The organism is Hungatella sp. SL.1.14, from assembly GCF_024460495.1.
In the GTDB taxonomy this organism is placed as follows: domain Bacteria; phylum Bacillota; class Clostridia; order Lachnospirales; family Lachnospiraceae; genus Hungatella; species Hungatella hathewayi.
Genome location: NZ_JANFYJ010000023.1, coordinates 57,672 through 115,342, shown reverse-complemented (window position 1 = coordinate 115,342; position 57,671 = coordinate 57,672). Strand labels below are relative to the sequence as shown.

General features: G+C 48.4%; 52 protein-coding genes and 1 other annotated feature (2 of these 53 cut by a window edge). Of the genes, 11 read left to right on the top strand and 41 right to left on the bottom strand.

Annotated features, from left to right (window positions below; translation table 11 throughout):
- The 11 genes from NE473_RS22485 to NE473_RS22435 form a co-directional block, all read right to left on the bottom strand.
- On the bottom strand, positions 1 to 597 hold the start of the coding sequence (locus NE473_RS22485; protein WP_256265389.1) for a BglG family transcription antiterminator. The gene continues 1,398 nt to the left of window position 1, outside the view; the window shows 597 of its 1,995 coding nt (coding positions 1-597); its start codon is at positions 595 to 597; the stop codon falls past the left edge of the window.
- Positions 598 to 604: 7 nt separating this feature from the next.
- Positions 605 to 1,882, bottom strand: a complete 1,278-nt coding sequence (locus NE473_RS22480) for a PTS sugar transporter subunit IIC (RefSeq protein ID WP_055650907.1) — start codon at positions 1,880 to 1,882, stop codon at positions 605 to 607.
- 255 nt (positions 1,883 to 2,137) lie between these two features.
- Entirely contained in the window at positions 2,138 to 3,106 is a 969-nt protein-coding gene (locus NE473_RS22475) for a D-2-hydroxyacid dehydrogenase (protein WP_055650908.1), read from the bottom strand.
- Between the two features lie 27 nt (positions 3,107 to 3,133).
- Positions 3,134 to 4,591 (bottom strand): coproporphyrinogen dehydrogenase HemZ, encoded by a 1,458-nt coding sequence (gene hemZ, locus NE473_RS22470; protein ID WP_055650909.1) that lies wholly within the window; start codon positions 4,589 to 4,591, stop codon positions 3,134 to 3,136.
- A 13-nt stretch (positions 4,592 to 4,604) separates the two neighbouring features.
- Positions 4,605 to 5,249, bottom strand: a complete 645-nt coding sequence (locus NE473_RS22465) for an MBL fold metallo-hydrolase (RefSeq protein ID WP_039892326.1) — start codon at positions 5,247 to 5,249, stop codon at positions 4,605 to 4,607.
- A gap of 46 nt (positions 5,250 to 5,295) precedes the next feature.
- Complete coding sequence (locus NE473_RS22460) at positions 5,296 to 7,635, bottom strand: RelA/SpoT family protein (protein WP_081034936.1); 2,340 nt, start codon at positions 7,633 to 7,635, stop codon at positions 5,296 to 5,298.
- Between the two features lie 189 nt (positions 7,636 to 7,824).
- Positions 7,825 to 8,889, bottom strand: a complete 1,065-nt coding sequence (locus NE473_RS22455) for a lactonase family protein (RefSeq protein ID WP_070102811.1) — start codon at positions 8,887 to 8,889, stop codon at positions 7,825 to 7,827.
- Between the two features lie 15 nt (positions 8,890 to 8,904).
- On the bottom strand, positions 8,905 to 9,807 hold the full coding sequence (locus NE473_RS22450; protein ID WP_055650911.1) for an RraA family protein: 903 nt from the start codon (positions 9,805 to 9,807) through the stop codon (positions 8,905 to 8,907).
- Positions 9,804 to 10,532: an SDR family NAD(P)-dependent oxidoreductase gene (locus NE473_RS22445; protein WP_207643652.1), complete on the bottom strand. Its 729-nt coding sequence runs from the start codon at positions 10,530 to 10,532 to the stop codon at positions 9,804 to 9,806. The genes NE473_RS22450 and NE473_RS22445 overlap by 4 nt, the downstream gene beginning before the upstream one ends.
- A gap of 4 nt (positions 10,533 to 10,536) precedes the next feature.
- Positions 10,537 to 11,910 carry a mandelate racemase/muconate lactonizing enzyme family protein gene (locus tag NE473_RS22440; RefSeq protein WP_055650913.1) on the bottom strand — a complete coding sequence of 458 codons (1,374 nt, stop codon included), beginning with the start codon at positions 11,908 to 11,910 and terminating at the stop codon, positions 10,537 to 10,539.
- A 19-nt stretch (positions 11,911 to 11,929) separates the two neighbouring features.
- A complete protein-coding gene (locus tag NE473_RS22435; protein ID WP_055650914.1) occupies positions 11,930 to 13,255 on the bottom strand; it encodes an endo-1,4-beta-xylanase in 1,326 nt (441 codons plus the stop codon).
- 101 nt (positions 13,256 to 13,356) lie between these two features.
- Here NE473_RS22435 and NE473_RS22430 point away from each other — a divergent pair, with 101 nt between their 5' ends.
- Both NE473_RS22430 and NE473_RS33205 read left to right on the top strand, forming a co-directional pair.
- Complete coding sequence (locus tag NE473_RS22430) at positions 13,357 to 13,977, top strand: cupin domain-containing protein (protein WP_256265388.1); 621 nt, start codon at positions 13,357 to 13,359, stop codon at positions 13,975 to 13,977.
- The gene (locus NE473_RS33205) at positions 13,901 to 14,224 is read left to right on the top strand and encodes a helix-turn-helix domain-containing protein (RefSeq protein ID WP_502802839.1); all 324 of its coding nucleotides are present in this window, start codon (positions 13,901 to 13,903) and stop codon (positions 14,222 to 14,224) included. The genes NE473_RS22430 and NE473_RS33205 overlap by 77 nt, the downstream gene beginning before the upstream one ends.
- Here the strand turns inward: NE473_RS33205 and NE473_RS22425 are convergent.
- From NE473_RS22425 to add, 5 genes are all read right to left on the bottom strand, one after another.
- A complete protein-coding gene (locus tag NE473_RS22425) occupies positions 14,221 to 15,432 on the bottom strand; it encodes an FAD-dependent oxidoreductase (RefSeq protein ID WP_081034937.1) in 1,212 nt (403 codons plus the stop codon). The genes NE473_RS33205 and NE473_RS22425 overlap by 4 nt on opposite strands.
- 9 nt (positions 15,433 to 15,441) lie before the next feature.
- Entirely contained in the window at positions 15,442 to 16,269 is an 828-nt protein-coding gene (locus NE473_RS22420) for a carbohydrate ABC transporter permease (RefSeq protein ID WP_055650917.1), read from the bottom strand.
- A 2-nt stretch (positions 16,270 to 16,271) separates the two neighbouring features.
- The gene (locus tag NE473_RS22415; RefSeq protein WP_055650918.1) at positions 16,272 to 17,189 is read right to left on the bottom strand and encodes a carbohydrate ABC transporter permease; all 918 of its coding nucleotides are present in this window, start codon (positions 17,187 to 17,189) and stop codon (positions 16,272 to 16,274) included.
- 66 nt (positions 17,190 to 17,255) lie between these two features.
- On the bottom strand, positions 17,256 to 18,716 hold the full coding sequence (locus NE473_RS22410) for an ABC transporter substrate-binding protein (protein ID WP_055650919.1): 1,461 nt from the start codon (positions 18,714 to 18,716) through the stop codon (positions 17,256 to 17,258).
- Positions 18,717 to 18,965: 249 nt separating this feature from the next.
- Positions 18,966 to 19,970, bottom strand: a complete 1,005-nt coding sequence (gene add, locus NE473_RS22405; protein WP_055650970.1) for an adenosine deaminase — start codon at positions 19,968 to 19,970, stop codon at positions 18,966 to 18,968.
- 243 nt (positions 19,971 to 20,213) lie between these two features.
- On the opposite strand from add, the gene NE473_RS22400 reads away from it, so the two are divergent.
- The 3 genes from NE473_RS22400 to NE473_RS22390 are packed head-to-tail and all read left to right on the top strand — an operon-like array spanning position 20,214 to position 22,449.
- On the top strand, positions 20,214 to 20,720 hold the full coding sequence (locus NE473_RS22400) for a cupin domain-containing protein (protein WP_039891525.1): 507 nt from the start codon (positions 20,214 to 20,216) through the stop codon (positions 20,718 to 20,720).
- 5 nt (positions 20,721 to 20,725) lie between these two features.
- Entirely contained in the window at positions 20,726 to 21,274 is a 549-nt protein-coding gene (locus NE473_RS22395) for a nitroreductase family protein (RefSeq protein ID WP_055650920.1), read from the top strand.
- Complete coding sequence (locus NE473_RS22390) at positions 21,253 to 22,449, top strand: PT domain-containing protein (protein WP_055650921.1); 1,197 nt, start codon at positions 21,253 to 21,255, stop codon at positions 22,447 to 22,449. The genes NE473_RS22395 and NE473_RS22390 overlap by 22 nt, the downstream gene beginning before the upstream one ends.
- A 135-nt stretch (positions 22,450 to 22,584) precedes the next feature.
- Here the strand turns inward: NE473_RS22390 and NE473_RS22385 are convergent, their stop codons facing one another.
- The 16 genes from NE473_RS22385 to proC all read right to left on the bottom strand — a co-directional run bounded on the left by NE473_RS22385 (position 22,585) and on the right by proC (position 40,024).
- Entirely contained in the window at positions 22,585 to 23,832 is a 1,248-nt protein-coding gene (locus NE473_RS22385) for an NAD(P)-dependent oxidoreductase (protein WP_006773356.1), read from the bottom strand.
- A 129-nt stretch (positions 23,833 to 23,961) separates the two neighbouring features.
- On the bottom strand, positions 23,962 to 24,837 hold the full coding sequence (locus NE473_RS22380; protein ID WP_055650922.1) for a helix-turn-helix transcriptional regulator: 876 nt from the start codon (positions 24,835 to 24,837) through the stop codon (positions 23,962 to 23,964).
- A 270-nt stretch (positions 24,838 to 25,107) separates the two neighbouring features.
- Positions 25,108 to 26,721, bottom strand: a complete 1,614-nt coding sequence (locus tag NE473_RS22375) for an amidohydrolase (protein WP_055650923.1) — start codon at positions 26,719 to 26,721, stop codon at positions 25,108 to 25,110.
- An 18-nt stretch (positions 26,722 to 26,739) separates the two neighbouring features.
- Positions 26,740 to 27,264, bottom strand: coding sequence for an adenine phosphoribosyltransferase (locus tag NE473_RS22370; RefSeq protein ID WP_055650924.1), 525 nt, complete (start codon positions 27,262 to 27,264; stop codon positions 26,740 to 26,742).
- Positions 27,265 to 27,479: 215 nt separating this feature from the next.
- Complete coding sequence (locus tag NE473_RS22365) at positions 27,480 to 27,854, bottom strand: TM2 domain-containing protein (RefSeq protein WP_242866183.1); 375 nt, start codon at positions 27,852 to 27,854, stop codon at positions 27,480 to 27,482.
- Positions 27,855 to 27,919: 65 nt separating this feature from the next.
- A complete protein-coding gene (locus NE473_RS22360; protein WP_022030070.1) occupies positions 27,920 to 28,786 on the bottom strand; it encodes a sugar phosphate isomerase/epimerase family protein in 867 nt (288 codons plus the stop codon).
- A 20-nt stretch (positions 28,787 to 28,806) separates the two neighbouring features.
- A complete protein-coding gene (locus NE473_RS22355; protein WP_022030071.1) occupies positions 28,807 to 29,811 on the bottom strand; it encodes a Gfo/Idh/MocA family protein in 1,005 nt (334 codons plus the stop codon).
- 55 nt (positions 29,812 to 29,866) lie between these two features.
- Entirely contained in the window at positions 29,867 to 31,063 is a 1,197-nt protein-coding gene (locus NE473_RS22350; protein ID WP_006773365.1) for a Gfo/Idh/MocA family protein, read from the bottom strand.
- A gap of 20 nt (positions 31,064 to 31,083) precedes the next feature.
- Positions 31,084 to 31,968: a sugar phosphate isomerase/epimerase family protein gene (locus NE473_RS22345; RefSeq protein WP_055650926.1), complete on the bottom strand. Its 885-nt coding sequence runs from the start codon at positions 31,966 to 31,968 to the stop codon at positions 31,084 to 31,086.
- 17 nt (positions 31,969 to 31,985) lie between these two features.
- A complete protein-coding gene (locus NE473_RS22340; RefSeq protein ID WP_055650927.1) occupies positions 31,986 to 33,458 on the bottom strand; it encodes an MFS transporter in 1,473 nt (490 codons plus the stop codon).
- A 54-nt stretch (positions 33,459 to 33,512) separates the two neighbouring features.
- A complete protein-coding gene (locus NE473_RS22335) occupies positions 33,513 to 35,237 on the bottom strand; it encodes a glycoside hydrolase family 3 protein (protein WP_070102812.1) in 1,725 nt (574 codons plus the stop codon).
- Between the two features lie 104 nt (positions 35,238 to 35,341).
- Positions 35,342 to 36,568, bottom strand: coding sequence for an AraC family transcriptional regulator (locus NE473_RS22330; protein ID WP_070102814.1), 1,227 nt, complete (start codon positions 36,566 to 36,568; stop codon positions 35,342 to 35,344).
- Positions 36,569 to 36,791: 223 nt separating this feature from the next.
- Positions 36,792 to 37,679, bottom strand: a complete 888-nt coding sequence (gene xerD, locus NE473_RS22325) for a site-specific tyrosine recombinase XerD (RefSeq protein WP_006773370.1) — start codon at positions 37,677 to 37,679, stop codon at positions 36,792 to 36,794.
- Between the two features lie 252 nt (positions 37,680 to 37,931).
- Complete coding sequence (locus NE473_RS22320) at positions 37,932 to 38,555, bottom strand: stage II sporulation protein M (protein ID WP_022030075.1); 624 nt, start codon at positions 38,553 to 38,555, stop codon at positions 37,932 to 37,934.
- A 64-nt stretch (positions 38,556 to 38,619) separates the two neighbouring features.
- Positions 38,620 to 39,168 (bottom strand): NUDIX hydrolase, encoded by a 549-nt coding sequence (locus tag NE473_RS22315; protein WP_006773372.1) that lies wholly within the window; start codon positions 39,166 to 39,168, stop codon positions 38,620 to 38,622.
- A 58-nt stretch (positions 39,169 to 39,226) separates the two neighbouring features.
- A complete protein-coding gene (gene proC / locus NE473_RS22310) occupies positions 39,227 to 40,024 on the bottom strand; it encodes a pyrroline-5-carboxylate reductase (RefSeq protein ID WP_055650930.1) in 798 nt (265 codons plus the stop codon).
- A 372-nt stretch (positions 40,025 to 40,396) separates the two neighbouring features.
- Here proC and NE473_RS22305 point away from each other — a divergent pair, with 372 nt between their 5' ends.
- From NE473_RS22305 to NE473_RS22295, 3 genes are read left to right on the top strand one after another with little or no spacing between them, the layout of a single operon-like run.
- Positions 40,397 to 41,104 (top strand): helix-turn-helix transcriptional regulator, encoded by a 708-nt coding sequence (locus tag NE473_RS22305; protein ID WP_055650931.1) that lies wholly within the window; start codon positions 40,397 to 40,399, stop codon positions 41,102 to 41,104.
- On the top strand, positions 41,101 to 42,258 hold the full coding sequence (locus tag NE473_RS22300; RefSeq protein ID WP_256265387.1) for an aminotransferase class V-fold PLP-dependent enzyme: 1,158 nt from the start codon (positions 41,101 to 41,103) through the stop codon (positions 42,256 to 42,258). The genes NE473_RS22305 and NE473_RS22300 overlap by 4 nt, the downstream gene beginning before the upstream one ends.
- The gene (locus tag NE473_RS22295; protein ID WP_055650933.1) at positions 42,248 to 43,342 is read left to right on the top strand and encodes an amidohydrolase family protein; all 1,095 of its coding nucleotides are present in this window, start codon (positions 42,248 to 42,250) and stop codon (positions 43,340 to 43,342) included. Before NE473_RS22300 ends, NE473_RS22295 begins: the two co-directional genes overlap by 11 nt.
- A 147-nt stretch (positions 43,343 to 43,489) precedes the next feature.
- Here NE473_RS22295 and NE473_RS22290 read toward each other — a convergent pair whose 3' ends face one another.
- The 5 genes from NE473_RS22290 to dgoD all read right to left on the bottom strand — a co-directional run bounded on the left by NE473_RS22290 (position 43,490) and on the right by dgoD (position 48,736).
- Complete coding sequence (locus tag NE473_RS22290; RefSeq protein ID WP_055650934.1) at positions 43,490 to 44,269, bottom strand: IclR family transcriptional regulator; 780 nt, start codon at positions 44,267 to 44,269, stop codon at positions 43,490 to 43,492.
- A gap of 137 nt (positions 44,270 to 44,406) precedes the next feature.
- On the bottom strand, positions 44,407 to 45,240 hold the full coding sequence (locus tag NE473_RS22285) for a carbohydrate ABC transporter permease (protein ID WP_055650935.1): 834 nt from the start codon (positions 45,238 to 45,240) through the stop codon (positions 44,407 to 44,409).
- Positions 45,233 to 46,123, bottom strand: a complete 891-nt coding sequence (locus tag NE473_RS22280) for a carbohydrate ABC transporter permease (protein WP_207636235.1) — start codon at positions 46,121 to 46,123, stop codon at positions 45,233 to 45,235. Before NE473_RS22280 ends, NE473_RS22285 begins: the two co-directional genes overlap by 8 nt.
- Positions 46,124 to 46,195: 72 nt before the next feature.
- Positions 46,196 to 47,557 (bottom strand): ABC transporter substrate-binding protein, encoded by a 1,362-nt coding sequence (locus NE473_RS22275; RefSeq protein ID WP_055650936.1) that lies wholly within the window; start codon positions 47,555 to 47,557, stop codon positions 46,196 to 46,198.
- Between the two features lie 27 nt (positions 47,558 to 47,584).
- Positions 47,585 to 48,736 carry a galactonate dehydratase gene (gene dgoD, locus NE473_RS22270; protein ID WP_055650937.1) on the bottom strand — a complete coding sequence of 384 codons (1,152 nt, stop codon included), beginning with the start codon at positions 48,734 to 48,736 and terminating at the stop codon, positions 47,585 to 47,587.
- Between the two features lie 354 nt (positions 48,737 to 49,090).
- Between dgoD and NE473_RS22265 the strand changes: the two genes are divergently transcribed.
- Positions 49,091 to 49,723, top strand: a complete 633-nt coding sequence (locus NE473_RS22265) for a bifunctional 4-hydroxy-2-oxoglutarate aldolase/2-dehydro-3-deoxy-phosphogluconate aldolase (RefSeq protein ID WP_055650938.1) — start codon at positions 49,091 to 49,093, stop codon at positions 49,721 to 49,723.
- Positions 49,608 to 50,723, top strand: a complete 1,116-nt coding sequence (locus tag NE473_RS22260; RefSeq protein ID WP_081034940.1) for a 2-dehydro-3-deoxygalactonokinase — start codon at positions 49,608 to 49,610, stop codon at positions 50,721 to 50,723. Before NE473_RS22265 ends, NE473_RS22260 begins: the two co-directional genes overlap by 116 nt.
- A gap of 121 nt (positions 50,724 to 50,844) precedes the next feature.
- Here NE473_RS22260 and NE473_RS22255 read toward each other — a convergent pair whose 3' ends face one another.
- From NE473_RS22255 to NE473_RS22240, 4 genes are all read right to left on the bottom strand, one after another.
- A complete protein-coding gene (locus NE473_RS22255; protein ID WP_006773388.1) occupies positions 50,845 to 51,594 on the bottom strand; it encodes a DeoR/GlpR family DNA-binding transcription regulator in 750 nt (249 codons plus the stop codon).
- Positions 51,595 to 51,712: 118 nt separating this feature from the next.
- The gene (locus NE473_RS22250; RefSeq protein ID WP_022030077.1) at positions 51,713 to 53,113 is read right to left on the bottom strand and encodes a GntP family permease; all 1,401 of its coding nucleotides are present in this window, start codon (positions 53,111 to 53,113) and stop codon (positions 51,713 to 51,715) included.
- Positions 53,114 to 53,207: 94 nt separating this feature from the next.
- Positions 53,208 to 54,209, bottom strand: a complete 1,002-nt coding sequence (gene pdxA / locus NE473_RS22245) for a 4-hydroxythreonine-4-phosphate dehydrogenase PdxA (RefSeq protein ID WP_022030078.1) — start codon at positions 54,207 to 54,209, stop codon at positions 53,208 to 53,210.
- Between the two features lie 27 nt (positions 54,210 to 54,236).
- Positions 54,237 to 55,544 (bottom strand): four-carbon acid sugar kinase family protein, encoded by a 1,308-nt coding sequence (locus NE473_RS22240; protein ID WP_022030079.1) that lies wholly within the window; start codon positions 55,542 to 55,544, stop codon positions 54,237 to 54,239.
- Positions 55,545 to 55,849: 305 nt separating this feature from the next.
- Positions 55,850 to 56,157 (top strand) — a binding site (T-box leader).
- A gap of 97 nt (positions 56,158 to 56,254) precedes the next feature.
- Between NE473_RS22240 and NE473_RS22235 the strand changes: the two genes are divergently transcribed.
- Positions 56,255 to 57,671, top strand: partial view of an anthranilate synthase component I family protein gene (locus tag NE473_RS22235; RefSeq protein ID WP_055650940.1) — the 5' portion only. It continues 65 nt past the right edge of the window; only the first 1,417 of its 1,482 coding nucleotides appear in the window; its start codon is at positions 56,255 to 56,257; its stop codon lies off the right edge, out of view.

Sequence of the window (57,671 nt, the reverse complement as noted above, 5' to 3'; positions counted from 1 at the left end):
TTCGCCGAGAAAGATCAGTCCCAGATAATCACTGTTAAAATCCGTATGAGTCTGGACTTCATATTTAATAATGTTAAAAATAGATAATCGTATCTTTTCTTCATTTTCCACGATCCGGACCTGGCTTCCTTCCAGAAACAGGACCGTCCAGTCCATCTTATCTTCCAGCATCTTCCGAAGCTTCTGCACTTCTTCCCGAAGCGCTGTCTGGGATAAGAACAGCTCCTCTTCCAGATCGTATAAATTGCAGCTTCCGTTCTCCAGGGCGTGGCCCAGAATCGCGTAGCCGCGGTTGTGGGGAGCGATGACCCAGGCTCTGTCATCGCCTCCCTCTAACACTGCCCGAAAGTCCTCCATATCCTCCTGTGTGATATAGTAACCGATTCGTTTCGAGGCTTTTATGGAGGGGTATGCCGTTCGCCCCTCCGTCTGGCAGAGAGACAGACTGCTGCTTAAGGCCGAGTTTATCTGAAGGATGTCATTCCTGATGGTTCGCGACGACACCCCAAAATACTTTGCCAGTTTATCACCCGTGATTCCTGACACATTATTCATGATATACTCTATAATCTCTGTCTGCCTTTTTGTAAATACCATGTTCTGTTTACTCCGCTTCGCTCTGAGCTTCTCTCTTCAGTTCGTCTTTTTCCATCATCTTAAAGAAAGGATAATAAATCAGTGCCATGATGATCAGTGATACAAATACGAGAACCACGCTTCTCCAGTCATACGTTGTAAGGAACGCACCAACGCCCGGAGGCAGGAATCCTGGAGGCGCTGCCACCGGATAGCCAACCAGCCCCACCTTCATGCTGAAGTATGTAAGCACGGTGATCAGCAGCGGCCCGAATACGAACGGAATGAACATATACGGGTTCAGCAGAATCGGGAGGCCGAAGATAACCGGCTCATTGATTCCGAAGATAGATGGAACGAGTGACGCCACACCGATGGATTTAAACGATTTCGCCTTTGACTTCATCATAAATAAGACAAGGCCCAATGTCAATCCGGAACCTGCTACCTGAAGGAAATTATAGTAGAGTCCATAGGTGAAGATGTGGGTAACCGGAGCACCCGATGCATAATTAGCCATATTTTCTGCCTGGTAAGCGATTGCAAATGCAGCCCACACCGCAGAGGTGATGGACGGTCCGTGAAGGCCGAAAAACCATAAAAACTGTGTCAGGAAGATAACGATCAGCAGTGCCGGAAGCGTATCCATGGTGTTGATAGCCGGAGCTAAGAGCTTCATAATAGCTGCCGGGAATGCAAGTCCGGTAACAGCAATCGAGATATTAGCGATGGCAACTGCCACAATAACATTGACTACCAGAGGAATCAGGGAGGCAAAGCTCTCTCCTACCATTGGCGGCACTGACGACGGCAGCTTGATAATTACATTATGCTTAATTAAAAACCGTGTAATCTCCACACTCATAATACCGGAAATAATACTGGTAAAGAGGCCCGAAGCACCTAAAAACTCAGTGCTGATTCCACCCTCGATGGAAACGGCGGAAAGGATCAGATGAACGATGATCGCCGTGATCCCGGTCTGTGTATTATGGACACCGTATCTCTTTGCCAAAGCCGTAGCAATGAAGAACGCCGCGAAGATTGACAGTAAATCGTTGGTAAAGCCGGCCGCATACGTCAGCACGCCCTTATGGGCGGAGATAAAATCATGGATCGGCCCGGAAGCGATTAAGTTGTTCAGCGCGATCGGCAGAAGAAAGATAGATCCGATGATGATGACCGGAATGTCCGCGATCATACCGTCTTTGATTGCCTGGAGCCAGTTGTTTTTCTCTACCCAGTTGGCAATGGGCATCATGTACTTCATAAGCTTGTCCTGAAAACCTGTGGTTTTCTCGTTCATAAAGAAATTTTCCCCTTTGTGGTTTGTTCTTAAGGCCTTAATATTGTAACTAGAGTGTACCTGATTTTGATTTTCAGTGCAAACAGGGTTTTTCCTAAGTGATAGGAAAAGAGACAGCCATAACCTTTCTCAGATTATGGCTGTCTCCTTCTGTCATATTTATCATAAAATTTACAATTCCGAATGAAACCGTACCATGTACGATCCTGTCCGCCAGCAGCTCGGACTCCGCTCCCGGATGACTCAAAATACTGCCTACAGATTCACCACATTCTGCAAAGTCCCATTTAAAAACGCTTTTACATTATCCACTGCAATGTCCATCAGCCGCTTTCTGCTCTCTTTAGGCGCCCAGGAAATATGAGGTGTAATGATGCAGTTAGGGGCATTCAGCAGCGGATTATCCCCTTTGATCGGCTCAGATGAGACTACATCCAATCCGGCCGCATAGACTTTTCCGCTGGCCAGTGCGTCTGCTAAGTCCTGTTCCACAATCAGAGGGCCTCTTGAATTATTCAGAATAATAACGCCGTCTTTCATCTTAGCGATGGTGTTCTTGTTGATTATCCCCTCCGTATCTGCAAACAGCGGACAATGAAGGGCGATAACGTCGGAACTGCCAAGGACTTCATCGAGATCCGCGTAACGGCATGTATCGCTTTCCAGTTCCGGATTTTGGAAGGTATCGTAAGCCAGTACCTTCATTCCCAGTGCCTGTGCGATTCTTCCCGTACTCTGTCCGATCCGCCCATAACCGATGATTCCCATGGTCTTGCCGCACAGCTCGATTAAGGGATAGTCCCAGAAACACCAGTCCGGATTATTCTCCCATCTCCCGTCATGGACCGCTTTATCGTGATGGCCGATATGATGGCAGATCTCCAGCAGAAGCGCGATTGCAAACTGGCCCACAGCTTCCGTTCCATAGGAGGGAATATTGCAGAGGGGGATCCCCTTTTCCTTTGCGGCTTCATAATCCACTACATTGTATCCGGTTGCCAGCATCCCTATGTACTTTATGTTTGGGCAGGCATCCATGGCCGCCCTGGAAACCGGCGTCTTGTTGGTGATTACGATCTCTGCATCACCGATTCGGCGTATAATTTCCATCTGGTCGGAGACAGGGGTTCTGTCATATACTGTCAATTCTCCCAGCTTCTCCATCTCTTCCCAGCTTAAATCGCCGGGGTTCTCCGTATAACCGTCTAAGATCACAATTTTCATATTGCTTCCTCATTTCACATGGTTCTCTTACTTCCCAAGCAGTTTCCCCTTCCTCTCCAGCATCTCGTCGATCCTGGAAATATACTGCTCCACATCCTTAACATTTTCCACCCGTTCCAGCCGGTTCTCCCGCGGGAATACCACCTTCGTCGTGGTTCCCGCTCCGCAGGCGGCAATCGTCTGCTTTTCTTCCATGATCAGAATGTTATAGATACACGCTTTTCCCGGTCTGGAGTACCCCACATTTTCAAAATTACCGGCCATGTTTTTCTGGCGGTATAAATAGTAGGGCTCCTGTCCCATCTCGCGGGCATAAGCGGCAGTCAAATCGATCATCTCCTGAGTGTTCGTGATCTTTAAGTCTCCGTATTTCTCCTTAAACATGTTAAGTCTGGCCGCGCGTTTGATGGCCAGAGAATGTACAGTGATACTGTCAGGATCAAGCGCTTTGATTTCCTCCATGGTCCGGCGGACGTCTTCCAAATCCTCCTCCGGGAGTCCGATAATCAGATCCATATTGATATTATCGAATCCCATTTCCCGGGCGAGACGGTATTTTTCTTTAACCAGATCCACCGTATGGCGGCGGCCGATTAAATCCAGAGTCTCCTGCTTCATAGTCTGGGGATTGATAGAGATACGGGTAACGCCGTAATCCAGAAGAACCTTTAATTTATCCTCTGTGATACTGTCCGGCCTGCCGGCCTCTACCGTAAATTCCTTCACTTCTGAAAAATCAAACGTGGCCTTTAGCTTCTCCATCACCCGCTCTAAGTGTTCCGCCGACAGCGATGTCGGAGTTCCGCCGCCGAAGTATACGGTATCAAGAGTTCGGCCCGCCATGGTTTCGGCCACATAATCCATTTCCTTAAACAGCGCCGCTAAATATTCGTCCATCCGCTTTTCCCAGCTTTTAATAGGGAATGAGGTAAAGGAACAGTAAAGGCACGTCGTGGGGCAGAACGGGATTCCGACATACAGGCTGTAGCCGTGTTCGTAATCAATTGCCGACAAAAGCTCCCGTTCCCGCTCAGCAATCTCGATACTCAAATCGATCTTGGCGTCGCTGGCTAAATACGTCTCTTTCATATAAGTACGGATCTCGTCCTCCTGTTTCCCTTCCAGAAGCTTTGTCATGGCTATCTTCGTCGGACGGATTCCAGTCAGTGTCCCCCATGGCAGTTCTTTCTTCGTCTTTTCCGAGAGCAGGCCGTAAAGCATGCGTTTAATCCGGTTTTTAGTCTCAAAACGATTGGAAAAATCCGCCTCCACGGATGCCTTGTTCTCCAGCATTTCACCATCTTCCCCATACTCTCTGACGGTCAGGGAATACCGGTTTCCTCCTGTTGTTCCATATACAGAGAAACGGGGCATCTCATCCCCGTCCCTTTCTTCATGAATATATGTCTCTCCCGGGTAAAAAGCCATGAGCAGTTCCCGGATATCCTGCTCGTACGCGTTGTCGTCTAATATAATTCCTATCATGGTATGTTCGTTCCTATCTATTGTAAAATGCGACCGGATTATGAGTTTTCTCATGTCCGATGGTAGTCGGCTCCCCGTGTCCCGGATAAACCATCGTGTCATCCGGAAGTACGAATAATCGTTCTTTGATCGAGCGTATGATATCAGCAGAGCTTCCCGTCGGGAAATCGGTCCGTCCCAGGGATTCTGCAAATAACGTATCACCGGATATCAGAACCTCCTCCTCTTTGATCCACAGGCAGACAGAGCCCTCCGTGTGGCCGGGAGTTTCTATGACCTGCCACTTGAAACCGGCAAGCTCCAGGATATCCCCATCCTTTACTAAATGGTCCGGGCTCAGTGTAACTCCGGTTCCATAGGAGGCGGTCAGGTTAAGCCGTGGATCGCCCAGAAGCTTCGCTTCCTTCTCAGCGGCGTAAACGGTTATCTCCTTAAATGCACGGCGGATCTCCTCCACCGCTAAAATATGATCAAAATGGCCGTGGGTCAGCACGACCGCCTCCGGAATAATCCCACACTCCCTGCACGTATTCAGGATATGGGCTCCGTTATCTCCCGGGTCCACGATTACCGCCCTTTTTAAATCTTCCCGGTAAACCAGGTAGCAGTTAGTCCCGACCATACCTACAGTACACGTTCTGATTCTGAAATTGCTCATACGTTTATCCTCTCTCCGCTGGTATTTAAGAAAAGAGAAAACTGCGTTATCCCGCAGTCCTCTCTATATCGATTACGCCTTCAATTTGTCTCAGTTTATCGGTCAGCCGGTTCAGTTCCTCCACGCCATGAATATCGAACGTCATGGTGATGGTCGCCTTTCCCTGCTTATTCGTTCTGGAATTCATGGAGGTGATATCGATCTGCCGCTCCGTGAAAACCTTGGATATATCCACAAACATGCCGATCCGGTTGTTTGCATAGATCTTGATCTCCGTCGAGTAGCGTTCCTTCGTATCGTCGCCCTCCGGTGTCTGCCATTCCGCGTCGATCAAACGGCTCCTTTCATCTTCCGGAAGATTGATGACGTTCACGCAGTCGGTTCTGTGGATGGAGATTCCACGGCCGCGTGTGACAAAGCCTACGATCTCGTCGCCCGGTACCGGACTGCAGCATTTGGAAAAACGGACCGCAAGATCATGGATTCCCTTGACTACAATGCCGCTCTTGCTGTGCTTGTTGACAGGCAGTTTATTACTCATGTCCTCGATATCATTTAAAATCGTGGTATCGGTGACCTCTTTCTTCATCTTTTTCGCCCGTTCATCCACCATCTTGTTGATGACCTGGCCTTCTTTCAGTCCGCCGTGGCCAATCGATGCCAGCACGGAATCCCAGTCGCGGAACGCATAGCGCTTCATGACCTTATCCTGATATTCAGGCTTATTAATGTCGGAATAGACGATTCCCTTGGCCTTGCAGTAGCGGTCCACCATCTCCTTGCCCCGGAGAATATTATCCTCCTTGAGCTCGGTCTTGAACCACTGGTTGATCTTATTCTTAGCCTGGGTGCTCTTTACAATATTCAGCCAGTCCCGGCTCGGCCCCTTACAGTTCTGGGAGGTAATGACCTCCACCTGGTCGCCGTTCTGAATGACATAATCAATGTTCACCAGCTTGCCGTTCACCCGCGCTCCAACCATCTTGTTTCCTACCGCGCTGTGGATGGAGTATGCAAAGTCAATGGGTGTGGAACCACTTGGAAGATTCTTGACATCGCCGGATGGAGTGAAGCAGTAAACACTGTCGGAAAACAGGTCCAAATCGCCCTTGACCATGTTTAAAAATTCCTTGTTGTCCGACATGTCTTTCTGCCATTCCAGAATCTGGCGCAGCCAGCTTAACTTCTCCTCTTCCTTGCCTGCAGCCACCTGGCCGCTTCCGCTCTCCTTGTACTTCCAGTGAGCAGCAATACCATATTCCGCAGTCCTGTGCATCTCATACGTACGGATCTGGATCTCAAACGGCTGTCCGTTGCTCCCGATCAGCGTCGTATGGAGCGACTGGTACATATTGGGCTTCGGCATGGCGATATAATCCTTGAATCGTCCCGGAATCGGCTTATACAGTTCATGGATGACGCCCAGCGCCGCATAACAATCCTTGACGCTATCCACAATAATCCTCACGGCAAACAGATCGTAAATCTGGTCGAGAGTCTTATTCTGGTTCACCATCTTTTTGTAGATGCTGAAGAAATGCTTCACTCTTCCATCTACCTTGGCTACAATGGAGGCCTCCTTTAAATGTTCCTGCACCTCATCCACGATGCTCTTTACAAATGACTCTCTGGCATCTTTCTTTAAGGAAATCTTCTCAGCCAGATCGTAATATACGTCCGGCTGCAAATATTTTAAGGACAAATCATCCAGTTCGATCTTGATTTTGGAAATACCAAGCCGGTGGGCAATGGGCGCGTAGATCTCCATCGTTTCACGGGCTTTTTCCTTTTGCTTCTCCGGCTTCATATACTGGAGCGTTCTCATGTTATGGAGACGGTCCGCCAGTTTAATGATGATGACACGGATATCCTTTGCCATGGCCAGGAACATCTTCCTCAGATTCTCGGCCTGCAGCTCCATCTTATCCATGGACCAGGACAACTGAGTCAGCTTTGTGACGCCGTCGACAAGAAGCGCCACCTCTTCCCCAAACTCTTTTCCCAGCTCTTCCAGGGTCATAACCGTGTCTTCCACCACATCATGAAGAATCCCTGCTGCGATCGTCTCCTTATCCATCTCTAAATCGGCCAGAATAATCGCAACACAAAGAGGGTGAATGATATACGGTTCACCCGACTTTCTCTTCTGCTCCTTATGAAAATTATCAGCGACATGATAGGCCTTTTCGATCATGCTGATATCATCGGAAGGATGGTATCTCCGGATACTGGCGATCAATTCCTGATACAGTACCTCGGGACTGGTAAAATCTGCCGGTGCCTCCAGTTCCTCATCATTAGGCGACTTGATCTCCATCGTACCGTCAACCCTTCCAACTCCCAATGGAGTCTTATTCAGTTTTTCCATGGTTGATTCATCTGCCATATACTGTCACCTTTTCGCAACTTATCGTTTCATTTAAACATAGTTAACATTTATTATAAAATTTTTTGACGAAAAATGCAAATAGTTTTTTATTGCTGCTTAAACAAGCGGTTCATTCTGCATACTCAACCGACAACTTTCCGGAAAAAACGTCAGCCACAAAACCGAGGCTGACGTTATGCGTTCCTGCTAATTTTCTTTATCCAACTGCGTATTTACAACACAGACCGGCATACTTATCCCTTTTATTTCCCGTAGATAACTGAATCTTCCGGTTTCACTGTCTCTTAAATAAACCGTAATATTGTCCGAATCACGATTAGCGCATAATAAATATCTGTCCCGAGAGGCAAGAATAAAATCTCTGGGATGCTTTCCTTTACAGGATATATTAAAAAGACGTTTTATCTGCCCTTCATCGGATATCCGGTATACTGCAATATCATCAGCCCCACGGTTAGAACTGTAGAGATATTTACCGTCCCCACTGATCCGTATGGCAGCGCCTATGGAATATCCCTCATACCGGCAAAGTGAATTTTCTTTACCAACAATCTTAAAGCCTGATTCTGTATTATAGTCCAGGATAAAAATCTCAGAAGAAAGTTCTGCCAGGACATAGGCAACACTGCCATTTGGATGAAAAACCATATGTCTCGGCCCTGATCCCTGTGGAAATGTGACGCCCAGTTCCTTTTTTTCTTCCAGTTTCATACAGGAATAGTTCACTTCATAGACAACCAGGCGGTCTATCCCCAGGTCACACACACATATCCTCTTCCCGTCCGGTGTAAACCATACAGAATGCGCATGAGCCTTCTCCTGTCTTACCGGATCACGTCCCTGTCCCGTATGAATCTTTTCATCCAGCAGTTCCCCGATCCCGCCGTCCTCTCTGAGTTCATACATTAAAATACTCGCATCCCGATAGCTCACGGCAAATAAAAGCTTTTCTTCCGGATCGAGCGCCGCGTGAACCAGCCCGGCCCCCGGCGCCAGTACCTTATTAATCAGTGTAAGCCCTTTGTCTGTACAGTGAAAGGCCGCAATCTCTCCACGAATCCCCGGCTGTGCCTCTGAAACAGCATACAATACTTTTTCATTTTGGGACAAAAGAAGATAAGTGGGTGATATCATCTCTGCTACAAGCTTTAGCGGCCCCTCCTGCGCATACCCCATGTCCACAATAATCTGATAAATTCCCCTGCTGCTCTGCTGTGTATATGTTCCAATAAATAATCTGTTTTTCATCATACACCACCTCTGATTCTATAAAGCAGTCTGAGTATCATTGGGATCTCCGTGACGTGCCAGATCGTATTCTTTAGACCAATCCAATTCTCTGTACTCTATTCCCTGAGGATCTTCTCTGATAAATGCAACAAGCTGATCCAGCATCTCCTCCGTCCAGGTATTCCGGTCTATCTGAGCCGTCGTAAAAATATTTTGTGTGATCATTTCAAAACCGAAGATATCCTTGATATGCGTCTTGGCCGCACCGTTAACCACCTCTTCCACCTCGTGGCTCGGAATAAAGAACACCCCGCTGTAATCAGCAAATACAATATCTCCCGGCAGACAGACCGCACTGCCAAACCGAATAACCGTATTAAAACCGGTCATAATAAAGTCTCTGATTGGCGTAGGATCAATCCCCCGGTAATAAGCCTGGAATCCCTCCACTTTTCTCATCTGTTCCAAATCCCGCACGCCGCCCCATATCACAGCTCCTCCGGTCTTTGTTTTCGTCTGGATTGCCGTGGCTAAATTACCTCCCACAAAGGTCCCTTTATAGATTTTATCATACATATCTGCAACCACAACATCGCCTTCAACCAGACTGTCGATCACCCACTGATTATAATTTCCCTTACGCCCTTCTTCCATTCCCGCTTGAAAGCACACCTGATGAAGGTCAGGTCTTGTCGGAACGAACGCTGCTGTGACTGCTCTGCCGATTAATTTTCTCTCATCATCATGCAGGCGCTTAAGTTTTCCCTCAAACTGATTGTCATATCCCTTTACAAAAAGAGGTTTCCAGATTTCTTCCAGCGTCATTCCCCGTAACGCCTCAAGATAATAATCAGGCACTTTCGGCCTTCCATCAGCAAAACGTTCCCCTTTCCATTCAGGAGTCAGAGCCAGTATCTCCTCACGTACATTATATCTCATAGATGCATACCTCCGTCAATTACCAGGTCCGTCCCTGTTATATAGCGCCCTTCCTCCGAACACAGAAGCAGTACGCCTCCACTGCAGTCCTCTGCCCGCCCCGCGTAACCACATGGAATTCCGTCCATTACTTTCTTTAAATACTCCGGATCAGACAGAACCGACTCATTTCTCGGCGTCGCAATAACTCCCGGAGAAATATTGTTGACAGTTACACCACGGGAGGCCATCTGTTTTGCAACATTTCTAACCAGATTATACTGCGCAGCCTTTGTCGCGGCATAAACTCCCATATCAGGATGTGGTTTATACTGCTGTACACTTCCTATCGCAACGATTCTTCCCCAGCCCTGTTTTGCCATGTGATCCCCATACAGCTGCATTAATTCCAGAGTACTCAGCAAGTTTACATGAACCTGTAAATTAAATTCCTCTGATGTAATCTGATTCCATGGCTTCCGAACCTGAACAGATGCATTCAAAACCAGAATATCGACATCGCCAGTTTTACGATATAAATTGCTGCAGCTTCCAGCCTCTGATAAATCCGCCGTAACCGGCCGTGAGCCCGGAATACCGGAAGCCGCCTTTTTGCATTTTTCCATACTTCTGGAACCATGTACAAATACCGCAGCGCCATGTGCTGCCAAACAGGAGGCAATGGCATATCCGATCCCCTGGGTGGAACCGGTAACCAATGCTGTTTTTCCAGTTAAATCAAACATATTATCAACTCCATTCCCGGTCATTGGCCCATTCATGATCCCATTGATCTGTAGATTCCCATTGTCCAGTGTATTTCCTGTGAAGATGCTCTGCAATCAATTCCTCGTTTAGCTCATCAATTCCAAGTCCTGGTTTGTCCGGAACTTCAATAAATCCATCCTGGAACAGCGGATTGGCAATTCCTTTTGCAAGATCGTTCCACCATGGTATATCTATGGAATGGAACTCTATCGCCATTACATTACGTACCGCAGCAGCACAGTGAACTGCCGCCATACAGCCAATCGGGCTTTCCGCCATATGGATTGCCATGGCAACTCCATATTTATCGCACATATCGCCCAGTTTTTTGGTCTCCATGGCTCCTCCAATCGTCAGGACATCCGGATGGACCAACGACACCCCTCCCGATGCCATCAAGGCTTCAAAATTTTCATGCAGATAAATATCCTCTCCTGTTGCAATTGGAATTGTAGTAGCATGTGAGATATTTACATAATGCTGCGTGTTTTGCCATGGTGCCACATCTTCCAGCCATGCAATGTTGTACTTCTCCAGGTGCCTCGCAACTTTTATGCAGTCCTGCCATGCAATATGTCCCAGGTGATCAATAGCCAGCGGAATTTCATATCCGATTACCTCCCGTACGTCGCGAACATAATTTTCCATGTAATCCAGTCCTTTTTCCGTTATTTGAATTCCAGTGGCATAGTGTGGTATTGTAAAAACACGGTAATTTTCTCCTCTCATAAGTTCATAATCGATAGAACCGCTCTGATGCATCATCGCTTTGGCAGAGTACTTTTTAATCTCATCCAGGAAACCTGCCGGTGCATTTAAACAGCCTTTCTCATCCAGAAGCATCTCGATTCCTAAATCCATTTTAAGAAATGTAAAGCCTGCTTCCATCCGTTTTTTAAGAGCTCTTCCCATGTCTGTTCCAGTGTGTTTCCCCTCCACATCTGTGTCACAATATACCCTCACTTTGTCCCGGTACTTCCCGCCCAGCAGCTGGTACAATGGCACTCCATACGCTTTACCTGCCAGATCCCATAACGCGATCTCAATTCCAGAGACGCCGCCTCCCTGCCTGGAATGACCGCCAAACTGTCTGATCCGGTTAAACAGTTTGTCAACATTACATGGATTTTCTCCTACCAGTCTGCTCTTCAGCATCAGAGCGTATGTATCGCTGGAGGCATCTCGCACCTCACCATAACCAATCAGCCCCTGGTTTGTATAAACCTTGATTAACGGACAGTGTTTCGGTGCACCATCTATATTGGCTACCCGGATATCTGTAATTTTCAATTCTGACGGACGGGAACACACATTGGTATTTTCTGCTACAATATCTGATATAAGCCTGTTTTCCATTCTGCTGTCTCCTTCCTTGTTAAAGAACGATCTCGAAACGATTGGAGGCATTTTTCGAGAAATTTATTTTCTTTTCCACTGTCTTTCCATTCATGTTAAAAGTAAGCCTGTACTGGCCATAAAATCCTTTAAACTGGGCTTTTCCACTCTTATCTGTGACGCAGTCTGTCTCCGTGTGCCATTCTTTTTGGAACAACTCCTTTATCACCTGATAGGCTGGTTTTTCCGACATATCAAAACGCAGAAGTCCTCCATGGTAATAATTTTCACCGGACGTCATATCTCCCTGCGGAGCAAAAGCCGCATATCCATCTACCAGATTCCAGTAAATGATCGCATCTACCGCCTCATGGCTAAACCATATAGAGTACAGTTGTTTTATAAGTTCGGCCTGAATTTCTTCATCTTCCTCCCCTCTCGAATATGCCGGAATCGTAATCTCCGTAATCTGGATAGGCCTGTTAAGCTTCGCATATTGATCCAAAACAGCAAACAGTTTTTTAGGATTTCCCATCTGTTCAATACATACTTCTTCTTTCTCTCTCGGATAGAACATATGATACTGCATGCCAACAGTATCAATTGGCGTATGGTTCAACAGCGCTCTCTCAATCTGCAGATAATATGCGGACCGGTTATATTTAAACTGTTCCCAGGCGGAACTGGAGGCTTCGTTTATGATCAGCTCATTATTCTTAAAATAGCGTTTAGCACGGTCAAAGCTCCATTCCACCACATCAGGCTCTTTAAAGAATTTTCGATCTTCATCAAGCTTTATTTCCATTGTTTCATTAATCACTTCCCAACCGTGAATTCTGCTGCCGTATCGGTCGGCCAGCTCATGAAAACGCTTGTCTAATAGCCGTTTTGTCTCATCAATATCATCCGGAACCCAGTCCGGTGACCATGGCATATAATTTAGACAATGGGCTTTCGGTGTAATCCCATTTTCCTCACAGTATTCCAGACACAAGTCCGGAGTCGGACGCCGGTATATCCTGGGACTGTCCTTCTCAAAACGCGGTTTTCCCTGCTCTGGTTCTAAATCTTTCCAGTAAAACGGCAGCGTGGCCAGATTAAACGCTTCCTTAAAACGCTTTTTATAGATATCGTTTTTCTCTTTTGTCTCCAACTCATCCAGCATAAATAAATTGGCACCATGTTTAAATTCATGTTTTTCCAGGACAGCACTCACATGAACATTTTCTATAGGATTCCCCTTTTGGTCTTTGATACTTAATTCAGCAAATCCCTTTCTGTTCTTCTCGATTCCAAGGGCTACGCGGTCCTTCGTATACTCCTTCTGCTCGTTAAAATACTTAAATACTGTCTCTTTTCTTCCCATTTTTACTTCCACCTTTTCCCTTTTTGCTATGATTGACTGCTTTCATAAAAACTCTTATAATGTGATTAGAACACTCTACTTTTCAACATCAGGAGGCCACTATGATTGCCAAAGAATATATGATTCCAGGGCCCGGCACGCTCACGTCCCAGCTTCGTATGACGGAGGTTCTTACCCTCCATAAAGACAAAGTACTTCTCTATGAACACCATCACACGGAAATTGAGATCGGACTCTATGATAGTTACGGTGAATACAGCATTGATGGTATCATCTACCACTTTCAACCTGGTGATATTTTTATTTTTCCAAGCAACACGGATCACCGCATTTTAAAACTGGAACGAAGTTCTGATTTGAAGGTTCTTAATATTTTTCTGGAACCGACACTCATCTGGTCCCCTGGCAACGGTATGTTTAATCCCAGGTATTTAAATGTATTTACACGGCCTGAATTCAATTATCATCTGCCCGTAGGAGATCCGTTTAATACTCAGCTCACAGCGCAGCTTTTAGACATTCGAAAAGAGTTTTGTGACCGTCTGCCGGAATATGAACCTATGGTAAAAGTTCACTTACTGGCTATTCTAATTGAGATCACCCGTCACTACACCCCTCAGGAACAGCTTGCCGCATCTCCTGCCAATGAAGAATCTGGTATGTTTGGAACATGCCATCCAGTATATCATGACCAATTTGACCTCCTCCCTGACTCTGAATGATATTGCCCGCCACGCCGGTTTAAGCAGAACGTATTTTTCTACGATATTTAAGAAAATGAACGGCATATCTGTATGGGATTTTATTACAATAAAACGTATTGATTTAGCCATCCATTATCTCACCCAGACCAGCAAGGACATTACAGAGATCGCAGGCTTATGCGGATTTAACAGTACTACAAATTTTAATTATGCCTTTAAAAAGATAACTTCGCTCTCACCAGGTGTTTACCGGAAAAGTATCTAATGATACAGCCCCGCTTCTTTGAAGTGAATCCGCTGTCCCTGCTTCTTAAGCATCTCCTGCAGAACCGCCGTATCCAACTGGGTAAAGTCGCAAGCTGCTGCCGCCGCAGTTCCTGCCGCTTCCCCGGTTACTGCGCATCCCGGAATTGCCCTGATTATATCCCACATTCCGTCGTCTGCTGATATACACCTTCCCGCGCCAACTAAATTTTTTATTTTATTGGAATACAGGCACCTAAACGGAATTTCATATACCATTCCACGTTTCCTCCAGTCTCCTACCATGCCAATGGAGTCATCAAACCGCTTATCGTTTTCGGCTTCTTTAAGCGTATACTCACCGCAGAGCCGTCTCGTCATACGGACCTGCGGAATGGTACTGATGGTGACCGGCTCGAACGAATCATCCTCCAGCCTCTCTTGCCTGATATCATCCAGAGTCGCCTTATGAGAGGCACAAAGCAGTTCACTGTTCTCCCTTCCATCCAGCCCCGTAAAACGGCGTTTCAGCAGTACCTCTCCCTGATCACGTTCCGTATCCGGCGGAGCATCGGCAAATCCCAGTATTTTTAGCTTTATACCATCTCTGCTGCTTTGATAATACCAGCCTGCCAGAGTGTTTTTATTCTTATAATTTTCTGTTTCCCCATGGGCCAGCCAGAAAAGGTCCGCATCTCCGGTTGCATCCACATAGGATTTTGCACAAACGGCGCTTCGACCGCTTTTATTTTCAATTACCAGTGCATGTACCAGTTCCTGTTCGGTCTTAACGCTGCAGATACGCGTATCGTAGAGAATTTCAACTCCATTTTTTATCAGAATTTCTTCCGCCAGAAGAGCCATACTCTGCGGGTTAAACTGAACCTCAAAACGCTGCCGGGATTTCTCCTCCTTTGTACCGTTCTCCAGCCACGCTTTGGGATAACGGTCCTGTACTCCCTGACTTATAGACAGATGAAACAGTTCTTCAGCAATTCCGTATGACATCTGATTTCCTCTTCCATCACACAATGGTAAGTAAATCGTCACCAGACCAGCGGTAGCCAGACCACCTAAGATGCACTGTTTTTCAATAAGAAGGACTTTAGCTCCATTTCTGGCAGCCGCCAGCGCCGCGGATATTCCAGCAATTCCGCCTCCCGCCACTACAACGTCAGACACGGACCACAGCGGAATCTGTAACTCTTCTTTTATGTATCGCTCCATCATCTTCCTCCATTACTGTTTAATTCCTGACACGGCAATACTGGCTACAATGTGCTTTTGAAGTATCAGGAACAGAATTGTCAAGGGGATAGCACTCAATACCGCCACCGCCATTCTGGGGCCGTAATACACGCTGTTTTGCTGCGCGTTAAACATTGCTACTCCTACGGAAATTACCTGCTTTGCCGAATCCCGAATAACGACCAGAGGCCATAAATAGGAATTCCAGTTTGCAATTACCTGCAGAATACTTAACGTCGCCATAACTGGTTTTGACAGTGGAAGAATGATGCTGAAGAAAACCCGCCATTCACCGGCTCCATCTAAATATGCCGATTCAGCCAGCGAATCCGGTATTGATGCAATGTTCTGTCTGGCAAAAAACACGCCATATACGTATGCAAAATTTCCCAAAATCAAGGGCCAGTAAGTATTTAACAGTCCCCAGCTCTTATACTGTAAGTACAACGGTACAAGTCTTGATTCAAAAGGAACCATCATCACAGCAAGCATAAAAATATACCAGAATTTCTTTCCGACAAAATCCCCTTTCGCAAACGCATAACCACACATGAGTGAAAAAAACACGGAGATCAAAGTATTGACTATAGTGATAAATATCGTATTTCCATAATATCGGGCCAGATCAATCAGCTTTTCTGCCGCCCTATAGTTAAACAGGCTGGCTTCGTTTGGAAGCCACGAAAACGGGGGAAGTGCCGTTGTTGCAGCGCGGTCAAATGATAGAACGATTGCCCACCACAGCGGAGTCAGTACGATTGCTAATATTACAAATAAAACCGTTATTGTAACAGCTTTTCTGATTTTTGCTTTCTTCATAATTATTTCTCCTCATCCAAAAATCCTGTCAACTTAACATTCAACATGGTAAATACAAATACCATAACAAACAGAATCATCGCTCCGGCTGAGGAAATGCCATAGTTTGGCACTTCAAAGCTAAACTGATAGATATACATTAAGATTGTCTGCAGAGTGCCTCCCGGCACACCCGCAGAACTGTTTCCACCTATAATAAACAGATCTGTGAATCTGGACAAACCATTAATCATCGTTGTCACAAGCAGGAAGGAAAAGCAGCCCCTCATGGAGGGGATTGTGATATAACAGATCTTTTTCCACCCATTGGCGCCATCAACAGCTGCCGCATCATAGATTTCCGTGGGCACAGACTGCATACTTGCCAGATTAATCAGCATGGAATACCCCATATTCATCCAACACCACAGAATTGTTGCCCCGATCTTCGCATACTTCGCATTGGACAACCAGCCAATCGTTATCTCGTGTCCCAGAATCCGGCTTAGGAATGTATTTAACAGTCCTCCATCTCCCTGCAGCACAGCCTGAAACATTAGGATTACACTGACTCCAGTAATGATATTTGGAAGATAAAAGCCTATTCTGAAAAAGCTCTGTGTTCTGCCAGAACCAAGGCTGTTAATCAGAACTGCCAGTATAAAGCCCAGAGGAATCGTCAGCAGCCCCAGAATGGCCAGTACAACCGTATTCCATAAAGATTTTAAAAAGGTTGACTGTGTCAGCAATATCTTATAATTTTTAAGGCCGGCAAACTTCTCTCCGAATCCAATTACTGATACGTCAAACAGACTGTATTTTATTGTCGTAAGCATGGGAAGATAAACCAGCAGCAGCAGCGTCACAATACTGACAATGATAAAGGAATACCATGTCAGCTGTTTTTTTATTATTCTTTTCGTCCACTTTTTTTGTTTCATAGTACCTCCTGGTTTCTATCAGGAGATGGGAAATGGCCTATACCATTTCCCATCGTTCTGCCGGTGTTACTGAATAGATTTCAAATACTCATCGACCGAGTTCTGAAGTGTCTCGGCCGCTTCTTCTGGTGTCGTAACATTATTGAGAAGATCACTGATCACAACTCCCATCGTAGAGGTTACCGGACCAAAACTCACATTATTAAAGAAATCATTCGTGGAATTGTTGAATCCATCCGGTATCTCTTCCATAGCTCTGTTGATGGCCGCAACCTTGTCGCCCATTTCCGTCTTAACAAATTCCATACCAGAGGGATTATTCGGAATTCTGCCACAGTCTGAAACCCATTTCGACACTGTTTCATCTGTAGATATAAATTTTAAAAATTCCCATGCCCATTCTTTATGCTCGCTGGTCTTGCAGATAGCCACATTATTACTTCCCATAAAAGCAGATGGCTTTCCCTTATACTCCCCTGCTTCTATGGCCGGCATATTCCAGAAAACGAACTTGTCTTCCACACCGGCAGCCTTTGCTTCTTTATAGTGCTTATAAGCGCTCTGATCCCACCGAATGGCAGTATCATTGTCAGCCTTCAATGTCTTATCAACGTTGACGCCTTCTCTTACATTAGAACTGCAGTATTGTCCAAGGTCCTGAAGCATTTTTAAGGCTTTAACCGTGCCTTCACCTGTAAAATCCACCTTGCTGTCCAACGGGGTTTTTCCATATGTAATTACCTTTGCATCGAACCCGGAGGCCATCATTTGATAATTAAAGAAGCTGTTTGCCGTGCTGTTTGTATCTACCAGCTGTACTCCATACGTCTGTTTCCCTGTAACCGGATCCGTCCCTGTCATCTTTTCAGCCATGGCAAGCATATCTTCCCAAGTCCAGTCTTCTCCCGGAAGCTCTACACCATAGTGTTCGAAAATATCCTTGTCCAGATATACAATCATGGGATCAACCACATACTGAATTCCAGTTGTCGTGGATACGGAGAGATCATTTACCGCGTCCGTCCGCCTCTGCTCTACCGCATAAATCTCTTTTCTGAATTCAGGCTCAGCCTCTAAATAACTGTCCAAAGGTTCTACAAGATCACAGATACTGGCCCCATGCAGAATCAGATCGATTCCACCTCCCAATACCGCAGTCTGAATGGATGACTGCCAGTTCTCCCAAGGCACAGCTTCAAGCTCTACATGCACATTAGGATGCAGCTCGTTCCATTTATTGATGACAACGTCGTATCCCGGTGTCTCTTCCCCCGTAATCATATCCAGACTCCCATTCTCGCCCTGTTCAGCGAACAATCCAGGCCCGTATACGCGCAGCGTAATTTCTTCTTCACTGCCACTATCCCCTTCGGCAGCTTCCACCTGAGCAGTCTGCGATGCCTGCGTCTGGTCCGCAGCCACCGCTGTGCTCTCCGCCGCTTTCGTCTCATCCCCAGATGAACCACAGCCTGATAAAAGTCCTGCAGCTATTACTGTTCCCATTAATAACGCCAGATGTTTTTTCATGATAGATCCTCCTCCGAAATAATTTTATAAATGGAATCGTTGACTCTGTACCGCTATAAGATATGTGTATATTTTAGCAAATGAGAGTTAATTTACAACAAATATATTATACTGTTTGACAAATATATTTGTTTCTGTGTTTTGGCGGAAAGGAAACTATATTCGAACAAAATGAAAAACAACGCTGGCCCCCTGATAAAATCCAGGTTTCCAGCGTTGCTGTTAATATTCCTTATGATAACAGGATAGTCAGTACTCTCCTGCCTGTCTTTTCAATATATCATAAATTTTTCGCTTCACCTCTTCCCCGGCAAACGCCCCCTCGACCGCATACTCATTCATCTTTCTCAAATCCTCTTCCCTGAATCCCAGTTTCCTCGTGATCAGTTCCGCCTCCCGCTCAAGAGAAGTATCGGATACCGTCATATTATCGGTATTATACGTTACTCTTATGCCCCTGTCGAAAAACTTCTTAAGCGGATGATCTTCTATCCCGGCCACCGCCTTTGTCTGCAAATTGCTCACCACGCACATCTCCAGAGTAATTTTTTCTCTCTCCAGCAGTCTCATACACTCTTCCGACTGAATCGCCGCGCATCCGTGTCCGATTCTTTTTGCACCAAAGGCCACAGCCCTGACTACGTTCTCATAGTCCCCGCACTCTCCGGCATGAATCGTAAACGGCACTCCGGCCTGGTACACCCGCTTAAACATTCCTTCAAAATGCGCCATCGGAACGAAGCCTTCCGGTCCGGCAATATCTGCTCCTACCACGCCGTTTACAGCCTTTTCTTTACAAAACGCCTTCGCCAGCTCCATGGTCTCCTCATTCTCTGCATCGCTGCCGTTTACCATGGCACAAAGCAGGACTCCTGCGTAAATGCCGGTCTCCTTACAGCCTGTCCTCACTCCTTTTACAACGGCTTCCACTGCCTGCCCCTGCGTCAGCCCCTTCTGTTTATGGAGCTGCGGCGCAAATCGAATCTCTGCATATACCAGTCCCTGCCCGGCCAGCCGCTTTACCAGATCACAGGCCGCATACTCCAGGGCTTCTTCCGTCTGAAGCAGAATCCCCGGCAAATCGAAGCATTTTAAATAATCCGGCAGGCTTTCACAGGTTTCTCCTACCGACAGCAATTCCTTTACATTCTTCCCGCCAAAATCATACCCAATTCTATCTGCCAGCGTCTTCACCACATCGATGGACAGCGAACCATCGAGATGCAGGTGTAAATCCGTTTCCGGTCTTCCCATAATCAATCCCTCGTTTCTGCAAAATGATAGAACCAGTATACCATAATCATAAAATTGATGAAAGAGCGTTTCCGGATATTTGTTCCTGTTCATTTCCCGTCTGGAGTGCGCAGCCCGGTCTGGCTCTGCCGGTTCCAGACGGGAAATGAACAGGAACGGTTGTATTTTTTCTAAAAAAGCATTATGATTAGAATCAGGATACGGACCTCCGCGGCAGATCAATCATACATAAAAAGGAGTTTCATGAAAAACAAAAAAGAAAACAGCAAAACAGGAAATTCCCGTTCTCTGGACCCGTCTTTTATCTGGAAAGATGCGGCAGGACTCATTACAGGAGATCTGGGAAAATCGGTGGGAAGTGAACGCATTTACATCCATTTGGACACCATTCCTCCCGGTGCTTTCAGCACAACGTACCACAGTCATTCCTGTCAGGAAGAATTCTTCTATATTATGTCAGGAACCGGGACGCTCCGCCTCAATGACGAGACTTATCCGGTGGGACCGGATGACTTTCTCGCCAAACCTGCAGGCAGAAACATCGCCCATTCCTTCTACAATTCCGGCGAGGAAAATTTGTGCATTCTCGACATCGGAACCGTGGATCCCGAGGACACCTGCTACTATCCGGACGAGCAGATCTATCTGCACAAATCCAACGGAGAAAGACGGATTTACCGTGCAGACGCCACGGAAAGCGACTGGTCCTCCGCCCCCAACCAGCCACACAGGCAAAAGAAAGGAGAGTAACAATTATGGATACTATGAACGCAATCCGCAGCCGCAAGAGCTTTCGCGGCCCGTTTACAGACGCTCCCGTCTCCCGGGAAGATTTAACGGAGCTTCTGGAGGCAGGGTACTCAGCCCCCTCCGGCTGCAACTTACAAACTACGAAACTGATCGGTGTCGATGATCCGGAGCTGCTGGCCGGACTTGCCGAGATATACAACCACGAATGGGCAAAGGGAGCCACCGCCGCCATTCTTCTGATCGGCAGCTTCACCATGTCACCCAGCGGAGTCTCCTACCACGTTCATGACTACTGTGCTGCCGCTGAAAATATCTATCTTGCAGCGGCCGACAAGGGCCTTGGAACCGTATGGATCGAAGGTCAGATCCGCGGAGAGAGGGCAGAGAAGATGGGCAGACTGCTGGGCGTACCGGAAGATCAGACCGTCTATGTCTACATGCCGGTCGGCTATCCTGCAACCCCCGGCCCCCAGGCAAAGAAAAAGCCATTTGAAGAGCGGGCCTGGTTTAACAGATATGGAGGAACCGGATCATGCAGTTCACCGGAATCATAAAAAAAGCAGGCGTTCTCCCGCTTCTTGCCCTCACACTTGCCCTGGGCCTGACCGCCTGTTCGAAAGCGCCGGCACAGGCGGCCGAGTCTGTGTCTCAGTCTGCCGTACAGCAGACAGCTGAGTCCGCTTCCCAGCCTGACCCACAGCAGACGGCTGAGCCCGCCTCTCAGCCAACCGCACAACAGGCGGCTGAATCCGGGGCTGTACAGCCACAGGCCGGTCAGATCTACTTATACGGCGAGCAGCATGCCGTGGAAAAAATTCTGAACAGGGAAGTCGAGATATGGAATGACCACTATCACAATCATAATATGAGACATTTGTTCGTGGAACTGCCATACTATACCGCGGAATATCTAAATCTCTGGATGAAGTCAGACAGCGACGAGATCCTCAACGCCCTCTATGACGACTGGGAGGGCTCAGCCGCGCATAATCCATATATCAAGCCGTTCTATCAGGCGATTAAAAGCCAGTGCCCCGAGACCGTGTTCCACGGAACCGACGTGGGACACCAGTATTTTTCAACCGGAGAGCGCTATTTGGAATATTTAAAGGAAAATGGGCTGGAAGACTCTGAGCAGTACCGTATTTCTCAAGAGATAATCGAACAGGCAAATTATTATTACGACCATTCAGACAATGTCTACCGCGAAAACATGATGGTTGAGAACTTTATCCGGGAATACGACAAATTAAACGGGGAAGCTATTATGGGCATCTACGGAGGCGCCCATACCAATCCGGAAGCCCTGGACAGCACCGGCACAATTCCCTGCATGGCAAACCAGTTAAAGGAACATTACGGTGATGTCATTCATTCAGAAGACTTAATCCTGGCGACAAAGGACAGCACCCCTGTCAGAACTGACAAACTCACGGTCAATGGAAAAGAGTATGAGGCCGCCTATTTCGGGAAACAGGATATGACAGGCTTTCAGGATTACTCATTCCGTGAGTTCTGGCGCCTGGAACATGCCTACGACGATTTTAAGGACTGTGAACTGACCAGTGATAATCTTCCTTATAGCAATTACCCCATGCGGATTGAAACCGGCCAGGTCTTCGTCATAGACTATACCAAAACGGATGGTTCTGTCACAAGACTGTATTACCGTTCTGACGGGGACCAGTGGAACGGTTCTCCGTCCACAAGCGGCTTCTCCGTTCCGTAATCTCCCCGGTGAGAAACAACAGCCCGCACATTCATCATACGGGTCATCATCGTATTGAAAAGGGAGCGCCGGAAAGCAAACTACTTTATTTGCTTTCCGGCGCTCCCTTTTTGCTTACCGCACAGTCTGGCCCAGTCATTTCCCCGCATGTTCCTGCGGCAGCGGACTGTTGGTTTTCATATATTCATCCATGGCTTCTGCCACCACCCTGGAGTAAGCAGCCGCCTCCACCACGGTCCGTGCTCCCAACACCACATCGCCGGAGGCGAATATTCCCGGTATCGTCGTCTGTCCCCTCTCATCAGTCATCAGTAGACCATTTTTCGATGCCTTCAGTCCTTCTGTCGTATTGACCAGCTTGCTTTTCGGTCCCTGGCTGATAGAAATGATCGTGGAGTCCGCGTAAACCTGCTCCGTCGTCTCCTCAACTCCGGTCTGACGGCCTTCCGCATCGTAGAGGATGGTTTCAAACACCGGACCGTCGTCTGTGATCTCCACAATCTGCTTTCCAAACTCGAACGCCGCGCCATCCAGTCTGGCATAAGCGGTTTCATGTTCACTGGCATTGCTCACAAGCCCTCTCGCATAGAGCGTTACCTCACGGGCACCGTGACGGATCACGGTACGGGCCACGTCCATGGCCGAATTCCCCATGCCAATGACTGCAACCCGCTCTCCCAAGTCGTAGGCATCCGGATTCGCCAGATAGTCGATGGCATAGTGTACATTTCCCAGAGACTCTCCCTTTACGCCCAGTGTCTTCGGTCTCCAGACGCCTGTTCCGATAAAAATACTTTCGTACCCGTCCCGGAACAGGTCTTTAATTTCCAGTGCCGTGCCGATGGCCGTGTTGGGCCTGATCTTTACGCCGATCTCCAGAAGCTTCTTTTTATAGCGGTCCAGAATTGTCTTCGGCAGGCGGAACGCAGGGATTCCATACTGCAGTACGCCTCCGATTTTATCCTTTGAATCGAAGATGGTAACGCTGTAACCCTTTTTCGTCAGCAGAATGGCGATGGTAATTCCGGCCGGTCCAGCGCCGATAACCGCAACCTTCTTTCCATTTTTCGGCTGACATTCGATCTTCATTTTATCAAAAATCGTATCGGATACATAGTTTTCAATGCTGCTGATGTGAACCGGCTGCCCTTTTCTGCCGAGTATGCAGTGACCCTCGCACTGATTCTCGTGATTGCAGACCAGTGAGCAGACTAAGGACATGGGATTATTGGCAAATACCATATCTCCCGCCCGGTTTAAATCACCTTCCTTAAACGCTTCGATCATCTTCGGAATCGGTGTGTGAATCGGGCACCCCTGCTGGCACAACGGCTTCTTGCAGTTTAAACATCTGTTAGCTTCATCAATTACATGGACAGCCATGATAATCCCTTCCTTTCGCTGTTTGGAACATTACTGTATTTTGTATACAATTATTTTTGTCCTCATCATAGCACAAAGGAAACCAGGAATCAATATTCCGTCCTCATGTATGTAAAAAAATAAAATGGATCAGCCTTTCTTATCTCCCCAGATTACAGCCACTACGGCACATAGAATTCCGCCGATGGGGTAGACGATCCATGCGCTCCGGAACATATCCCAGACCAGTCCGAAATAAAGGAAGACCGCGGTAGCCAGAAGCATGATGACGCCGGACGCCTTTCCCACGATCGCATTCCCCTTCTCTCTGCTCCCGTCATGGCGTTTATTATATTCCTCCACCTCGTACTTTTCCTTCTGAAGTCCAAAATACACAAACATACCCACCGCAACGGTGACACAGACCAGGAAAAATCCGCCGGAAAGCTGTTCCTTTAATGGAAAGCTCATGGAATCCACTGCGATATTCACACAGATTCCAAACAGAATCAGGCATACAGCGGCAGCAATGGCAATACCAAATCTTCTGGTAAAACCGGATCGCTCTTCTTCCGAATAGAAATCCTGAATATGAGGATATTTTTTTTCGAAGGCTTCTTTATTAATGCCGCTTACAATCATCACTGCCACAGCCACGCCTGCCGCTGCGATCAGAAAGACTGCCAGAATATCCTCATGAACGAGCCCATCCAGAAACGCCATCAGCGTGACCGCTGCCAGAATCAGAGTTATGCTGCCTGTGATTCGATAGGAGAATCCGTTCATAAAGCGGTCGTATCCCGCCGCATCCGCCTGGTCCTCCAGCGTTAAATCTCCCTTGACCAGGGAGTCCATGTCGCAGTGAAACATATCACAGATGATTAACAGCTTCTCCATCTCCGGATAGGATTGTCCCGACTCCCATTTGGAAACCGCCTGCCGCGACACCTCCAGCTGCTCTGCCAGTTGTTCCTGCGTCATATTATTTCTTTTTCTCAACACTTGTAAATTATCAGAAAAACTCATACATACTTCCTCCTGTAGGATATATTTTATGGTTTTATTCTACAGTTGCACAGGCGCTACTTCCACCAACCTGGCGTAGCATTCCGTTTTTTTCACGCTACCTGCGGTTGCATCCCTTATTTTACGCGGTTTTCCATAACATTGGCTGGCCGAATCATAAGTCTTCCCCATTCACATACGGCATAGTGTAATCGCACAAAAGCCGGCCGCATGGTCTGACTTTGGGCAGACTGAAACCTGCGGCCGGCCTCCGTAAGGATAGCCATTCCCTTATCGTCTGAAGATTGTCTCTCCTGATTTTATCGTTTCAAGAACTTTTATTTCTCTGATCTCTTCTTTCGGAACCGTGAGGGGATTTCTTTCCAGCACTGCAAAATCCGCTGTCTTCCCAACCTCAATGCTTCCCTTTTTATCCTCTTCGAAGATCTGATACGCTCCATTCAGCGTCACGGCTTTCAGTGCCTCCATCACAGTGATGGTCTGCTCCTGTCCCAGCACACGGCCTTTTTCCGTCTTCCGGTTTACGGCATTGTGTACAGCGCCCATTACGTCGGGCGGAGCTACCGGGCTGTCCTGGTGAAGCGTAAAGGAAACCCCATGCTTCAGGGCCGAACGGGCCGGGCTGATGCGCTCTGCCCTCTCCGGTCCCAGCACAGACTCGTAATGGTAGTCTCCCCAGTAATACACATGGTCCAGGAAAAAGCTGGCCACCATGCCGATCTCCTTCATCCGTGCCAGCTGGTCCTCCCGGACGGTCTGGCAGTGGATGACCACCGGGCGCAGATCCCTGTCACTCCCTGTCTCCTCCAGTACCGACTGATAGCATCGGATCATCTGCTCAATCGCTTCATCCCCGTTGGCATGCACGTTGATCTGCCAGCGGTTCTTTACGCAGGTACGCATCACGTCCATTACGTACGCTTCCGACTGCACTGGAAAGCCCCGGTAATCCGGCTGTTCACCGTCCGGAACCACGTAGTACGGTTCCGACAGCCAGGCCGTCTTCCCCTGAGGAGATCCGTCCAGAAACAGCTTTACTCCAGCGGGACGGAGATGGTGCTCATAGCCCTTTGCCGCAAGCGCTTCCGGCCCCGGTCCTGTCAGCAGCTGATCCGCCAGCTCCGGTGCGAGATACATGACCACATCGTTTTTTAGAAGTCCCATGGCAGCGGCACCTTTTAAGAGCTGGTACTGCCCTTCCGGAACCTTTCCGTCGTGAACGGTGGTCAGGCCGTAGGAAGCGTACAGCTTTGAGGCATCACCTACCGCTTTCACCACCTCCTCGGGAGCCGGCCCCTGCATTTCCCCGTTTTTCCCGAGAAACGCCTGTTCCTTCAAAAGCCCTGCAGGCTCCACCACACCGCCCTGCGGGACTTTAAAATGTTCTCCTGTGTACCCTAAAAGCTCCATCCCCTTCGTGTTCACCACGCATAAATGGCCGGAAATATGAGCCGCCGCGACGGGAATTTCCGTACTCACGCGGTCTAAATCCTCCTTTGTGGGATGGGCGCCTTCCGGGAATACGCTGTTGTCATATCCCATTCCCATCAGCCACTGGCCGGGCCTCAGCGAATGCGTCTCCAGAAATCCCTTCAGCTCCCGCACAACGTCCTCCACGCTGTTGCAGGGACCGAGGGGCGACGGTTTTAAGTTGGCGACCAGCAGCTGGTATGCCACTGCGCTCAAATGAGAATGCCCGTCAATAAAGCCCGGAAGAACCGTGTGGCCCTCCATATCCCGGAGCATGCCGTCCGGAGCCAGTTTTCTCATCTCCTCCAGCGTACCGGTTCCGCCGATCACACCGTCCCGGATCAGCACTGCCTCGGGTTCCGGCCGGTTCTCAGCCATTGTCAGAAATGTTCCATGGTACAGGATTTTATCCATTCTCTACACCTCAATCCTTTAGTTTCCCTCGTAGGCAATCAGAGATTCCACATCGTACCCTTTTAATTTTTCTCTTCCGTTCAAGCCCTTTAATTCCATGATAAAGCAGATCTTTACCACTTCTCCGCCCATCTCCTTCACAAGCCTGATGATGGCCTCGATCGTTCCGCCTGTAGCGATTAAATCATCAATGATAACGACCTTCTGGCCCGGCTGAATGGAATCCCTGTGCATTTCAATGGTGGCCTGGCCGTATTCCAGTTCATAATCAGCGGAAATGACCTCTCTCGGAAGCTTTCCCTTCTTTCTCACCGGAACAAATCCCTTATGCTCCGCGTAAGCAACCGGAACGCCGAAGATAAACCCTCTCGACTCCGGACCGACTACCACATCGTAATCCACCTCCTTTAACATCCCGCGTACGCCGTCGACCGCCAGAGACAGCCCGTCCGCATCCTGAAGAATGGTCGTGACATCACGGAAAATAATGCCCGGCTCCGGAAAATCTGGGATACTTGTTACGTAATCTTCTAATTTTTTCATACCTTTTTACCTCGTCTTTATAGTTTGTAATTTTATTTTTTTCATGCATATAAAGTATTGGCTTTCAGCCAAACACAAAAAACAGCCGGAAACCTCGAGCAGTTTCCGGCAGCGTTCCGAATCTTCTTTGCTCTTTTCGGCCCTTCCATTATAACACAGGCACGCAAAGAAATCAGTCTGTTTTTTCTTTTGTTTTACTTTTTCCTCTGTAACGGTTACAGAAGCATTCTTCCCTGCTCGTCTGCCTTCATTGGCAGCGCAATCATTAAGTCAATCAGTGTCATTGCAAACGGAATTCCGGTCCAGCAAAACAGCAGATAGATAATACCCAGGGCATACTGCTTCGTATAAAACCGATGACCGCCGGCCCACCCCAGACACAGGGCCAAAAGGAGATATTTTTTTCGGAATACGGGCACCGGCTGTCTGGTTCCGGCATGATTGGCGATAAAGTCACCGATCCGGACCCACCATCTCGGCTTATCCTCAATTCCGTACTCCTTTTTCAGAGCGGCCATCTCCTCTTCCAGAGCAATCATCTTTTTGGGATCCACGTAATCCGGATCGTCCTGTTTTCTTCTTTTTCCCATTATTTTACCTCCTGCCGCCGAAAGCCGCTTCATTCCGCCTTACTCCCTGATCAGTCTTTGCCCGCTTAATCCAGTAAAAACCAGTCGGAATACCCCATTTTCTCAAGGTTCTCTTTGCTGATTCTCAGGCTCTCAAACGGATCTCTTCCATAGGTTGTATCCTGTTCAATCAGGAAATACTCACTGCCTCCCGCAAAACCGGCTTCGATGCACTCCTTAACCGGAAGCGTTCCCTCACCGATTTCCGCAAACTCAACAATATCGGTAAAGGCAGCCATAAACGTTTTCGGATCAAACGCTCCTTCCGGCATTTTAAGCTGCCCGATGCGGTAATCCTTCAGATGAAGCAGCCGGATTCTTCCGTCATATTTCCGGATAAATTCCACCGGATTTTCTCCGCCGCGGTGAATCCAGTGGATATCCAGCTCAAATCCCATATTCCTGGTATTGTTTTTAATAATGTCCAGCAGGTATTCCCCATCGTATTTTACAAACTCCACATGGTGGTTATGATAGTATAAATCTATGCCATGCTCTTTTAATCTTCCGGCCATTTCATCTGCGCGTTTCACAAAATCCAGAGCCTTCTCACGGCTTCCCATGCAGGTCATCGGGAGCATGCCGATCCGCAGCATATCGCAGTTTAAAGTCTTGCAGTCCGCCACGATCTTATCAAAATCCGTGGTTAAGTATTCTCCCGGCATGCCCGGCATCATCGGCTCTACGGCAGCACTTAAAGCGGCAATCTTTATGCCGAATTCCTCACAGGCCTTCTTCATTCCAGCCACATTCTCTTCCGTCATGGGAATCTGGGAAACCTCCACACAGTGGTATCCCAGCTCCGCACAGGCTTTTAAGGTGCCGTAGGCCCCAAGCTCTGCAATCTTATCTTTGATGGTACTCATCTGAATACCAATTAACCCTTTTTTCATGTGATATCCCCTTTCTAAAATTACAAGATGGATTTGTAAGAACCGCTCTTACCGGACTCTAAGATGGCATCAATCAGGCGGATGCTCATCTTCGCATCCTTCACCCTGATATACTCCCCTTCTCCCATTTCCAGCACTCTGTAAAATCTGTCGATTAATTTTCCATGACTGGCGCCGTAATAGAAGTGGGTTCCCGGAAATTTCCGGTCCTCAGCCAGCTTCTTTCTCCCGCCCTCCGGCAGGATCTGATACAGAATATTTTCTTCAATCCGGAACTCGCCGCGTTCCAGCTGGATGGCGATCTGAACCGCTTCATTCTTATAATTGGCATTGGTGGCAAAGAACAGCCCTTTGGCGCCGCTTACGTAATCCAGCCGTGCAGTCACCGTATCTTCCACCTCAATGCCGTAATCCAGGATCTGGCTTACAGAGGCGTTCAGGCCTTTGATATCTCCGCCCAGATAGTACAGAAGATCAAGTGTATGGACCGACTGATTGATCATACAGCCGCCTCCCGCCGTATCCCATCTTCCTCTCCAGGGTTTCGCGCTGTAATACTCAGCCGGGCGGTACCAGGGAACGATTCCCCTCGTTCCCACCACCTGACCGTATTCGCCGCTCTCTATGATCTCTTTCAGCAGCTCTACGCTTTCATTGAGGCGGTTCTGCAGACAGATTCCGATTCGAATCTCCGGATGGGCTTCTTCCAGCCGGACAAACAGCTCTGCTTCCTCGGAATTCAAGGCAACCGGCTTTTCGCAGAAGACGTTGCACCCCATCTCCACCAGTTCTTTTGTCACCGGATAATGCAGGTAATGGGGCAGGCATACATGGACACAGTCCGGTTTTTCTTTCTCCGCCATCTCACGATAATCCGTATAAAAGGCGGCCCCTTCCGGCGCTGTTTCCTTCAGCTCCGGATTGTCATCGCATACCGCGCACAGAGTGATATCCGGATTTGCCTCTATGACTGGTATATGGATCTTTGAAATATCTCCCAATCCAATTACTGCAGCCTTTTTCATCTTTCTTCCTCCATTTCTGCGAAAGCGCGCCGGCTGTCAAACCGGCGCCTTTCAACTAACGGGTTGGAAATTTGCCTTCTGCGGCAATCTTCCTGTTCAGCTCTTCCAGATACAGGTCTTCATCGACCGGCATATCCACTTCCCTGCCCAGCCAGCTGGAAAGCAGGGTAGCATTGGCTAAGTTTACACCATTGATGCCGTCGGAGCCCGGTGCCAGCAGAGGAGTCCCCTCCACCATATGGCATGCAAAGTTCTCCATGACAGTCATGTGCTGTACGCCCCAGCCATCTGTATTCTCAAAGGTTTCCACAGTGTACAGGCCGCCGTCTGCTCCTGCAGCATTCCCCTGTGTCAATTTTACCAGTTCCATCATGGACATCGTGCGGTTTAACTCGTCTTCATTTTTTTTCAGACGATAAACCGTCGCTGTCCGGCTGTCCTCCACGACAATCTTTCCACCGTCCAAGTCGATCTCCAGACGGTCTGTACCGATGGGATCATGGGTACAGGTGACAAAGCTTCCCGTAGCTCCGTTGGGATACTCGGTAACGATAGTGACATCATTCTCCACAATAATGTCTCTGTGATCCCCATAGATGCACTTTGCGTATACCCTGTTCGGTACGCCGCAGATCCACTGCCACAGATCCAGCTGATGAGGCGCCTGGTTTACCAGGACGCCGCCGCCCTCTCCTCCCCAGGTTGCGCGCCAGTCACTCTGACGGTAATAGCTGTCCGGACGCCACCAGGAATTGATGATCCAGTTGGAACGGCGGATCTGGCCCAGTTCGCCGGACTCCACAATCGCCTTCACACGCTGATACAGCTTGTTCGTACGCTGATTAAACATGATGCCGAAGGGAACCTCCGGATGAGCCGCCGCACACTCATTCATCTCACGAACCGACTTGGCGTATACGCCTGCCGGTTTTTCAACGAGAACAGCCACTCCCCTCTCCAGACAGTAAATCGCAATCTCTGTGTGCAGATAGTGAGGAACGGTCGTCACCACCGCATCAACCGTGCCGGAATTCACAAGATCCTTCCAGTCTTTAAAAAATGGCGTCTCCGGATATTTTTCTTTACACATGGCTTCCTTCGCAGGGTCTGTATCACACAGCGCACCGAGCGCGCAGTGAGGAGGGCACTCCGGTGCGGGCATACCCGGAAAACCGCCTCTGCCCGTTAAAAATCCAGCGTATGCACCGCCCTGAGCTCCGATACCAATCAGTCCAAATCTTACCTTATTCATATGCAGCAACCTCTCTTTCTTTAATCCTGTCTCTCTATGGAATTCAATATTTCTTTCAGCGCATGATACTGCATCGAGTACCCTTCGGCACCATCCTTTGCCTTGTTCTCTTTGATTACGCTCTCGGCATCAGAGACCTCTAATGACTGCAGCGCGTCAAACAGTACCAGATGGGGCTCCAGTGTTAAAAATCCTTCATACCCCTCTTCTCTGATCGCTCTCGTCAGAATTTCTTTGATTTTTCCTTCGCCTGTTCCGCAAAGCACATTTTCTTTATCCGATGCAACGGCATCCTTGATGTGGATATAAACCACCTGGTCACGGAGAAGCTCCCAACATTCCATGGTATCCTCTCCGCACTGTACGAAGTTGGCAAAATCAAACACTGCCTTAAAATGATCGCTTCCCAGTGCATCCAGAATCACCCTGCAGCGCTCCTTCCGGTCTCCATAGATATCCTTTTCATTCTCATGAATCAGGACAATGTCGTGCGCTTTCGCTATGGCGTCAAACTTTGCAAGCTTTTCAATCACCTTCTCACGGTAATCCTCCGGGTCTTTTCCTTCCGGAATATAAAAGCTGAACATCCGGATATAACGGCAGTCCAGTACCTTCGCGATCCTGCACAGCTCCTCCAGCTGGATCAGCTGTTTTGCAAAGCCGTCCTCGTCATCAATTCCAACCTTGCCGATGGGAGATCCCAGGGAAGAGACCCTGATGCCCGCGGCCTGCAGTCCCGGAAGCAGCTTCTCCTCCGCCTCTTTTGCCGTATATTCCGCAATCCCTTTCCCGTCAGCGCTGCGGAGGGAGATATACTCCATCCCCAGTTCTGAAACTACTTTTAACTGTTCATCAAAATCAGCGCTGATTTCATCGGAAAACCCGGAAATCATAATTTTTTCCATCTGAGCAGCCTCCAATCCTACGCCTGCTGGGCCTGCGCTTTAATTTCTGCTATCTTTTCCTGAATTTCTTCCATCTTCTCTCTTGTCAGAGGATAGAACTTCATGGCGATCAGATTACAGATCAGCCCGAACAGGATCAGACCGAAGAAGCAGAACAGGCCGATAAACTTAAGCTGCGGACTGTATGGAGTATCTACGCCGGGAAGAGTCTCTTTAAATCCGATCATGGCGCACATAACGCCTACGATACTTGCTGCCAGAGAGGAGATCAGCTTGTCAACAAAGCTGAACAGAGTTCCCATCAGGCCCGGAACGTATTTGCCGGAGCGGTAGACCTCATAGTCGGCACAGTCTGCGGTCATCGGAATAACGATGTTGCCGGATACTCCCATACAGCCCTGTCCGAGAATATACAGTGCCAGGAATGCCAGAGTAAAGAAGTTCCAGCCTGCGAAACCGGCGATCCCCGGGAAGGACAGCTGAGTCGGATCTCCCACGGCAAACAGGACAATACTCAAAGCGGTAAAGATAAGGCCGCCCCAGGTACCAAACAGCATGGCTTTTCTCTGTCCCAGGCGTGTTGCAATCCAGCCTACGCCAAAGAACAGGATCAGCATGTTCGGAACTGAAGTGTAACCGGCCACAGCACCAGACAGCGCATAGTTGCCGCAGATGATTGCGTACAGAATAACGCCGATGGTGGAATTGCTTCTGACAGAGGACGCCAGTTTATCTGTGGATGCAGCTACTACCAGCATCTGAATCGCCCGGTTATTCTTTAAAACCTCCCAGTAATCCTTAAATCCAATCTTAATTACCTTACCTGTACCAAAGTATTCCAGACGGTCCTTACTGGAGATACAGTAAATGGCGATGCAGGTCAGGATTCCGGATGCTGCCGCCACATAGCACCAGAATTCATGGAAAAATGCAGCATTGAATCCGCCGTGCTTCGGTACTAAATAGCCTGAAACAAAAATAGGAATCAAAGCAAAGACAATCGTATTGTAAACACCGTCGAAGATTGAGAATAAAGGTCTCTGCTTCGGATCATTGGTCAGACAGGACTGTGCGGACTTCGTAACGACGCACTGGAAGGTATAGCCAATGATATAAACCATGTAGATCAGCACGAAGAAGATGAAACGTGCCCCCGTGGGAAGTAAATGAGTCACATGAAGCAGAATAAAGCTTCCCACTGCCAGAATCACATTTCCGATGACCATAAACGGACGGTTCTTTCCGAATTTTGAATTAGTCTTGTCTACCATGTATCCGATGAACGGATCGGTAACCCCATCCCAGATACGCATCGTGGTAATCAAAGTAGATGCGACTACCACTCCGACGCCCACATAGCCGGTTAAGTAGTACGCAATGAAGTTCATCATGAACATATACAGGTTTGTAGCTGTATTGTTAAATGCAAATCCCCCGATCTGCCACAACTTTGCACGGTGCATACCGCTTGGATTCGTTGTTTTTCCCATATGTATAAATCCTCCTGATTGTTTTAAACCATATTTTTATACAGCGCCGCCTCACTACAGCCGGGTATCCCAGGCTCCGCAGAAAGCATCGACTGTGCTTCTTCCCTTAAATTCCGACTTGCCGGTTATCTTATCCACGACCTGACGGATGACGTCGCGGTCAGGACTGTAGGCATTGATATAAGTCGGAACCATAGGCACATCGATCAGATGAAACGGATTATTGACCGACACAAATACCGTGGGCAGTTCCGTCACATACCACGGAATATCCGGCCCCATCGGCATGCTCCAGTGGAGCCGCCTCTCATTGCTCTGGGAGAAGCCGCTGACGTTGGCCACAAGAATCACCGCGTCAAACTGGCTGACAAACGCTTTCACCGGCGTACCTGCCAGGAGCTGTTTTCCATTCTTCCCCTCCGGAGTGAACACGGTTACTGAAAATCCCGCCTCCTCCAGGTACTCCTTCATCATACTCTCAGCCGTATCCTGACCGCCGCCCATCATGCTGCGCATAACCGCAGGCGTGGAATCGATGCTGTAGAGCATAATCCTTTTATGGGTTTCGGGAGTCAATGGAAGCTGATTTCTGGTGTTCTTTACCAGCGTGATGGCATTGTCAATGATTTCATTGGCTTTCTTCCTGTGCTCCGGGCAGCCGATGACACTTAATTCCTCTTTGGGAGGCATCAGCGTCCCCTCTTTCTGCTTCCTGTGAAGTTTCAGCATGGCTTTCATCGCAAGCACACGGGTAAGCGCCTCATCAAAGCGCTCACGGCTTAAGAGGCCGCTTTCCAGACCTGCCTTAAAATTCTCCACATCCTCGTCTTTATCCCTGTAATAAAGCACCATATCACAGCCTGCTTCGATCACATACGGCACAAATTCGCTTCGCTTCATCTTGGATGTAAGTCCGACCATATGGGTGGCATCCGTAATGATGAGACCATTGAATCCCAGCTGCCCGCGGAGCAGACCGGTTAAAAGTTCTTTGGAAATCGTTGCGGGCATGATATCCTCATCCCGGATACCGGGGCACAGCTTACGGCTGTAGCCTGGAAGCGCGATGTGACCAACCATCACGGACTGGACGCCGGCATCGATCATGCCTTTGTAAACCTTTCCGAAGGTTTCATCCCATTCCTCACAGGTCATGGTGTTGATGGTCGTCACGATATGCTGGTCTCTCTCGTCAAGACCGTCACCCGGGAAATGTTTCATGCAGCAGGCAAGACCCGCGTCCCCAGCGCCTCTCATGTATTCCTTTCCCATCTCAAGCACCATATCCGCATCACTGCCGAAGCACCGGTTGGATACCACGCAGTTGCGCCAGTTTTTGTTGATATCCACGACAGGGGCAAATGTCCAGTTACAGCCGACGGACGCCGCCTCTTTACAGCCGTAGTATCCCATGTAATAGGCATTTTCCGCACTGCCGGAAGCTCCGATGGCGACCGGATCGCCCAGCCTCGTTCCTCCTGTCACAGCACCGTTTCCGCCGGATTCGACATTGGCCGCAATCAGTGCCGGAACCCTGCTGCACCGCTGAATCACTTCATTCTGGTGATACAGATCTTCAGCCGGAAGGTTGTTGTAACGGAAACCGGAGATCCCGTACGTGTCAATCCTCCTCTTAATTTCCTCATCCGTATCGCCCCAGAGCATATCGACAAACAGCTGGCCGATCTTCTCATCCAGGGAAAGTCCGGCTTTTGTCTCCTCTACCCAGGCGATGTCTTCATCAGACAGGTAAAATGGCTTTGAACGTAAATCTATCATAGGTTCGTCCTCCTTTTCTAACGACATTTTAACATCGCTCAGAAAAATGCATGAGGAGAATTTTTGTTGAAATCTGTAAAATTATAACTTTTTTTCTTCCTTCCCTACAGCTGGGACCTGACAAGAATCAGCTCCCGATACTCGCTGGGCGTTTTACCTGTAGCCCGTTTAAACAGCTTGCTGAAATAGTTGACATCCGAGATTCCCACATCTGCCGCAATATTTTGTATCTGCATATTGGTGGTATTTAAATAACGGATTGCCTGTTTCATCCTCTGTTGATTCACATAGGCCGTAATGGTCACCGACATTTCTTTTTTAAACAGAGAAGACAGATAGCTGGGGTTGACATTGAATTCTGCCGCCAGATTTCTTAAGGACAGGTCGGACACCAGATTTAAATCAATATGGTTGACCACCTTCTGTACCAGCGGTGAATATCCCTGCAGAGAATAATTTCTCACAAGCATGCAGTACTTGCGGACCATCTCCAGATTAAACCGGTCCGCCTCCTGCTTTGTCATCAGCGTTTCTATCTTCTTCGCACATTTACAGGATAATTCATCGATATGGACCGGATGGACGCCTCCTGCCTGGGCGGCTTTCCGGCAAAGAGTATTGGCTGTAATCATAAGATTCCTGAAATTCCTCGCAGGGTCCTTATACCGCCTGGCAATCTGGAAATTGCGGAATTTCCCCTGCGCCTTTAAGGCTTTCTCCATATTGCCCTGGGTTATGGCCGCCATCAGTTCCTCCTCCGCTTTGTAACGGTCTTCGATCAGTTTTACCGCCAGCGGCTCATCCGGATGGCTGCTGACAATATTGGTATCCCCGTACTCGTCAAGACTTTCCCGGAGAACGATCTCCACTTCCCGGTCCCCGTAGAGTTTTCTGACCATAGCCGTGAGTACAGACATCCAGGTCTCATAAAGCAGTATGACAGGAACCGCATGATAGTATTCCTGTAGCTCTGCCATCAGCCCCATGGGGATTCTGTGAGACTGCACCAGCAGATTGAGCTGATACTCATCCACCAGTTCCTTCTGATACGGCCCGATTAATACCAGTTCCCCGTACTGGCTTTCTTCCCGGGGGATCCGGAACAGACAGTATTCCATTTCAAAGCAGTCATCTAAAAAGTACAGGGCGCCCTCCCGGCAGATCCTGTACAGATGCTTCACTGTCTGCCCTGCACTTTCCTCTTTCCTGAACGTCCTCCTGATACCCAGGTCAAAATTCCCGATATCGTCATCAGGTGTTTTTATGACTGTCATATTGACTCCAAAGCTTACTACAAACGCCTCTGTGACTTCCAGTAAATCTACCTGCATCTTTTCCTCCATCTGTTTCCTAAGTGTACAAATCCCGTGTACGGGAAAACTGTCAGCCTTCTATTTGCTAATATACCGTAAAACAGTTTGGAGTCGGTAGAACAATTTAAAGGTTATATCGTATAATTTTCACTTAAAATGATCATTTACCATGATATTCTATTGTTTTGCACAAAAAAAAGCCAGATTGACGAAAATCTGGCTCTGCCTGTAACATACCATATTAATTTCTCGGATGGGCTCCCGCATAGGCGCTGCGAACCGCCTCACCCCGGGTATAATTCATGTACATCTGTGTCGTGGCCATATCAGAATGGCCCATCATGGCCTGCACCGCGTGGATATCGGCTCCATTCCCCAGAAGGTGTGCGGCAAAGGAATGGCGCAGTGTATGAGGCGTAATATCCGCCTGAATACCGGCCTTCTCTCCATAATATTTGATAATCTTCCAAAATCCCTGTCTGCTCATCGGCCGTCCGCTGCAGTTGGTAAACAGCCATTCACTCTCCTGGCCCTTCAGCAGACTGGCACGCCCGCTTTCCATATAATTCACCATGGCCTGCCTGGCAACCTTACCGAAAGGAATCATGCGTTCTTTATGTTCATCCCGGCAGGTGATAAAACCAACTGCCAGATTCATGTCTTCTACCTTTAAATGAATCAGCTCCGAAACCCGGATTCCCGTGGCGTAAAGAAGCTCCAGCATAGCCTTGTCCCGAAGCTCCTTCGGCGAATCTCCGGTCGGCTGCTCCAGCAGACTGTTCACTTCCTCCACGGTCAGTATGGTCGGGGCTTTCTTCTCAATCTTCGGAGCTTTTATGAGTTCTGCCGGATCTCTGCGAATCCGTCCCTCCCCATATTCATAGTGGAAAAACGCTTTCATGGATGCCAGAGTTCTGGAAATGGTTGTAGTAGCTCTGCCCTCCTTCTCCAGATGCAGCACATAGGAATTAAGGCTTGTCTTTGTTACCTTCTCCACATCCGTAATTCCCTGCTCCTCCAGATAGGAAGCCATCTGCAGTAAGTCTCTGTGATAAGAGACCTCCGTATTCTTAGAGGTTTTCTTCACCTCTCTTAAGTACTTTACAAACTCATTTATCTCCGTAACCATCTCTACGTCCCCTAACCTGCCGGTATCAAAACAGCCCCAAAATCGGCTTCTTCCTATCCATTATATAGAGTTATTTCGATAAAATCAAACACATTTTTCCCACTTTAGGGGCATTTTCGTACTACTTTACATAAAAAGTACAACATGTTGGAAATGCAGGGTATTTTCTCGCAACATGTTGTAAAAAAAGTTTTAAATATTTTTTTTATCATTTCGCCTGAAAAGCCCTTTTCATGCGGCCTTTCCGGCATTTTACCCGGCCATCCCCAGGAAGAAGGGATTCAGCCATACCTCGCAGGCACTGCCGGCCGCAACAAAGGCCAGTACCAGAAGCAGGGCCGGAATTCTCAGCCTGCCGTTTCTCCGTATTCCCCACAACAGCAGCAGACACCAGACCGGGACATATAGAAATGCCTGCGGCATCACACTCGCAAGAAAAAACGGGAGCCCTAAAATCCCCTTCAGCCCCGTCATAACGGATAAGACCACCCCCACCGACAGGCCGAAGCCGGCGCTCAGGACACAAAAGCACGGCACCGCATAGGCGGTTAAACCGATCAGCCAGGCAATCAGTACCTCGATGATCCTCTGACGGCAGATATCACCAAACAGCGCCAGCTGCTCCGATCTCCCCAGATCAGACTGGTGGCTCAGCAGATTTAAGTAGTACCCCGCCTGATCGCTTAACGAGGCATGCAGAAAATTAGCCGCTGCTGTTCCTGCCAGGAGTCCGGCAAAGAAAAACAGGATAAAACGGTTTCCGCTGCTTCCGTATCCCGCCGCCGCAGTCCCCGGATTCTTCTGAAAATGGATGGGCGTAAACGTCCCGCTTCGTATTCGAAGTCCCCTTCCCATGCTCCGAAGCCGTATTGCCATATATAAAAACCCCCTCACAGGTTAGTCTTGTCACAATCTATGCCTGCAGGGGGATTTCTATGCCCTATTCCACGTGGTATTTTCTGGCATATGCCAGAATCGCCGCGATCGTCTTTCCGTCCGTAATTGTTCCTTCAAATATCAGCTTCTCTAAATCAGCTACCGTCCATTCTTCCACATCGATACACTCATCGTCGTCGAGATTCTGTCTGGACGGCTCCAGCTCCCTTGCTACAAAGATGTCGATAGCTTCGTCACAGAAGGCTACTGTCGTATTTACGCTGATTAAATACTCCATTTTCTCCTTTTCCGTCTTAAAACCGGTCTCCTCCTCCAGCTCCCGGTGGGCGCAGTCCAGCTTCGGCTCCTCCGGATAATCCAGAGCTCCGGCCGGAATCTCCAGCGTATAGCGGTCCAGCGCATTCCGGTACTGGCGAACCATCAGAAGCTTTCCCTCCTTCGTCACGGGAACCACCGCAGCCGCACCGTTGTGGTGGATAAAATCCCAGTGAGCCTCGTGGCCGTTAGCTTCCACGGTATCCTCGTATATTTTTAAAATAGTGCCCTGATATTTAAGTTCCCTGTTTAAACGCTTTACCGGCGGCTGTTCCATATGATATCCTCCAATTTCACCCTTTATTTTTCATTTCATAAATTCTTTTTTCAGCTGGCTACTTCATGTTCTCGCATTTCTCATAACAGGCGTCCCCCGCCTTGATCACCGCACTGCGGAAACCATGTTCTTCCAGTGCCGCTACCGCTGCGATAGTCGTACCGCCCGGCGAGCAGACCTTGTCTTTCAGTGCGCCCGGATGCTCCCCGGTTTCCAGCACCATCTTCGCGCTTCCCAGTACAGTCTGGGCCGCCATCCTGTATGCAGTATCCCTGGGGAGACCGTATTTCACTGCGCTGTCAGCCAGAGCCTCGATAAACATGTATACATAAGCAGGAGAACTTCCGCTGGCACAGACAACCGCGCTCATCAGCCGCTCTTCCACGATGCACATCTCGCCGAATGATGTAAAAATATCCCGAATGGTATCTTTCTCCCCGTCGTCAAAGGCTTCCGCATCGTAGCATACGCCTGTCATCCCTTCGCCGAGAAGCGCCGGTGTATTCGGCATCGCCCGCACCACCCGCTTTTCTATTCCCAGCTTTTCCTTCAGCTGGCCGATGGTAATTCCCGGTGCAATGGAGATAATCACGTTGGCCTCCGTCACCACGTTGCGGATATTTTTAAGCACCGGGTCGAAATACTGAGGTTTTACCGCAAGAATGATGTATTTTGCCTGATTGGCACACTCCGCGTTGCTGCCTGCATAAGCAACTCCCGTCTCATTTGTGATCTCTTCACACTTCTCCCTGTTTACATCGGTAAAGATTATGTCGTTTTTTCCATATACGTGAAGCAGTCCCTTTAAAATTGCACTGCCCATGTTGCCGATGCCGATAATACCTATCTTTGCCATATCCGGTGCCTCCTGTTCCTTATATAGAAAGTTGCCTCTCTTTTCAGTTTCAATGATACATATTCTAGCACTGTTCGATTTATTATTCAATGCCCGGCTGACTGGGAAATCCCTTTTTTAAAAAATAATGCGGAGGAAGTCTATCAATAACCTGTCCTTCTTTTTTCTAACTGTTTGTTGATTATTATTGACTGTTTTCAATATTTAATTTTATTTCTATCATCTTTCGCTCTTATTTTTCAACATTTTGTCAGCTATTCTCCATATTTTTTGTTATTTTTCTATGCATTTTCAACTTTTTGTTTGACTATCGTTTTTCACAGTGGTACACTGAAATCATGGAAAACAATACAACAAAAACGGAGGAAATTTATGAAAACAGTCTACGACAACTGGGCATTCTGGCAGAGACTCTTAAACATGATGGAGAATGAATTCGGCAATCGCTGTGAACTGATTCTGCATGATCTGACCAAAGATTATGCCCATACGGTTGTCGATATCCGCAACGGTCACATTACCGGCCGTAAGATCGGTGACTGCGGAAGCAATCTTGGCCTTGAGGTACTGCGCGGTGAAGTAAAGGACGGTGACCGGTATAACTACGTTGTCCACACTCCGGACGGAAAAATCCTGCGTTCATCCACCATGTTTCTCTATGACGATGACGGAAAGGTGATCGGCTCGTTCTGCATTAATCTGGATATCACACAGACGGTGGCCCTGGAAGGAATTCTCCATCAGTACAACCAATACGTTCCCGGTATGGAAACAGAAAAGCCGGTGGAAGAATGCAGGGAAACATTTGCAGGCAATATCAGTGATGTACTGGATTTTCTGATCGAACAGGCCGGCGAGATGATCGGTAAACCGGTTGATGAGATGAACCGCCTGGAAAAAATCCGTTTTACAGGGTACCTGGATGCGAAGGGCGCTTTTCTGATTACAAAGGCCAGCGAGCGGGTCTGTGATTACTTAAAGATTTCCCGTTATACGCTGTATAACTATCTGGATCTGGCCAGAACGGAACATGGGGATTCCGATTCCAATACCAAAAGAGAAGGGACAGAGGAGAAATGAATATTTATGAAGAACTGAACGTTGACACGATTATCAATGCCAGCGATACTTACACACGGATCGGCGGTTCCCGCATGAGCCGCCGCACACTGGAGGCCATGCAGGAAGCTGCAGAAAGCTTTGCAGATATCGGAGAACTGTCTGACGCCATCTGCAGACGAATCGCAGAGCGGACCGGCAATGAGACGGCATTCATCTCCTCGGGGGCGGGGGCCTGCGTGGTACTCACGGTCAGTGCCTGTATGACCATGGGCAACGAAGAGCTGATGTACCAGCTGCCGGATGCATCCGCCTGTCCCAAAAATGAGATCATTGTATTTGCCTCTCAGAAAAACTGCCCGATTCTTCCATACTGGCATTTAACGGAACTTTCGGGCGCATCGCTGATTCCTGTGGAAGACAGCATTTCAGCGCTTCGGGAAGCCATCGGTCCGAAGACGGCTGCCGTATTTTTCTTCACCGGAACCGTTTACGAATGGACGACTCCCGACTTAAAGGATATCATCGAGACAGCACACGCAGCCGGTGTACCTGTTATCGTGGATGCGGCTGCGCAGCTTCCCCCTAAATCTCTGATGTCCTGGTATACGGTAGATTTAAAAGCGGATGCTGTTATTTTCAGCGGCGGAAAATTTATAAACGGGCCGCAGACAACAGGAATCGTGCTGGGCCGTCATCAGATTCTCGACCACTGCCGGGCTATGGCCAGCCCTAATGTAAGAATCGGCCGCCCATACAAGGTCGGCAAGGAAGAATATGCAGCGTTTTACCGTGCCTGCATGGATTTTCTGGACCTGGATGAGGAAGCAGACTATCAGAAATTAAAGACAATTCTGGAGAACATACAGTCCTCTCTCTCTGACGTTCCCGGTTACCACAGCTGCATAGAGGAAAACGGGCGTCTGGGGCAGCGGATCCCCATGCTCTATCTTCAGTTTACCGATGGCACCACCGGAAAAGAGTGCTATGATTTCCTTTATTCCGCGCCGGAACGGATTGACATTGGCACCTTCCACCCTGGTGATCCCACTGGTGATCCGTGCCGCGTTTTCTTAAATGCCATCAATCTTCGTGAACCGGATCTTCCTGTCCTGATAAAAAAGCTGAATCGTTTCCTTACTTTACCGGAAAGGAGGAACCGGCATGAACGATAAAACGCTGGTCCGGTACTATGATGCTGACAAAAACCGTTTTCTGAACGGCGAACTAAGCGGCTGTGACGGCGACTGGCATGTCGAATACCGAAACGACGGTCCCGCTGAAACAGACTTATTCTTAAGCCCCGGATGGATCGACATGCATACTCACATCTTTGACGGTTTCGGTCTCTTCGGAACCGAGGCCGATGCGGTCGGCTGGAAAACAGGGACCTGTCTTCTGGTCGATGCCGGAACTGTAGGAGAGTATACGATTCATGGCTTTACGAAGTATGTGGCGCCCGCCATTGAAACAAATATCCGGCTGTTTCTCTGCATCAGCCCGATCGGTGTGATCTTCCATCATGATTACAATGCCATGCAGTATTTAGATGCCGACCGCTGTGCCGCCTGTATAGCCGAATATCCCGGGCTGATCTCCGGTGTAAAAGTGCGTATGGGCAGTGAGACTATCCGTCATGAAGGGCTCGAACCGCTGCGTTTAGCCAGTCTGGCCGCCAGGAAGGTCCATGTGCCGATGATGGTCCATGTCGGAGGAAATCCCCCGTATTTAAAGGATATGGAACCATATTTTGAAAAAGGGGACATCCTCACCCATGTGTTCAATGGACGCGGCGGCGACGTATGGAACCCTGACGGAACACCGTCAGACGCACTTCAAAAACTGATTGACCGAGGCGTATGGCTCGATGTTGGGCACGGAAGCAGCAGCTTCGATTTCAACGTATTTGAACGGGCAATCCGCCATCCGCTGCCCCGCGTCCTGATGGGAACAGATCTGCATCAAAGCTCCGTGAAAAAACTGGTGCGCAGCATGCCAGTCCTGCTCTCCAAACTATACGGCTGCGGCGTTTCTCTGGAAGACATACTCTACGGAGTCACCGCCGGCCCTGCGATGGCACTGGGGCTCACCGACTGGTGCCGCTTAAGCACAGTCCGGAACGCCACGCTGTTCCGGATTGTGGATCACACGGAGGCCTATGAGGATTGTCAGGGAAATACACGGACCTTTCACAGGGCGTTTTTGACAGAGGGTGTCATACTGAACGGGGAGTATCGTAAGGCTCCTGCCCAATTATAGAGCATTTATAAAATGGAAGTCTGCTGCTGCAAAAACAGCGGAACTCCAGGGATTATTCCAATCCACGGAGTTCCGCTGTTTCTTATTTTCATTAAGATATCTCTCAGTCCGGTCTTACCTTCTTAACATCTGCATAGCCGGTTCCAACTACATAATTCCGTTAAAATCTGCATTCTTCAGCAACTTCTCCAAACGGAGCTGTGCTTCTCTTAAAAGTCTGATTGTGAGCGCCTCCTTTTCCGGATCATACCGGAATACCGGCATGGCAATACTCATAGCCGCAATGACGCCGCCATCCCGGCGGATTGGCACCGCCACACAGCGAATATACTGTGTCGATTCCTCACATTCAAACGCAAGTCCGTTTCTCTGTATCTCATCCAGCTGGTAGGAAAGTCTGTCTATATCGGTAATCGTATTTGGAGTCAGCGCTTTTAAACCGTCCGGATACAGCCGTTTCAGTTCATCCTTCGATTTGCCCGACAGCAGTGCTTTACCGATTCCCGTAGCATAGGCAGGCAGCCGCTGGCCCGGTGATACCACAGAACGGACCGGCTCGGTGGAATCTACTTTGTAAAGGTAGAATACATCTCCGTCTACCAGCTGGGCAAAGTAACAGGTCTCGCCGCAGGCTTCCACGATCGTGTGCATCTGTGTCTGAATATCAGTGGTGAGACCACCTCTCCTTAAATATACATTACCTATTTCATAGGCCTTGTATCCGATACAGTACCGGCCCGTGTCGGAATTCAGGGACAGCATGTGAAGCTCACAGAGCGTATGTACAATCGGGAACAGGCTGCTTTTCGGAGCTTTTAATGCGGAAGCCAGCTCTGTCAGCGTCATTCCCTGTGGGGGCGCCGCCGTCAGCTGCTCCAGCGTATCAATCACACGTTTCGTTGCGCGGTGAAGTTCCTCATTTGGCACTTTCTTACACCTCTTTTTTCCATATTGTAACGCTTCAGCCGTACACCTTCTTATGTTCGGGTAATGTGTAAACTGCCGCACAGCTGAATAGTTACCCATATTGTACACACTTTTTTCAATTAGTACAAGTATTTTAATCAGCCTTTTACAGCGCCCTGCGTCATACTGCTGATAAAATAGCGCTGCAGGAAAATAAACATCACCACAACCGGAAGACTGGACAGCAGGGAAGCGGCCATCAAGTCATTCCACATGATCTTATCATAGCTCGCCATCTGCCCAATGGCTACCGGCAGAGTTTTCATCTTGTCCGATGTGATACACAGCATGGTAAACATATATTCATTCCAGCTCTGGATGAACGCATAAATCGTTGTGGAGATCAGACCCGGCAGCGTCAACGGGGCAATAATCTTCCAGAATATCTTCAAATGGCTGCATCCATCGATTCTGGCCGCCTCGTCCAGCTCCCTGGAAATACTGTTGAAAAATCCATACATCATCCAGGAACAGAAAGGTATGACACTGGCAATGTGTACCAGAATGATTCCTCTTCTGGAATTCGCCAGACCATAGATGGTAAGGAGCTTATAATAGGGCACGAACAGCATAACCGCCGGAAACATCTGCGTCACGAGAATGAACATCATGATCATACCTTTTCCCCTGAACTGGAAACGCGAAAATCCATAACCGGCCAGTGTGGAGAACAGAACCGCAAGCACGGTTGCAGTCACAGAGATGACCACGCTGTTCTTTAAATAGGTAAAAAACGGATACTCTGTAATCACATTTTTATACGCTTCCGTAGAAAATTTCTTTGGGAACATCGTTACGGTGGAGCTGGTCATAATTTCATTGATGGACTTAAACGAGGTGGAGGCCATATAGAGAATCGGTACAAGGACAATGAGGCTTCCCAGAGTCAATCCGAAATAACAAAGCGCGTTTACTCTCTTCTGACTATTCATCCTTTAACAACCTCCTCTGAAGTATACTGATAACGATACAGATCAGGAACACTACTACCGCCAGGGCAGATGACGGGCCGAAATCAAAGAATTCAAAAGCCCGCTTATAGATGTTGACGCCAATGGTATTGGTGGCACCGTTGGGGCCTCCCTGAGTCAGCAGCCATATCATCGTCACATGCTTGAACCACCATACGACATCAAGAATCAGTGTGACAGAAAGTGTCGATTTCATACTGGGAACCGTCACATACCAAAAGGTTTTCCAGTTGCCCGCTCCGTCGATTCTGGCTGCCTCGATGATATCTCCCGGAACGGTCTGCAGGCCGGCCAGCAGCTGGATCATCACGAGAGGATAGCCCTTCCAGATACAGATAAAGATCAATACCGCAAGTGCAAGTTTGGGGGATCCCAGCCAGGACATCGGCTCCTTAAGTATTCCCACAGACACCAGAGTGCTGTTTAAAAAGCCCATCGTGGGGTTGAAAATCCATCTCCACAGATTCGCAATCACGACTTCCGGAAAAAGCCATGGAAGCAGTAAGACAGCCCGGAATATGGTGCGTCCCTTTATATCCCGGTTTAGCATAACCGCAAATAAAAATCCGAAAATAAAGTGTCCCAGAACAACCCCAACCGTAAAGATCAGCGTGATCTTCATGCTGGAATAAAAATCAGCCTCAGTTAAAACCTTTGCATAGTTTTTCAGACCGATAAAGTTCCATTTATTGACCAGATTCGTCTTAAAAAAACTGATATAGATACCATAACAGAACGGATAAAGAAGCAGCAAAGCCAAAGTGATGACTGCAGGCGTGACAAAGCCATAAGCCGCTGCCCTCGTTTTTACCCGGTTCATCGTTCCATTCATTCCGTGCTTCAAATAATCACTCCCCTCGACATACAGAAGAGACCGGCTGCCGGAGGGCAGAGCCGGTCTTTCCTGACTGAACCATTAACCTTCATTCGCGGCGTCACAGATCTCCTGTGCTCTCTTCTGTGCTTTGGCCGCAGCTTCTTCTACAGTTGATTCTCCGGTAAATACGGATTGATATGCCTGACCGTGTACATCGTTGACCTCACTGTAGCCTGGAATGTTCGGTGTTTCATAAATAGTCTGGCGTGCTTCCAGGAAACCGGCCAGTTCCGGCATATCGTTGATGCTGGGATCGTCAAGAGTCTCTGTACGGGTTGGAAGACGGCCCGTCATAACGGAAAATTCAAGGGCTCTTTCCTTCTCAAGCATAAATTTAATAAATTCTGCGGATTCCTTCTCATGCTTACCAGGTGTAATGAAGTATCCAAAACCGCCCGGTGTACTGACGGAACGTTCTACTGCCGGCACCGGGAAGGAACCGAGTTTACCTTTTAATTCCGGAACCTGAGAGGTAATGGCACCAATTGCGTTGGAACCGGTAATCAGCATGGCTGCTTTGCCGGAGGAAAACAGATTCACTGCAGTTGGATAATCGGTCTCTATGACTCCCGGAGGGCAGGTATGATACGTTACATCCAGATCGGTATAGGCGCGCAGTGCATCAATATACTTCTGAGAGCCGATATCCGTAGTCCATGTTCCGTCATCTCCCTGAACAAACTCGTCTACTCCAAAGTTACGGATTACATACTGGAATCTGCCTGCTCCGGAACCGTTGTTTGCACCCACCAGCGTATTGCCGTAGGCTCCGTCTCCGGTCAGGGCTTTGGATACCTCAACATACTCATCCCATGTTTTCGGAACCGCTACTCCCTTTTCATCAAAGATATCCTTACGGTATACGATCCCTGATGCTCCGCTGAACCATGGTGCACCGTATGCCACTCCATCAACACTAGCGCTTGCAAGGCTGACATCCTCAAAGCCGTCGACATAATCCTGACCAAAAATCGGAGCGATTTCCGCAGCCAGCCCCATGTCTACAATTGTAGCGGTATCCAGCATATTGGCCATAAAAAAGTCCGGCATGGAATTCGATGTTGCAAGGGTTATGTACTTTTTCATCAGGTCGTTCGCGCTGACGCCCTCTACCTCCACGGTAATTCCATTGCCCAGTGCATTAAACTCCTCTATGCACTTCTTTTCGAAGTCTCCCTCCGGAGACTCCAGAATCGTGGACGAAATATAAGTAATCGTCACATTCTCTCCACTCTTTTCCTCTGCAGCTTCCGTATCCCCCTCTGTCTTTGCAGCTTCTGTCTGCTGAGTCTCTGCTGCTGCCGCTGTCGTCTCCGGCGCCGCTTCTTTTCCGCCGCATCCTGCAAGCATGGAAGCTGCCATCACTACTGATAATCCAATTGCCAAATTCTTTTTAACCATTTCTTCTCCTCCTTGTATTGCTTTTCTTTACCACTCAATTGGTGTTCCATCATAGGTCCGCCACATCGGATTCTTCCAGTTATGGCGATTCTTATTCTGTTCCTGAACGATTTCCTCGTCCACCTCCACGCCGAGTCCCGGCCCTTCCGGAATCTCAACGAAGCCGTTTTCAAAATGAAATACTTCTTTATTCTTTAAGAAATTAATTCTCGGGTTTGCATCGCTGGCATCATGAATATCAATACTCTGTTCCTGGAGCACAAGGTTCGGTGTTGCCGCTCCCATCTGAATACAGGAAGAAAATGCTATCGCATCTAAGGGGCAGTGAGGTGCCACCGCCACATCGTAAGCTTCTGCCATTGCAGCGATTCTTCTCGCCTCACTGATCCCGCCTGCATGACTCAAATCAGGCTGAATGATGTCCACGTACCCCTGCTCAAACAGTGATTTGTAATCCCATCTGCTGTACATTCTCTCTCCAATGGCAATCGGTGCAGATGTATACTTTGCGACCTCGCGCAGCGCCTCCTTATTCTCAGGAAGCACCGGTTCTTCCATAAAGAGCGGATGGAACTGATCTAATTCCCGTACCAGCACTTTTGCCATGGGCTTGTGAATTCTTCCGTGAAAATCGATGGCCATATCAATGTTGTTTCCAATAGCATCACGAATTGCCCCCACCTTTTCCACCAGCTTATTCACACTTTGCAGCGTATCCACATAATGGGTAGGATCTGTAGGTGAGGTCTTAATGACTGTATAGCCTTCCTTTACAGCCAGCTTTGCATCCGCTGCCACTTCTTCCGGTGTATCTCCGTGAATGCTCCGATATACTTTAATCTTATCCTTAACTCTTCCCCCCAGCATCTCATATACCGGAGCATGATAATAATGCCCTTTGATATCCCACAGCGCCTGGTCAATACCGGCAATTGTGCTCATCAGCACCGGGCCTCCCCGATAGAAAGCGCGGCGGTACATGGTCTGCCAGTGTTCCTCGATCCGTAACGGATCTTTTCCTATAAAATAGTCGCGCCATTCATTCACGGAAGCTTCCAGTGTAGCAGCTCTTCCCTCTACCAGCGGTTCTCCCCATCCGCAGATTCCCGCATCCGTCTCAATCTTTAACAAAAGAAAACGGTGTGGCATAAAATAGAGCTTCATGTCTGTAATTTTCATTTCTCTCCCTGCATCCCTTTCTGTTTCAATATTTTTGTTCGTATATAAGAACTCAATTCCTTATATCAACCATATTTTTACTATACCCCATGTTTTTCCATCTGTCAATACAGAAAATCTTTTTTTTCGCATTTCATTGTCTATTATGTAGGTTTTCTTTCTTTTGTATCGGATTTTTTATTGCATATTATATTTATATTTTCTTTTCAATAAAAAACAATTGACAAACACTTTTCCCGGCGCCTATAATAGAATTAGCATTTTAAGAATATAGTTCCTATATAGGAACGAAAACTTTTCATTATATCAACAGAATATATCTTTTTCATGTTCTTTAGACAGGAGGTCATCATCATGACAACTTTTGATAAAATTCTGGCAGGCGGAATCATTACCATTATTCGAGGCCTGAGTCCGGATTGTGCGGAAAAGACGGTGGAAGCAATCCATGCAGGAGGTCTTCATCTGGCCGAGATCACCTTTGACCAGACAGCCCCGCCGAAGATCACAGCCGATATCATCCGCACTTTAAGCCGGCAATTCGAGGGGAAGGTTCTCATCGGCGCCGGCACCGTTATGACTCTCGAACAACTCCATGCCGCGTACAACGCAGGAGCCGCCTACATCATTTCACCCAATGCGGATTCTTCTGTTATCCGTGAGACAAAACGACTGGGACTTCTTTCCATGCCTGGCGCCTATACTGCTACAGAGGTGGCACGCTGCTATGCAGAAGGGGCCGACATTGTGAAGGTATTCCCCTCCGACTCTGCCGGTCCGGGTTACATAAAAGCACTTCGCGGCCCGCTGCATCACATTCCACTCGCCGCGGTCGGGGGTGTAAATCTGGATAATATCCGTGACTTCTTTGATGCAGGAGCCTGCTGTGTGGGAATCGGTTCTAATATTGTCAGCAAACAGGCCGTTCAGGCGGGAGATTTTGACAGAATCCGGCTGCTGGCGTCCGCTTATGCGGCAAAACTTTAATAAGAAAGTTGGTGTTTCCTTGTATTTCTTTTACTTTGACTCAGGCACTACTAACACGCGGGCCTGCCTCCTGAAAGACAGAACCATAATATGCCGCGGCGATATTCCAGTGGGTTCCCGTGATTCCGCCCTGCATCAGGACCGGACCGTTCTTATATCTGCGTTAAAACAGCTGTATGACCAGCTTCTTACTAAATCGGGAATCACAGATACACAAGTTGCAGAAATCTACATGTCCGGTATGATCTCAAGTCCTTCCGGATTGAAAGAAATCGAACATTTATCTACTCCCGTGGATTTTAAAAAATTAAAAAGCAGTATTGTCGTTTATTACGAAAGCCAGTTTTTTCAGAGAAACGTTCATATCATCCCCGGGATCAAGACGCTTCCCCAGGGAACGACTGCCTCTGTCGATACAGTGGTGAACGCCAATAACATGCGCGGAGAGGAAACAGAGCTGCTGGGAATTCTCCACCGCTGTCCCGGACTGGCCAGCGGCAGAAGCATTATCCTGCTTCCCGGTTCCCATACGCAGGCCGCATTTCTCCTTGACGGAACCATTGAAAACATTTCCTCCACCATAACAGGCGAGCTCTACCATGCCCTGGCCGGGCATACCATTCTTGGTTCCAGCATCAATGGGGAGAAATGCACGGAGCTGCTTCCGAACATGGTCTGTATGGGCTACGATATTGTCCACCGGTACGGCTTCAACCGTGCACTGTATGTCGTCCGCAGCATGGATTTATTCGCCGGCTCGACGCTGGCCGAACGCCGCTCCTACTTGGAAGGAGTCATTAACGGGGGCGTCATGGATGCCATCGTCTCAGTCACACAGGATAAACCGGCCACGATCGCCGTGGCCGGACCTCACATGCAGTATGAAATATTTTCCGCCTTTGCAGACAAACTGTTCCCACAGTTTAAGATTACAGAAGTGCCTGTCACTCCGTCATTCCCGTTTGCGGTAGAGGGATTTTTGAGTCTTATGGAACAATAAAAGGTGATGGAACATTCTGCTATATCAGCTGACGGGGAAAGAAAGGAAAACCGCACTGGATTTCTCAAATCCAGCGCGGTTTTCCTGCATAAAATATTTTATTCCTGTTCTACCCATCGTCTTAAACAGTTATAATACGCGCCCCTTCTTTCCTCAGCAGAATCTTTTCCGTTTCCTTAAACTCATGGTCCGTAATCACTCCCGTATAATCCGACAGTTTATTAATAAAATTCATCCCCTGCCGGTTGAATTTGGAATCATCGACCACCAGAAAGGACTGCTGGCACTGATGAGTCAGCTGGCGTTTTAAGAAAGCCTTATCGATGGTCGGCGTCAGAACGTGAAATTCCTCATTGATCGCGGCCGCGCCGAAAAATCCCATATCAAACCGGAAATTTTCCATCATCTGTGTCGCATAATAGCCGACGGCGCTTCCCGTCGATTTCTGAATATAGCCGCCGCAGATAAACAGCTCCACCCGGCTGTTCTTTAAAAGCAGGGCAACCTCCAGATCATTGGTAACAACCGTCATATTCTCATATTCCATGATATGCTTTGCAATCTCGTACGTAGTAGTTCCCGCATCCAGGAAAATCGTCGTCCCGCCGCGGATAAACTCTGCCGCTTTCCGGGCAATCATCTCCTTCTGGGTATGGTTGCTGACGCTTTTTACCGCGTAGTTTACCTCTGTCTTATTGACGGCGCCGCCATGACACCGCTCAATCAGCCCATCCTTCTGAAGTTTCTCCAAGTCCCTCCGGATCGTCATGGGGCTGACATCCAGCTTCCTCGCCAGTTCGTCCACCTGTACGCTGCCGTTATCCTGTATCATCCCTAAAATCTTCAACTGCCTTTCGGCCATTAACATCATAACTATGCCTCCTCATCACGACAAGCCTTCCCTGCTAAATAAAAAAGGCCCGCACCGGAATACCCGGCAGCGGAGCCTTTTTATCTGCACATGAATCCCATGTGTCTATCATATATGATTACAGGAAAATACTCAATATCAAAACTTCAACAAATCCTACCGCCCATGCAATGGTCGATGTGATGGAATACGTCATAATCTGGTCTTTTACTTCGCCTACTCCCAGTGTTCGGTTCACAACCCAGAAATAGCTGTCGTTGAAATAGCTGAAGAATAAAGAGCCCACGCAGCATGCCAGTGCGCCTAAGATCGGATTAACGCCGGCCGCAATGATAATCGGTGCGGAGATACTGGCCGCCGTCGTCATGGCTACTGTACCGGATCCCTGAATAAATCTCATTGCCGTGGAGATGATGAATGGAAGAACAACGATCGGAACCGCCGTTCCTGCCAGGCCTTCTGCCATATATGTACCGAGGCCGCTGTCTTTGATAATCTGGCCCAGGGCACCGCCGCCGCCAGTTACCAGCATGATGATGCCTGCAGAGGCCATTCCTCTTTCCATTTCCTTAATGGCTTCTTCTCTGGTTAAGTTTCTTCCAAGCGTAACAATCGCCACTACGAGTCCCAAGCCTACCGCTACGATCGGAGATCCAAGGAACTGGAATATCTCCATAAAACCGGTGGTAAGGCCAAGTGCACTGGATACCGTGCTGATCAGAATCAGAATGATTGGCAGTACCAGGGGTGCAAATGACTCAAGTGTGGAAGGAAGACCGCTGAAATCCGTTGTAAAATCTATGGAATAGTCCGGCTCCTGATAGGGAAGGCGGTCAAAGCCTTCGTCGTCGTTAGGAATCTGATAGATCTTTTTTCCAACCCATCTTGCGTAAATGGTACAGGCAATTGCCATCGGAATCGCAATCACGATACCAAACAGGAGGAATTTTCCCACATCGACTCCGAAAATACCGCAGACGCCCAACGGCCCCGGTGTCGGAGGTACCAGCGTATGGGTGATAACGAGACCTGCCGCCAGTGCGACTCCCAGTGAAATCACTGATTTTTTTGTTACCTTTGAGATTGCCTTTGCAATCGGGGCAAGAATAACGAAACCGGAATCACAGAAGATCGGGATCGATACAAGGAATCCGGTAATGCCAAGCGCCTCTTCCTCTCTTCCCTTCCCAAACAGCTTTAAAAAGGTCTGAGCCATTCGTTTCGCGGCGCCGGTCCGTTCAAATATCTGCCCCATCATGACACCGAAGCCGATAATAATACCGATACTTCCCAGCGTACCGCCAAATCCGGTTGTAATAGAATTGATAATGCCGAGTGTCTTGCCATTTTCCAGTGTTACATTTACCATCGGCATACCGCCCACCAGTCCGATGATAACCGCACTCATAATCAGTGCGAGAAATGCGTGGATCTTCGTCTTTAAGACCAGAACCACCAGTACGATAATACCGATCAACAGACCGATCAGCATCCTTTGCCCACTAAGTCCACCTACCATAAAATAAACCCTCCTTTAAAATAAATTAACTTTCTATTTCCATGCCCCCCGGACACGAAATACTGCTTTACTGCCGTCTCACAGCTTTCTGACCCTATTTTTTCGTGAAATTCGGCGAATATTTTGCTGCCAGTAAGATTGCCTCGATCATACTGACGGCGCTTACTTTGCCTGTACCTGCGATGTCAAATGCAGTTCCATGGTCGACGGAAGTTCTGAGGATCGGCATTCCGTTTGTGATGGCAATCGTCCTGTCAAAATCCAGTGTCTTTGTCGCAATATGGCCCTGATCGTGATAGAGGGAAAGTACACTGTTGAAGCGTCCCTGTGCCGCCTGATGGAAGACGGAATCGGCACCGATCGGTCCCGTTACCGGGTAGCCTTCCGCCTGCAGTTCCTCTATGGCCGGCATAATTTCCCGTACCTCCTCGTCACCGAACAGACCATGCTCGCCGCAGTGCGGGTTTAATCCGGCAATTGCCATGGTGCCTCCGGTTACGCCCAGCTTCTCGAGGGCTTCCAGACAGCGTTTTACGTAATCCTTAATTCTCTCCTTCGTGATCATATCGAGCATCTGACGCAGGGACACGTGTCTCGTTAAGAAGAATACGCGCATTCCATTGGTTTCGAACATGGTAAGAGGATCTTCCGTTCCTGTCAGCGCCCCGAAGATCTCGGTATGGCCGATAAAATGAATATCGCCTGCCTTTAACGCCTCTTTGTTGATCGGGGTGGTGGCCACCGCGTCCGCTTTCCCCTCATTGGCAAGACGAATGCTCTCAGCGATATACTCGTAAGCCGCTTTTCCGCACATTCCGCTCACTTTTCCGAATTCAAAGTGATCCATGTCGATATTGTCCAGGTCAATCAGATTTAAGATTCCCGGCTCATAGATCCCTTCTTCCGGTTCCTTCACCACGTTTACCTTTAACTCAGCTCCTGTAATCCTGACAGCCTGTTCCATGATTTTTTTGTCTCCGACAATAATGCATCTGGCTGCCTCCGTGACCTTGCTGTCCGCCAGGGCCATTGCCGTGATTTCCGGTCCGACACCCGCCGGATCTCCGATAGGAATTGCGATTAATGGTTTGTTCATAATTATTTCCTCCATTCTCTTTTTATGTTACATGTATAATTTTTCTTTCAGATATGTGATACAGCGATTGGCCGCGTCGCTTTCGCCCACCATTCCGCCCTTTGTGATGATATGCACGCCTTCGAAGTCTCCCTTTAGGAACTGGCCGTACGCCGCCAGCGGAAGGACTTCATCGAGAAGACATAAACCTGCTGTCTGGAATCTCCGGCATACAGAAACGGTGATATCTCCTCCGCTGCTGTATATCCCCTTAAATCCCTGGTGTGCAGTAAATACCCGGTGCGCAATCTCGGCAAAGGAATCGTTGATCGTTCCCGTCATATCATCCACACCGCCGGGGAAACGATCCTCATACTGTTTAAAATCAATCCTGTTTTCCGGATAAATGCCGTCGCCCGTCACAGTCAAAATATCATAAGCCCGGCTGGCCTCCAGCACCTCTTCCGTGATGCGGGTAATTTCCGCTTCCCGCTCCTCCCCGCTCTCCAGAAAACGTCTGGTGGCTGCAAATATATTATACGCAGTTCTCTGGGCCAGCCACAGTTCTTCCATCTGCTGCCTTGTCACCGGATTTACGCTGCCCACAACCGCCAAAATCTTCTTTTTCTCCTTCTTATCGGCCGGGACGATCAGCTTTCTCGCTATGGTGGCCGTGAAGACTCCCGGGTCCACAGCTACAAATTTCAGCTGGCTCGTGATCACGGCATCCGCTATCAGGTCTAAATCCTCCTGAGTCACACAGTCTGCCACAATGATCCTGCATCCGTCAGATACCAGTTCATTCATGCGGTCGGCCAGATAATGCTTCCCGTTCATCATGTCGTTCATCATGATGCTTCCAACGGGATACTTGCTCTGCTGTTCAAAGATCTGCCTCACGTCCGATACGGTAACCGGCGTCTTGGGATCCAGCGCCACCTCGGTCTTATGAAGGGGAAGCCCCTTAACCAGCATATAGCCCCCGATTACGATTCTTCCCGATGCCGGGAAACAGGGCGCCGCGATGGCTATGTAATCGTCTCCCAGCGCATCTAATATGGCGTCTGTCTCGCTTCCCACATTTCCCCGCATGGTACTGTCAATTCGCTTTGCATAGACCTTTACTCCGTCTTCCTTTAAGAGATTCGTTACATTGTAAACCCGGTTGTAGGCCAGGGAACTGCTCACTCCCCGGCTGTCCGTCGGATACATGACACAGTCGCAGCTGTCAAACAGAGACAGCTCCAGACGCTCGGAATTCATCACCGTATACGTCTGATAATTCATCTTTTTTAAAAGTACCCCCGTCGCATTTGCCCCCGTTAAATCATCTGCAACTACTATACACTGAGGCATGTTATGTTCCCCCTTTTCTTTTACCGCTTTCCATATCGTTCCTATACCACACATGTTCGTTTGTGTTATATTATATGTTCGTTCTAGTTCGTATACTACATCAATCTGTTGGATTTGTCAAGATTATTTTTGTTTTTTTCTGTTTGTTTTTCATTTTTAACTAGTACATAGATGTTTGTTTGTGTTCAGTTAGAGAAACAGGCTATTTTATTCTCCGGCATCCATCCGAAAATTTTTTTTACATTTTTTTGAAAATTAATATTGACATTTTCGATTTCATCTCATATACTGTAGCAAAGCAAAGCGATAAACCGATGAGCAGGAGTAAGTAAGATTTTTCTATCATGCGCAGAGAGCTTCCGGCTGGTGTAAGGAAGCATTGGTAATAAATCTGAATGGACTTGCGAGGGCGGCTTGAAACCGGTATTCCGTATAAGCGGTCCTGTCTGAGAAGGCAGGGAAGGCGTATACTGGCCGGAAGTAGATACCGACGGGTTTCCTATCCGTTACCAAGGGGAGGCACATGTTAGTGTGTTACAGAGCGGATGAATTTTTTTATTCATCAATCAGGGTGGTACCGCAGAAGAGAAATTATAGAGCTCCTGTCCCTCTTTATCCATAGTTTATGGGTAAGAGGGACAGGAGCTTTTTTGCTGTCACAGGAAAGTACCGCCAATAACGATCATTCACGAAAGGAGCGTTTACCAGTTATGAAACTCACACCAGACTGTACAGAAATTGAAGCACTCGCAGCAAAGTATCCCATCATTCCGGTATGCAGGGAAGTGTTCGCCGATATTGTAACGCCGATCACACTGCTGAGGAAAATCGCAGGTTTAAGCAGCCGCTACTGCCTGCTGGAAAGTATTGAGGGCGGTGAAAACTGGGGACGCTACTCGTTCCTCGGATATGATCCCATTCTCCGGGTTACCTGTAAAGACCGCGTGGTAACGATCCGCCGGGAACCAGCCGGCCCGGCCGAAAAAATCATAGAAACAGACCGGCCCTTCGACATACTCAGAGATATTTTAAAGGAATACCGCTCTCCAAAACTTAAGGGAATGCCCCCGTTTACAGGCGGTTTCATCGGATACTTCGCCTATGGCATGATTGGTTATGCCGAGCCGACGCTCAACATCAAAAAGGGAGAGTGCAGCGATTTCGACTTAATGCTGTTCGACACGGTGATCGCCTACGATCATTTAAAACAGAAGATCGATATCGTGGTCAACATGAAGACCGGGCAACGGGCGGAATGCATGGCAAATTACGGGGCCGCCTGCGCCAGACTGGAGAGCATCGCTCAGATGATCGCAAACCCTGCACCTCTGGAAAAATCGGTGGCGGACGACAAACCGGAATTCACCTGCAACGTCTCCAAAGAAACGTACTGCAGGATGGTGGAAAAGGCGAAAGAATACATTGTGGACGGAGATATCTTCCAGGCGGTCATTTCCAGACAGTTTTCCAGCGAGTACCACGGAAGCCTGCAAAACGCCTACCGGGTTCTACGAACCACCAATCCTTCTCCCTACATGGTTTACCTGCGTATGGATGATATGGAGATCATGAGCACCTCACCGGAGACCCTGGTTCGTTTGAAGGACGGACGGCTCACCACATTTCCGGTAGCCGGGTCCAGACCCAGAGGCGCAGCGCCAGAGGAAGACGACAGACTGGAAAAGGAGCTTCTGGCCGATGAAAAAGAGCTGGCCGAACACAACATGCTGGTCGACCTGGGACGAAACGATCTGGGAAAAATCTCAAAGTTCTCCACCGTGGAGGTCACCGGATACCAGATGATCCACAAATATTCCCGCATTATGCACATCTGCTCCCAGGTGGAGGGGGATATCTTAAACGGCTGCGATGCGTTTTCCGCCATTGAAGCGGTTCTCCCGGCAGGCACCTTATCCGGTGCGCCGAAGATCCGGGCGTGTGAAATCATCGAAGAGCTGGAACCGGTGCCGAGAGGCATCTACGGCGGAGCGCTGGGATACATCGATTTCACCGGCAACATGGATACCTGTATTGCGATCCGAATGGCAGTAAAAACCAATGGAAAGGTCTATGTTCAGGCTGGCGGCGGCATTGTGGCCGACAGCGTTCCGGAAAAAGAATATGAGG

Coding starts and splice junctions, on each gene's coding strand:
- xerD (WP_006773370.1), bottom strand. CDS start 37,679: ATGGTTACGGAGATAAATGAGTTTGTAAAGTACTTAAGAGAGGTGAAG.
- pdxA (WP_022030078.1), bottom strand. CDS start 54,209: ATGAACAAACCATTAATCGCAATTCCTATCGGAGATCCGGCGGGTGTC.
- proC (WP_055650930.1), bottom strand. CDS start 40,024: ATGGCAAAGATAGGTATTATCGGCATCGGCAACATGGGCAGTGCAATT.
- NE473_RS22380 (WP_055650922.1), bottom strand. CDS start 24,837: ATGAGTTTTTCTGATAATTTACAAGTGTTGAGAAAAAGAAATAATATG.
- NE473_RS22250 (WP_022030077.1), bottom strand. CDS start 53,113: ATGGTAGGTGGACTTAGTGGGCAAAGGATGCTGATCGGTCTGTTGATC.
- NE473_RS22440 (WP_055650913.1), bottom strand. CDS start 11,910: ATGGAAAACAGGCTTATATCAGATATTGTAGCAGAAAATACCAATGTG.
- NE473_RS22425 (WP_081034937.1), bottom strand. CDS start 15,432: ATGATGGAGCGATACATAAAAGAAGAGTTACAGATTCCGCTGTGGTCC.
- NE473_RS22365 (WP_242866183.1), bottom strand. CDS start 27,854: ATGGGAAAAAGAAGAAAACAGGACGATCCGGATTACGTGGATCCCAAA.
- NE473_RS22475 (WP_055650908.1), bottom strand. CDS start 3,106: ATGAAAATTGTGATCTTAGACGGTTATACGGAGAACCCCGGCGATTTA.
- NE473_RS22285 (WP_055650935.1), bottom strand. CDS start 45,240: ATGAATAGTCAGAAGAGAGTAAACGCGCTTTGTTATTTCGGATTGACT.
- NE473_RS22430 (WP_256265388.1), top strand. CDS start 13,357: ATGATTGCCAAAGAATATATGATTCCAGGGCCCGGCACGCTCACGTCC.
- add (WP_055650970.1), bottom strand. CDS start 19,970: ATGGGAAGACCGGAAACGGATTTACACCTGCATCTCGATGGTTCGCTG.
- NE473_RS22410 (WP_055650919.1), bottom strand. CDS start 18,716: ATGAAAAAACATCTGGCGTTATTAATGGGAACAGTAATAGCTGCAGGA.
- NE473_RS22460 (WP_081034936.1), bottom strand. CDS start 7,635: ATGGCAGATGAATCAACCATGGAAAAACTGAATAAGACTCCATTGGGA.
- NE473_RS22455 (WP_070102811.1), bottom strand. CDS start 8,889: ATGATGAAAAACAGATTATTTATTGGAACATATACACAGCAGAGCAGC.
- NE473_RS22480 (WP_055650907.1), bottom strand. CDS start 1,882: ATGAACGAGAAAACCACAGGTTTTCAGGACAAGCTTATGAAGTACATG.
- NE473_RS22345 (WP_055650926.1), bottom strand. CDS start 31,968: ATGGAAAAAATTATGATTTCCGGGTTTTCCGATGAAATCAGCGCTGAT.
- NE473_RS22415 (WP_055650918.1), bottom strand. CDS start 17,189: ATGAAACAAAAAAAGTGGACGAAAAGAATAATAAAAAAACAGCTGACA.
- NE473_RS22450 (WP_055650911.1), bottom strand. CDS start 9,807: ATGAGATATAATGTACGTGAGGAGATACTGGCTCTGACTCCTGAATGG.
- NE473_RS22315 (WP_006773372.1), bottom strand. CDS start 39,168: ATGGAACAGCCGCCGGTAAAGCGTTTAAACAGGGAACTTAAATATCAG.
- NE473_RS22275 (WP_055650936.1), bottom strand. CDS start 47,557: ATGGTTAAAAAGAATTTGGCAATTGGATTATCAGTAGTGATGGCAGCT.
- NE473_RS22295 (WP_055650933.1), top strand. CDS start 42,248: ATGAACGATAAAACGCTGGTCCGGTACTATGATGCTGACAAAAACCGT.
- NE473_RS22335 (WP_070102812.1), bottom strand. CDS start 35,237: ATGATAGATTTACGTTCAAAGCCATTTTACCTGTCTGATGAAGACATC.
- NE473_RS22360 (WP_022030070.1), bottom strand. CDS start 28,786: ATGAAAAAAGGGTTAATTGGTATTCAGATGAGTACCATCAAAGATAAG.
- NE473_RS22330 (WP_070102814.1), bottom strand. CDS start 36,568: ATGCAGGTAGATTTACTGGAAGTCACAGAGGCGTTTGTAGTAAGCTTT.
- NE473_RS22435 (WP_055650914.1), bottom strand. CDS start 13,255: ATGGGAAGAAAAGAGACAGTATTTAAGTATTTTAACGAGCAGAAGGAG.
- NE473_RS22385 (WP_006773356.1), bottom strand. CDS start 23,832: ATGGCTGTCCATGTAATTGATGAAGCTAACAGATGTTTAAACTGCAAG.
- dgoD (WP_055650937.1), bottom strand. CDS start 48,736: ATGAAAATTACAGACATGAAGCTCTATTTTATGCCACACCGTTTTCTT.
- NE473_RS22375 (WP_055650923.1), bottom strand. CDS start 26,721: ATGGATAAAATCCTGTACCATGGAACATTTCTGACAATGGCTGAGAAC.
- NE473_RS22445 (WP_207643652.1), bottom strand. CDS start 10,532: ATGTTTGATTTAACTGGAAAAACAGCATTGGTTACCGGTTCCACCCAG.
- NE473_RS22395 (WP_055650920.1), top strand. CDS start 20,726: ATGGATACTATGAACGCAATCCGCAGCCGCAAGAGCTTTCGCGGCCCG.
- hemZ (WP_055650909.1), bottom strand. CDS start 4,591: ATGATAGGAATTATATTAGACGACAACGCGTACGAGCAGGATATCCGG.
- NE473_RS22400 (WP_039891525.1), top strand. CDS start 20,214: ATGAAAAACAAAAAAGAAAACAGCAAAACAGGAAATTCCCGTTCTCTG.
- NE473_RS22265 (WP_055650938.1), top strand. CDS start 49,091: ATGACAACTTTTGATAAAATTCTGGCAGGCGGAATCATTACCATTATT.
- NE473_RS22340 (WP_055650927.1), bottom strand. CDS start 33,458: ATGGGAAAAACAACGAATCCAAGCGGTATGCACCGTGCAAAGTTGTGG.
- NE473_RS22320 (WP_022030075.1), bottom strand. CDS start 38,555: ATGGCAATACGGCTTCGGAGCATGGGAAGGGGACTTCGAATACGAAGC.
- NE473_RS22255 (WP_006773388.1), bottom strand. CDS start 51,594: ATGATGTTAATGGCCGAAAGGCAGTTGAAGATTTTAGGGATGATACAG.
- NE473_RS22390 (WP_055650921.1), top strand. CDS start 21,253: ATGCAGTTCACCGGAATCATAAAAAAAGCAGGCGTTCTCCCGCTTCTT.
- NE473_RS22355 (WP_022030071.1), bottom strand. CDS start 29,811: ATGAAAAAGGCTGCAGTAATTGGATTGGGAGATATTTCAAAGATCCAT.
- NE473_RS22370 (WP_055650924.1), bottom strand. CDS start 27,264: ATGAAAAAATTAGAAGATTACGTAACAAGTATCCCAGATTTTCCGGAG.
- NE473_RS22420 (WP_055650917.1), bottom strand. CDS start 16,269: ATGAAGAAAGCAAAAATCAGAAAAGCTGTTACAATAACGGTTTTATTT.
- NE473_RS22350 (WP_006773365.1), bottom strand. CDS start 31,063: ATGAATAAGGTAAGATTTGGACTGATTGGTATCGGAGCTCAGGGCGGT.
- NE473_RS22305 (WP_055650931.1), top strand. CDS start 40,397: ATGAAAACAGTCTACGACAACTGGGCATTCTGGCAGAGACTCTTAAAC.
- NE473_RS33205 (WP_502802839.1), top strand. CDS start 13,901: ATGAAGAATCTGGTATGTTTGGAACATGCCATCCAGTATATCATGACC.
- NE473_RS22465 (WP_039892326.1), bottom strand. CDS start 5,249: ATGAGCAATTTCAGAATCAGAACGTGTACTGTAGGTATGGTCGGGACT.
- NE473_RS22300 (WP_256265387.1), top strand. CDS start 41,101: ATGAATATTTATGAAGAACTGAACGTTGACACGATTATCAATGCCAGC.
- NE473_RS22260 (WP_081034940.1), top strand. CDS start 49,608: ATGCAGGAGCCTGCTGTGTGGGAATCGGTTCTAATATTGTCAGCAAAC.
- NE473_RS22240 (WP_022030079.1), bottom strand. CDS start 55,544: ATGCCTCAGTGTATAGTAGTTGCAGATGATTTAACGGGGGCAAATGCG.